General features: G+C 68.2%; 44 protein-coding genes and 1 pseudogene (2 of these 45 cut by a window edge). 23 read left to right on the top strand and 22 right to left on the bottom strand.

Translation table 11 applies throughout. The annotated features are described in order from the left end of the window. On the top strand, positions 1-411 hold the end of the coding sequence (locus QHF84_RS09440; protein WP_281312882.1) for a DUF4215 domain-containing protein. It extends 1,623 nt beyond the left edge of the window; only the last 411 of its 2,034 coding nucleotides appear in the window; its start codon lies beyond the left edge, outside the window; it ends in the stop codon at positions 409-411. Here the strand turns inward: QHF84_RS09440 and QHF84_RS09435 are convergent, their stop codons facing one another. Both QHF84_RS09435 and QHF84_RS09430 read right to left on the bottom strand, forming a co-directional pair. Further along, positions 412-1,407 carry a hypothetical protein gene (locus tag QHF84_RS09435; RefSeq protein WP_281312881.1) on the bottom strand — a complete coding sequence of 332 codons (996 nt, stop codon included), beginning with the start codon at positions 1,405-1,407 and terminating at the stop codon, positions 412-414. A 10-nt stretch (positions 1,408-1,417) separates the two neighbouring features. After that, on the bottom strand, positions 1,418-2,785 hold the full coding sequence (locus tag QHF84_RS09430; protein WP_281312880.1) for a serine/threonine-protein kinase: 1,368 nt from the start codon (positions 2,783-2,785) through the stop codon (positions 1,418-1,420). A 126-nt stretch (positions 2,786-2,911) separates the two neighbouring features. Between QHF84_RS09430 and QHF84_RS09425 the strand changes: the two genes are divergently transcribed. The 4 genes from QHF84_RS09425 to QHF84_RS09410 all read left to right on the top strand — a co-directional run bounded on the left by QHF84_RS09425 (position 2,912) and on the right by QHF84_RS09410 (position 8,457). After that, positions 2,912-3,475 (top strand): hypothetical protein, encoded by a 564-nt coding sequence (locus QHF84_RS09425; protein WP_281312879.1) that lies wholly within the window; start codon positions 2,912-2,914, stop codon positions 3,473-3,475. A 37-nt stretch (positions 3,476-3,512) separates the two neighbouring features. Continuing rightward, the gene (locus QHF84_RS09420; protein ID WP_281312878.1) at positions 3,513-5,438 is read left to right on the top strand and encodes a DUF3604 domain-containing protein; all 1,926 of its coding nucleotides are present in this window, start codon (positions 3,513-3,515) and stop codon (positions 5,436-5,438) included. 154 nt (positions 5,439-5,592) lie between these two features. Next, positions 5,593-7,212 carry an ATP-binding protein gene (locus tag QHF84_RS09415; RefSeq protein ID WP_281312877.1) on the top strand — a complete coding sequence of 540 codons (1,620 nt, stop codon included), beginning with the start codon at positions 5,593-5,595 and terminating at the stop codon, positions 7,210-7,212. Between the two features lie 42 nt (positions 7,213-7,254). Further along, entirely contained in the window at positions 7,255-8,457 is a 1,203-nt protein-coding gene (locus tag QHF84_RS09410) for an SGNH/GDSL hydrolase family protein (protein ID WP_281312876.1), read from the top strand. 4 nt (positions 8,458-8,461) lie between these two features. On the opposite strand, the gene QHF84_RS09405 is transcribed toward QHF84_RS09410, so the two are convergent. From QHF84_RS09405 to QHF84_RS09395, 3 genes are read right to left on the bottom strand one after another with little or no spacing between them, the layout of a single operon-like run. Next, positions 8,462-10,774, bottom strand: a complete 2,313-nt coding sequence (locus QHF84_RS09405) for an N-6 DNA methylase (RefSeq protein ID WP_281312875.1) — start codon at positions 10,772-10,774, stop codon at positions 8,462-8,464. Between the two features lie 35 nt (positions 10,775-10,809). Then, positions 10,810-11,664: a hypothetical protein gene (locus QHF84_RS09400; RefSeq protein WP_281312874.1), complete on the bottom strand. Its 855-nt coding sequence runs from the start codon at positions 11,662-11,664 to the stop codon at positions 10,810-10,812. Next, on the bottom strand, positions 11,661-12,107 hold the full coding sequence (locus QHF84_RS09395) for a hypothetical protein (RefSeq protein ID WP_281312873.1): 447 nt from the start codon (positions 12,105-12,107) through the stop codon (positions 11,661-11,663). The genes QHF84_RS09400 and QHF84_RS09395 overlap by 4 nt, the downstream gene beginning before the upstream one ends. Positions 12,108-12,259: 152 nt before the next feature. On the opposite strand from QHF84_RS09395, the gene QHF84_RS09390 reads away from it, so the two are divergent. Further along, positions 12,260-14,866, top strand: coding sequence for a DUF2169 domain-containing protein (locus tag QHF84_RS09390; RefSeq protein ID WP_281312872.1), 2,607 nt, complete (start codon positions 12,260-12,262; stop codon positions 14,864-14,866). Positions 14,867-14,897: 31 nt separating this feature from the next. Here QHF84_RS09390 and QHF84_RS09385 read toward each other — a convergent pair whose 3' ends face one another. Beyond that, a complete protein-coding gene (locus QHF84_RS09385; RefSeq protein WP_281312871.1) occupies positions 14,898-15,284 on the bottom strand; it encodes a PLAT/LH2 domain-containing protein in 387 nt (128 codons plus the stop codon). A 184-nt stretch (positions 15,285-15,468) separates the two neighbouring features. Between QHF84_RS09385 and QHF84_RS09380 the strand changes: the two genes are divergently transcribed. Continuing rightward, positions 15,469-15,831, top strand: a complete 363-nt coding sequence (locus QHF84_RS09380) for a hypothetical protein (protein WP_281312870.1) — start codon at positions 15,469-15,471, stop codon at positions 15,829-15,831. On the opposite strand, the gene QHF84_RS09375 is transcribed toward QHF84_RS09380, so the two are convergent. Beyond that, positions 15,779-17,461 carry an ATP-binding protein gene (locus tag QHF84_RS09375; RefSeq protein WP_281312869.1) on the bottom strand — a complete coding sequence of 561 codons (1,683 nt, stop codon included), beginning with the start codon at positions 17,459-17,461 and terminating at the stop codon, positions 15,779-15,781. The genes QHF84_RS09380 and QHF84_RS09375 overlap by 53 nt on opposite strands. Positions 17,462-17,620: 159 nt before the next feature. On the opposite strand from QHF84_RS09375, the gene QHF84_RS09370 reads away from it, so the two are divergent. Then, entirely contained in the window at positions 17,621-18,856 is a 1,236-nt protein-coding gene (locus tag QHF84_RS09370) for a hypothetical protein (protein WP_281312868.1), read from the top strand. Positions 18,857-18,862: 6 nt separating this feature from the next. Here the strand turns inward: QHF84_RS09370 and QHF84_RS09365 are convergent, their stop codons facing one another. The 9 genes from QHF84_RS09365 to tssI (QHF84_RS09325) all read right to left on the bottom strand — a co-directional run bounded on the left by QHF84_RS09365 (position 18,863) and on the right by tssI (QHF84_RS09325) (position 31,026). Then, positions 18,863-19,597 (bottom strand): N-acetylmuramoyl-L-alanine amidase, encoded by a 735-nt coding sequence (locus tag QHF84_RS09365; RefSeq protein WP_281312867.1) that lies wholly within the window; start codon positions 19,595-19,597, stop codon positions 18,863-18,865. A gap of 21 nt (positions 19,598-19,618) precedes the next feature. After that, positions 19,619-20,335 (bottom strand): N-acetylmuramoyl-L-alanine amidase, encoded by a 717-nt coding sequence (locus tag QHF84_RS09360; protein ID WP_281312866.1) that lies wholly within the window; start codon positions 20,333-20,335, stop codon positions 19,619-19,621. Beyond that, complete coding sequence (gene tssI, locus QHF84_RS09355) at positions 20,332-22,479, bottom strand: type VI secretion system tip protein TssI/VgrG (RefSeq protein WP_281312865.1); 2,148 nt, start codon at positions 22,477-22,479, stop codon at positions 20,332-20,334. The genes QHF84_RS09360 and tssI (QHF84_RS09355) overlap by 4 nt, the downstream gene beginning before the upstream one ends. A gap of 15 nt (positions 22,480-22,494) precedes the next feature. Beyond that, positions 22,495-23,355 carry a DUF4123 domain-containing protein gene (locus QHF84_RS09350; protein WP_281312864.1) on the bottom strand — a complete coding sequence of 287 codons (861 nt, stop codon included), beginning with the start codon at positions 23,353-23,355 and terminating at the stop codon, positions 22,495-22,497. Continuing rightward, on the bottom strand, positions 23,352-23,714 hold the full coding sequence (locus QHF84_RS09345; protein ID WP_281312863.1) for a PAAR domain-containing protein: 363 nt from the start codon (positions 23,712-23,714) through the stop codon (positions 23,352-23,354). Before QHF84_RS09345 ends, QHF84_RS09350 begins: the two co-directional genes overlap by 4 nt. 14 nt (positions 23,715-23,728) lie before the next feature. Further along, positions 23,729-25,813: a type VI secretion system tip protein TssI/VgrG gene (tssI, locus tag QHF84_RS09340; protein WP_281312862.1), complete on the bottom strand. Its 2,085-nt coding sequence runs from the start codon at positions 25,811-25,813 to the stop codon at positions 23,729-23,731. A 135-nt stretch (positions 25,814-25,948) separates the two neighbouring features. Continuing rightward, the gene (gene tssI / locus QHF84_RS09335; RefSeq protein WP_281312861.1) at positions 25,949-28,054 is read right to left on the bottom strand and encodes a type VI secretion system tip protein TssI/VgrG; all 2,106 of its coding nucleotides are present in this window, start codon (positions 28,052-28,054) and stop codon (positions 25,949-25,951) included. 18 nt (positions 28,055-28,072) lie between these two features. Further along, a complete protein-coding gene (locus QHF84_RS09330; RefSeq protein WP_281312860.1) occupies positions 28,073-28,930 on the bottom strand; it encodes a DUF4123 domain-containing protein in 858 nt (285 codons plus the stop codon). Between the two features lie 11 nt (positions 28,931-28,941). After that, positions 28,942-31,026: a type VI secretion system tip protein TssI/VgrG gene (gene tssI, locus QHF84_RS09325; RefSeq protein WP_281312859.1), complete on the bottom strand. Its 2,085-nt coding sequence runs from the start codon at positions 31,024-31,026 to the stop codon at positions 28,942-28,944. 119 nt (positions 31,027-31,145) lie between these two features. Between tssI (QHF84_RS09325) and QHF84_RS09320 the strand changes: the two genes are divergently transcribed. Beyond that, on the top strand, positions 31,146-32,345 hold the full coding sequence (locus QHF84_RS09320) for a hypothetical protein (RefSeq protein ID WP_281312858.1): 1,200 nt from the start codon (positions 31,146-31,148) through the stop codon (positions 32,343-32,345). A gap of 7 nt (positions 32,346-32,352) precedes the next feature. Here the strand turns inward: QHF84_RS09320 and QHF84_RS09315 are convergent, their stop codons facing one another. From QHF84_RS09315 to QHF84_RS09305, 3 genes are all read right to left on the bottom strand, one after another. Next, positions 32,353-32,556, bottom strand: a complete 204-nt coding sequence (locus tag QHF84_RS09315; protein WP_281312857.1) for a hypothetical protein — start codon at positions 32,554-32,556, stop codon at positions 32,353-32,355. A 113-nt stretch (positions 32,557-32,669) separates the two neighbouring features. Next, complete coding sequence (locus QHF84_RS09310; RefSeq protein ID WP_281312856.1) at positions 32,670-33,173, bottom strand: hypothetical protein; 504 nt, start codon at positions 33,171-33,173, stop codon at positions 32,670-32,672. A gap of 790 nt (positions 33,174-33,963) precedes the next feature. Beyond that, positions 33,964-34,722, bottom strand: a complete 759-nt coding sequence (locus QHF84_RS09305; RefSeq protein ID WP_281312855.1) for an oxidoreductase — start codon at positions 34,720-34,722, stop codon at positions 33,964-33,966. Positions 34,723-34,863: 141 nt separating this feature from the next. Here QHF84_RS09305 and QHF84_RS09300 point away from each other — a divergent pair, with 141 nt between their 5' ends. The 7 genes and pseudogenes from QHF84_RS09300 to QHF84_RS09275 all read left to right on the top strand — a co-directional run bounded on the left by QHF84_RS09300 (position 34,864) and on the right by QHF84_RS09275 (position 46,000). Next, complete coding sequence (locus QHF84_RS09300) at positions 34,864-35,844, top strand: AraC family transcriptional regulator (protein WP_281312854.1); 981 nt, start codon at positions 34,864-34,866, stop codon at positions 35,842-35,844. A 231-nt stretch (positions 35,845-36,075) separates the two neighbouring features. Beyond that, positions 36,076-36,588 carry a hypothetical protein gene (locus tag QHF84_RS09295; protein ID WP_281312853.1) on the top strand — a complete coding sequence of 171 codons (513 nt, stop codon included), beginning with the start codon at positions 36,076-36,078 and terminating at the stop codon, positions 36,586-36,588. After that, a complete protein-coding gene (locus QHF84_RS09290; RefSeq protein ID WP_281312852.1) occupies positions 36,585-37,208 on the top strand; it encodes a hypothetical protein in 624 nt (207 codons plus the stop codon). The genes QHF84_RS09295 and QHF84_RS09290 overlap by 4 nt, the downstream gene beginning before the upstream one ends. A 152-nt stretch (positions 37,209-37,360) precedes the next feature. Next, positions 37,361-40,336 (top strand): hypothetical protein, encoded by a 2,976-nt coding sequence (locus tag QHF84_RS09285; RefSeq protein WP_281312851.1) that lies wholly within the window; start codon positions 37,361-37,363, stop codon positions 40,334-40,336. A gap of 95 nt (positions 40,337-40,431) precedes the next feature. Continuing rightward, positions 40,432-40,947, top strand: coding sequence for a hypothetical protein (locus QHF84_RS09280; RefSeq protein ID WP_281312850.1), 516 nt, complete (start codon positions 40,432-40,434; stop codon positions 40,945-40,947). A gap of 193 nt (positions 40,948-41,140) precedes the next feature. Beyond that, positions 41,141-41,284: pseudogene (locus QHF84_RS50235) on the top strand (hydrolase); the annotation flags it as partial. Between the two features lie 117 nt (positions 41,285-41,401). Continuing rightward, positions 41,402-46,000, top strand: a complete 4,599-nt coding sequence (locus QHF84_RS09275) for an MYXO-CTERM sorting domain-containing protein (protein WP_281312849.1) — start codon at positions 41,402-41,404, stop codon at positions 45,998-46,000. A 183-nt stretch (positions 46,001-46,183) separates the two neighbouring features. Here QHF84_RS09275 and uvrC read toward each other — a convergent pair whose 3' ends face one another. Beyond that, positions 46,184-48,313, bottom strand: coding sequence for an excinuclease ABC subunit UvrC (uvrC, locus tag QHF84_RS09270; protein ID WP_281312848.1), 2,130 nt, complete (start codon positions 48,311-48,313; stop codon positions 46,184-46,186). A 144-nt stretch (positions 48,314-48,457) separates the two neighbouring features. Between uvrC and QHF84_RS09265 the strand changes: the two genes are divergently transcribed. The 7 genes from QHF84_RS09265 (at position 48,458) to QHF84_RS09235 (ending at position 56,193) form a co-directional block, all read left to right on the top strand. Further along, on the top strand, positions 48,458-49,732 hold the full coding sequence (locus QHF84_RS09265; RefSeq protein WP_281312847.1) for a trypsin-like peptidase domain-containing protein: 1,275 nt from the start codon (positions 48,458-48,460) through the stop codon (positions 49,730-49,732). 5 nt (positions 49,733-49,737) lie between these two features. After that, on the top strand, positions 49,738-51,279 hold the full coding sequence (locus QHF84_RS09260; RefSeq protein WP_281312846.1) for a hypothetical protein: 1,542 nt from the start codon (positions 49,738-49,740) through the stop codon (positions 51,277-51,279). A gap of 35 nt (positions 51,280-51,314) precedes the next feature. Then, positions 51,315-51,707, top strand: a complete 393-nt coding sequence (locus QHF84_RS09255) for a hypothetical protein (protein WP_281312845.1) — start codon at positions 51,315-51,317, stop codon at positions 51,705-51,707. Then, positions 51,700-52,824, top strand: a complete 1,125-nt coding sequence (locus tag QHF84_RS09250) for a D-Ala-D-Ala carboxypeptidase family metallohydrolase (RefSeq protein ID WP_281312844.1) — start codon at positions 51,700-51,702, stop codon at positions 52,822-52,824. The genes QHF84_RS09255 and QHF84_RS09250 overlap by 8 nt, the downstream gene beginning before the upstream one ends. A gap of 74 nt (positions 52,825-52,898) precedes the next feature. Then, positions 52,899-54,350: a serine/threonine-protein kinase gene (locus QHF84_RS09245; protein WP_281312843.1), complete on the top strand. Its 1,452-nt coding sequence runs from the start codon at positions 52,899-52,901 to the stop codon at positions 54,348-54,350. An 8-nt stretch (positions 54,351-54,358) separates the two neighbouring features. Continuing rightward, the gene (locus tag QHF84_RS09240; protein ID WP_281312842.1) at positions 54,359-55,330 is read left to right on the top strand and encodes a hypothetical protein; all 972 of its coding nucleotides are present in this window, start codon (positions 54,359-54,361) and stop codon (positions 55,328-55,330) included. A 17-nt stretch (positions 55,331-55,347) separates the two neighbouring features. Beyond that, positions 55,348-56,193 (top strand): hypothetical protein, encoded by an 846-nt coding sequence (locus QHF84_RS09235; protein WP_281312841.1) that lies wholly within the window; start codon positions 55,348-55,350, stop codon positions 56,191-56,193. A 21-nt stretch (positions 56,194-56,214) separates the two neighbouring features. Here QHF84_RS09235 and QHF84_RS09230 read toward each other — a convergent pair whose 3' ends face one another. Next, positions 56,215-57,126 carry a M23 family metallopeptidase gene (locus tag QHF84_RS09230; protein WP_281312840.1) on the bottom strand — a complete coding sequence of 304 codons (912 nt, stop codon included), beginning with the start codon at positions 57,124-57,126 and terminating at the stop codon, positions 56,215-56,217. Between the two features lie 62 nt (positions 57,127-57,188). Beyond that, positions 57,189-57,671 carry the 3' portion of a hypothetical protein gene (locus QHF84_RS09225; protein ID WP_281312839.1) on the bottom strand. 1,773 nt of this gene lie beyond the right edge of the window, so the window shows 483 of its 2,256 coding nt (coding positions 1,774-2,256); its start codon lies beyond the right edge, outside the window — the gene reads right to left on this strand; its stop codon occupies positions 57,189-57,191.

The following is a 57,671-nucleotide window of genomic DNA, read 5'->3' as shown; positions in this document are numbered from 1 at the left end:
CTCGACGAGGGCGAAATGGGCGATGCGCTCCACCCCGTCGCGCTCGGCGAGAATCGGACGGCCATCATGATCGCCGCCGGCAACCGGCACACGTGTGCGCTCCTCGACGACCATTCCGTCAAGTGCTGGGGTCGCAACGATGCGGGCGAGCTCGGCCTCGGGAACGACAAACCTCGCGGGATCGGGGATGGGGAGATGGGGGATGATTTGCCCGCCGTCAACCTCGGCATCGGAAAGAAGGTCCTGCAACTCTCCGCGGGTCCCCGGCATACCTGCGTCCTGCTCAGCGACGGATCGGTCAAATGCTGGGGGTACAATGCTTCCGGCCAGCTCGGGCTCGGGCACACCGACCCGCGCGGGACCGAAGAGAGCCACATGGGGGACGCCCTGCTCCCGGTGGCGCTTCCTTGATCAAAAGGACCCGGAGAACCCGATTCCTCGCGGCGTGATTCGCACGCCGAGCGCATTCGCACCCTTCGTGTGGATCTCTGGGGAAAGCGCCCAGAGCAGCACCCCGCCCGATAGAAGCGCCGTGCCGGCGACCACGAGCCCCGTCGCCGCGTGTCCCGTCGCGAGCGCCGTTTGACGCAACGCGAGCCCTTCGGCGTCGCATTCGTTTCGCGCGTCGCAGCGCCCCGGCGCATTGCTTTGCTGGTTCAGCATGATCGCGAACCCTCCCGCGACGAGCCCTGACACGAGCGTGGCGCCGCCGATGCCCGCGGCGATCATTCCGGTCGGCCTTTGCCAGGCCACGTCCGGCGGCGCCTGGATCACGATCGGCCCTCCCGAAGGGCGCACGGCTGCCTTGGGATCCCGCGCGAGCCGCTCGATTCTCACTTCGGCCTTCGCGCCGTCGAGCAGCCCATCGATTCGTTTCGTGAACGGCTCGTATCCGGGCGCCGTCGCCACGATCGTGTGCGTCCCGGCGTCCGCGGGCAGGGGCAAACCCCACTGGGCCTCGCCGAGGGGCAGCCCGTCGCGCGTGATCGAGAGGCCCGGGATCTTGCGGACCTCGGGCGCGACCTCGATCGACAGCGTGGCGAGCCGCGGCCGGAGCGCTTCGGCGCGCAGGCCCGCCTCCCGGGCTCGCTCGAATTCGCCGTCCCTCGTGGCGATGTCGTACACGGTCATGAACTGCGCCCAGGCGCTCGCCAGGCGGTTCGTCTTTTCATAACAATCGCCGAGGTCGAGCCTGGCCCCGAGCGCGCGGGGCAAAAGGCGCGTCACTTCTTCGAGCTTCTTGCAAGCGCTCGCGTATCGTCCGGCCTCCATCTCGGCGATGGCCTGATCGAAGAGCGCATGCGCGGCGGTCACGTTCTGCGGATCCACCGCCTGCGCGCTCGCCGGCGAGGACGCGCAAAGGAGCGAGAGGGCGAGGGCAATACGAAGGCGAGCGGGCCGGCGCAACGTGGGGCTCCTAGAACAAGCTGTGCTTGCGGGGGGACACGGAGCTCTGCGGTGTGGGCGCGGAGCTCGGCGCGGGCGCGGGCGGCGAAGCGCCCACGACTGGAGGCGCCGCTTCGACCGTGGGTTTGGCGGGGCGTAACGATCCGCCGGATTTCACCGGCTTCGGCGGCGATGGCGCAGAGGCCAAAACCGCCGCTTGCGCGGAGACGGGCGCGGGCGGGTCTTTCGGAGCGGGCGTCTCGGGCTCACGCGGGGCAGGAGCCACGGGCTCCGTGCCGGGATTCGATTCGGCGGCCGTGGTGGGTGCGGGCGGCGTCGTGTGTTCGTCCCCGCCTCTCGTGAAGAGGAGCAGCGCGGTCATGCCCGCCGCGACGGCGAGGGCCGCTCCAATCACGAATCTGTTGTTTCCGGCGCGTGTCTTCTCCCGTCCATCGTTCGAGCTCGAAAGCGCCGTCTCCTCGCTCTCGGACGTCGCATCGGAGGGCTCGTCCATTCGCGCCGGCACGCTCGACGGAGGCGCGCTGCCGAAGGGCTCGAGCGCCGCGGCGAGCGCGTCCACGCTTTCGAATCGGCCTTCCGGGTCCTTGCCGAGGCAACGCATCACCACGTCGCCGAGCTCTTTCGGCAGCTCGGGCCGCACCTCGCACAGCGGCGTGGGATCGAGGTTCGTCACGCGGTAGACGATCTGGGTGAAGCTCTCGGCGTCGAACGGGGGTTTGCCCGTGAGCAGCTCGTAAAGCACGACGCCGAGCGACCAGATATCGGTGCGTTTGTCGACCTCGCGGGCGTGGGCCATCTGCTCGGGCGACATGTAGAGCGGCGAGCCGAGCATCGTGCCGGTCTTCGTGATGTCGCCGCTGCGCTCGCCGGCGGCTTGCTTCGAGATCCCGAAATCGAGGATCTTGATGCACGGCGTCCCGTTGCGCCGTTTCGTCAAAAAGAGGTTCGCGGGCTTGATGTCGCGGTGAATGATGCCGCGGTCGTGCGCCTCGGCGATGCCTTCGCAGGCCTGGAGCATGTACGATACGGCCTCGGCGGCGGGGAGCGGCCCGTTCTCGGCGAGGTGCGTCTTCAGGTCTTTGCCGGAGAGGTGCTCCATCACCATGTAGAGCGAGCCATCCGCGAGGCGCCCGACATCGTGCACCCGCACGGCGTGCTCGCCTTTCAGCCGCACTGCGGCGCGCGCCTCGCGCAGGAAGCGGCGCCCCGCATCCTCGCTCGAAAGCGCGCCGGGCAGCATGAGCTTGATCGCGAACAGCTCGTCGAGCCCGGTGTGCCGCGCCGCCACCACGAAGCCCATGCCGCCTTGCCCGAGCACGCGCTCGACGCGGTATTTGTCCAGGAGGACGTCGCCAGGGGCGATCAGGATTTGCCGCATGGAAGCTCAGGGGAAGACCGGACGGGCCGGGGGCCGTGAATCATAGCTGGTTTCGGGGCCTCCGGGAACGACGTGTTCGTGCGCTAGGCCTCTTGCGACGCGCCGTGGATCGAGGCTCAATGAGGCATGCACAAGCCGCTCCCCGTCGCGCGCATGGCCCGCCGTGTCGCGCTTCAGAACCTCGCCCTCGCGGTCGCGGCAGCCGTCGTCGCGAGCTGCGACAACATCGATAACTTCGAAGTAGATGTCGGCGCCAAGGCGACGATCCCCGCCGGCACGGTCCTCGACGAGCTGCTCGGCGTCCTCGCGTTCGACGCATTCCAGAGCATCAATCTCACGCAGGAGCTCGACAACCAGGGCGTCACGAAGGACGACGTCGATTCCGTACGCATGATCTCCCTCTCGCTCGTCATCGACGGGCCCGCGGGGGCGAACTTCGATTTCATCGAATCGATCGCATTTTACGCGGAGACCGAGGGACAACCCAAGGTGCTCGTGGCCGAGCTCGATCCCGTGCCGAAGGGCCAGACCTCCCTCGACCTCGTCGTGTCCGGCGCGGAGCTGAAACCCTACGTCGTCGCCCCCTCGATGAAGCTCACGACGACGACGAAAGGCAAGCGCCCGCCGGAGGAGACGCGGGTCTCGGCCGCGGCGGTGCTCGACGTCGACGTCACCGTGCCCGGTTGCTGAGCTTGACGGCGGCGCCGGGCCCGTTTTTCATGGAGTGGTGAGGATCGTCAGGCTCGCTCTTTTCCTTCCCCTCCTCTTCGACGGATGCGCGGAGGCGCCTTCCCCCGCGGCGCCCGCGCGCGTGCCGCGGCCGCGCGCTCCTTGCGCGGAGCGCGTACCCACGCGTGTCCCGCTCTATGGCGATCTTCACGTCCACACGGCATTTTCTTTCGACGCGCGCTCGTACGACACCGTGGTCACGCCGGCCGACGCGTATCGCTTCGCGCGTGGCGAGGCGATCCTCCTGCCGCCGCTCGACGCGTCGGGGAAGGGGACACGCGAGGCCCGGATCGACAGGCCGCTCGATTTCGTGGCCGTCACCGATCACGGCGAGTTCCTCGGCGAAATGTACCATTGCATGACGCCGACGTCGCCGAAGTACGACACGTTCACCTGCCAGACGTATCGCGAGGAGGTCGGGCAGGGCGCCTCCACGTTCGCCGTGCGCCTCTCCCAGGCGAACCCGACGCGCGTGGCCGAGCTCTGCGGCGAGGGCAAGGATTGCGAGGCCGCGGCGCGCGAGCGCTGGCAGGCCATGCAGGACGCGGCCGAGGCGGCCTACGATCGCACGGCGTCTTGCTCCTTCACCACGTTCGTCGGATACGAATACACGAACACGTTCGGGATCTCGAACCTGCACCGGAACGTGATCTTCGTGAACGACATCGTGCCCGATCTCCCCGTCACGTATTTCGAGGCCCCGACGCCGCTCGATCTCTGGACGCTCTTGCGCGACGGATGCAAAAATGCCGAGAATGGCTGCGACGTGCTCGTTTTGCCGCACAACTCGAACCTCTCGAACGGCCGTCTCTTCGATCCCACGTATCCCGGCGGCGCGACGATCGAGGAGGAGGCCTCGCGCGCGGCGCTCCGGGCGGAGATGGAGCCCGTCGCCGAGATCTTTCAGCACAAAGGATCGAGCGAGTGCCGCAACGGCTTCCTCGACGTCGAGGCCGAGGTCGATCCGCTCTGCGACTTCGAGGAGCTCCGGCCGGACGACGACGAGCAATGCGGGGACAAACCCGGCTCGGGCGGCATGCGACTCTGGGGATGCACGCACCGGCACGATTTCCTCCGGTATGTCCTGAAAACCGGGCTCCTCGAAGCCGAGCGGCTCGGGACGAACCCCTTTTCGTTCGGCCTCATCGGCTCGACCGACACGCACAACGGCACGCCGGGCAACACCTCCAGCGTGGGGTTTCCCGGGCACGTCGGGCTCGTCGACGACACGCCTGAAAAACGCCTCGGCGCCGGCACGGAGACGCACGACGGCGTCATCAACAATCCCGGGGGCCTCGCCGGGGTCTGGGCCGAGGAGAATTCGCGCGAGTCGATCTTCGAGTCGATCCGCCGCCGCGAGACCTTCGCCACGAGCGGGCCCCGCATTCCGATCCGCTTCTTCGGCGGCTTCGGCTACGACGCGGGCCTCTGCGGGCGTCCCGAGCGGCTCGAAGAGGCCTACGCGGCCGGCGTCCCCATGGGCGGAATGCTCGGGGCGTCGTCGGGATCGGATCCGACGTTTTTCGTGCAGGCGAGCGCAGACCCCGGCACGGCGAGCTGGCCGGGTCGGCCGCTCGAGCGGCTCCAGATCATCAAAGGCTACGTGCGTGAAGGAAAGGTATACGAGAAGGTGTACGACGTCGCGGGCACGGCTGCCCAGGAGCCGTCCGTGGATACGTCGACCTGCGAGGTCCTGGCCGAGGGCGCAGCGGAGCTTTGCGTCGTCTGGACGGACCCCGATTTCGACCCGAAGGAGCGCGCCTTCTATTATGCCCGCGCCGTCGAGGTGCCGAGCTGCCGCTACAGTACGTACGAATGCAACGAACTCGATCCGGCGTCGGCGCCCGTGGCGTGCGCCGACGCGTCCGTCCCGAAGACGGTGCAGCACCGCGCCTGGAGCTCGCCGATCTGGTACGGGCCGTGAAGGTCGCCCGCCGGCTTTTGGCCTGTCGGTCCTCGGCGGCGGACGCGGGCCCTCGACAACCTCCGCCGCCGCGACTACGAACTTTCCGGAGTCGTGAAGAAAGAGGAGGCCAAAATGGAGCAGAACGAGGGCCCGTGGGGAGCGCGAGGAGCTCATGATGAAACACGCCTTCTCCGGCATTCATGATCTCAACGCCGAGGCCGGCCTTCTCCTCCGCGGCGCCCTCGACGTGCTCGACGAGGCGATCATCGTCGCGGATCAGGCCGGCCGGATCGTCGCGTGGAACAAGACGGCGGCGCGCCTGGTCGGTCTCCCCGTCGACGCCTCGCCCGAGGTATGGAACGAGGCTTTTGGCATTTTCCTGCCGGACGAACGGACGCCTTGCCCCACCGAGTCCGTCCCGCTCTGGCGGGCGCTCCAGGGCGACCGCGTGGACGACGTCGAGCTTTACGTGAAGAACCCACGCACGCCGCAGGGGATTCACGTCCTCGTCTCCGCGCGGCCCATCCTCGGCGAGCAAGGGCGCGTCCGCGGGGGCGTCGTGATTTTTCAGGACGCGACGGTCACGAGGCTCGCGCAGGCCGCCCTCAATCATGCCGAGGCGCGCCTGCGCGCGATCGTCATCAATACGCCGAACATCGCGATCGAGGGGTACGACGCGCAGGGCCGGGTGCTCTACTGGAATCGCGCGGCCGAGCGTCTTTTCGGCTGGTCCGAGGACGAGGTCGTGGGCAAGACGCTCGACGGCATGATGCTGGATACGCCCTCGACGCAGAAGTTCGTGGAGACGCTCGAGGAGATCGCGCGCACGGGGAGACCGAACGGGCCCAATGAATGGTCGTGCCGCCGCAAGGACGGCAGCGAGGTCTGGGTGTATTCGACGATCTTCGCGATCCCGACGATCGCGGGGGCCTGCGAATTCGTCTGCATGGACGTGGACGTGACGCCGCTCAAGCTCGCCGAGGACCGGATCCGCGAGCAGGCGAAGCGTATGGAGGCGCAGGCCATCGACAACGCGAACCTTTTTCAAGAGGCGCTGCAGGCGATCTCGGCGCGCGACGATTTTCTGGCCGTCGCCTCGCACGAGCTCCGCACGCCGCTCACGCCGCTCAAGCTGCAGCTCGAGCGCCTCGTGCGCGACGCGCGCGCGGGTGCCTCGCAGGAGCGCATGGCGCCCGCGCTCGAGGTGGCCCACCGGCAGGCCGGGCGGCTCGCGGCGCTCATCGATCGTTTGCTCGACGTCTCGCGCATCACGGCCGGCAAGCTCGATCTCAGCCTCGACGAGGTCGACCTCTGCGCGCTCGTGCAAGACGTCGTGACGCGCTTCGGGCGCGAGGCCGAGGAGGCCGGCTGTCCCATTTCGTTTCACCATGACAAACCTCTCTGGGGCACGTGGGATCGGCTCCGGCTCGAGCAGGTGGTCACGAATCTCCTCGGCAATGCGATCAAGTACGGCCGCGGCAAGCCGATCGAGCTCGAGCTCGAGGCGGACGACGGCACGGCGCGCCTCACGGTCCGCGACCAGGGCGTCGGCATTGCGCCCGAGGATCAAGGCAAGATCTTCGAGCGATTCGAGCGCGCCGTCTCGAACCAGTCCTTCGGCGGCCTCGGCCTCGGGCTCTGGATCGTGCGGCAGATCGTGGAGACCCATGGCGGGACCGTGCGGGTCGAGAGCACGCCGGGCGTGGGCTCCACGTTCTGCGTGGAGCTGCCGCGGTGGAGGATGCCGCTCGACGAATCACACGGCACGATTTCGATTCCCCCGGGGACGTGATCGCTATTGCCACCGGCGCGCCGGGGAGCGATCCTCGGGCGCATGCAGAAGCTCGCGCTCGCCTCCTTTGCCTCCTTCGCTCTCTTCGCCCTCGCTTGCAGCTCGCCTTCGGGCGGGGGAGGTTCCCAGGGGTCGGGCTCGGGCGGCGCCGGCGGCGGCTCCGCGTCGTCGAGCGGTAGTGCGTCGTCGAGCGGCATGTCGTCTTCCTCGGGGTCCTCGTCGTCGAGCGGCGCGGGGGGCGGCGGGGCCACGGCGGATGTGCATTTCATCGGTCGATTCACGAACGAGGCGGATCCGCGTTTCGCCTGGCCGGGCAGCACGATCGTCGCGCGTTTTTCCGGCACGGGCCTCGACGTGCGCCTCGCGGACGCCGGCAACAACCATTTCGCCGTGGTGATCGACGATGGGCCAGAGGCCGACCTCGCGACGAGCGGCGCGAAGGAGACGTACACGCTCGCGGCGAACCTGCCCGCCGGGGAGCACACGGTCCTGCTCGAAAAACGCACCGAGTCGTTCGTGGGCGTCGTGCAATTCAAGGGCTTCGTGCCGGCGCCCGGCGGCGCGCTCGTCCCCACGCCCGAGCCGTGGAGCCGCAAGATCGAGCTCATCGGCGACTCGATCACCTGCGGTTATGGCAACACCGGCGTGGGCCCGGCGTGCCCGTTCTCGCCCGAGACCGAGGACGAGTATTCGGCGTACGGCGCCATCGCGGCGCGCAAGCTCGGGGCCGCGCACGTGGGGATTTCCTATTCGGGGATCGGCGTGTACCGCGATTACAGCGGCGCGACGGAGAACCAGATGCCCATCCGCTTCGAGCGCACGCTCGCCGATGATCCCACCTCGACCTGGGACTTTTCCTACACCCCGGACGTCGTCGTCGTGAACCTCGGGACGAACGACTTTGCCAAGGGGGACCCCGCGCAGGCGTACGTCGACGCGCTCTCCGGATTTCTGGACAAACTGCGCGGGCATTACCCGAACGCGTACCTGCTCTGCGCCGTCGGCTCCATGCTCTCCGACTCGTACCCGGCCGGCGCGATGCACCTGACGAAGGCGAAGCAGTACATCAACACGGCGATCGAATCCCGCAAGTCGAAGGGCGACACGAACGTGGGGTTCGTGGACCTCGGCGAGCAGAACTCGGCCGCGGACGGGATCGGCTGCGATTACCATCCGAGCGTCGCCACGCACCAGAAGATGGCGGACAAGCTCGCGGCCGCCATTCAAACGGCCAAGGGCTGGTGAGCCGTCAGGGCGAGGGGGCGCGCTCCGGGATCACGGTCCGCGCCCACCGCTCGATTGGCCCTCGCTCCGGCGGCGCGAGGCCGAGCGCGCGGGCGACGAGGTCGTCGAGCGTGTCCTGCTCGGACCGGCTGATGCCCTGATTGCGGACGCCGAAGCTCTCGGCGAGCGCCTCGATCTCGGGGACGAGCTCGAGATGGGCCGGCGCGGGGAGCGCGCGCAGGTGGGTGATCTTCACCTGCGGCATTCCCTGTCGGGCGTCGCGGTGCCGCATGTAATGGTAGAAGCGGATGGGGCTCGCATTGAGCCAGCCGAGGAGAAACGACGCGCTCCATCGATCGTCGGAGAAACCCGCGAGGATCGAGTTCCGGAAGGCGAGGCCGTCGGACGAGGCGACCATCGGGAAACGCGCCGTCTGGCGAATGAGCAGGCGCACGGCGAGCCATTCGGCGTCTTTGCGGAAGCGGCCCGAGAAATCGGTCGGATCACAATAAATGCGCGGCGGACGCCGGGAAAACGGCTCGATGTCGCCGCCCACGCGCAGGCCGATCTGGAAACGCCCGTCGGGCGCCTCGCGCTCGTGGAGGTGGCGGACGTCGTCGCCGTTGCTCTGAAAACCCCGCTCGCCGAAGAGGTGCGGCGGGAGCTTCGGCAGGGCCGAGAGTTTTTCGAGGAGGGCGACTGTCTCGGCGTCGAGGTCCGAGCGCGCGAGCGGCCAGGCGACGGCGGTGTCGAGCGTGGCTTTTTCGCTCCGGCGTGTGGAGAGCAGGCCCATGCTCGGCTGGAAGACGCCCTCGAAGGCGTCCCCGAAATCGGGCAGCTCGTCGTCGCACACGCAGAGCCCGTCGTGCGCGCGGCGCGAGGGTTCATAGCCGCCGAGGTCGGACATCGACGTGGGCAACACGAGCCCGAGCCGACCTCCGGGGCGGAGCATGCGGGCGCATTGGTGGACGAAGAGGCCCTGCAGATTGCGATATCCGGCGAAGGCCGGGTTCGTGCGTCGATAGAATTCGCGGAGGTCGTCCGCGAGCGGCTGCGCGGCGCGGCCGGCGTACGAGACCCAGGGCGGGTTTCCCACGAAGGCGTCGAAGCCGCCGCGGCCGAAGACCTCCGGGAGCTCGATGTGCCAGTGAAACGGAAAGCGGGCGGACGCAATAGCCGCGGCCTCGGCTTCGAGCTCGGCGTCACCCTCGCCGGCGAGATGACGCGCGGCGAGATCGGGCAGGGCGGCGAGGCGTTCTTTCTGGGCTTTTTTGTTCTCCGAGGCGAAGAGCGCCGAGAGCAGGGCATTGCCCACGGTGCGGAGCGGCGTGAGGGCGCGATGGGCCTCGGTGAGCAGAGCCGGATCGGCCGCCTCGAAAAAACGCCGTCGCAGCGCCTCGGCCTCGGCCAGGCGCTCGCGTACCTGCGCGGGGGATACGTGTTCGATCTCCTCGTGCCCGAGACCCACGAGCGAATCCCCATGACGCAGCGTGGCTTCGAGGAATGAAAATGGGTGTGTCTCCGGCGCCGTGAGCAGCCAGAGGGAGACGCGGGCGAGGTCCACGGCGATCGGGTTTCGATCCACGCCGTACAGGCAAGACGCGGCGACACGCCTGCGCGCGTGAGATTGCGGATCCTCGCCGGGCGGCAGGTCCGCCGGCATTCCCACGCGTTCCCAGGCGGCGACGAGGCGATCGGCGAGCCACCGACAAACCTGCACGAGAAACGCGCCTGCGCCCATGGCGGGATCGCAGACCGAGAGGCTCAGGATCTCCGCCGGCATCACGTCCGGGCCCACGAGCGGGGCGAGCGTGCGCTCGACCATGATCCGCGTGAGGAGCGGCGACGTGTAATGCGCGCCGAGGCGGCGTCGCTCCTCGGAAAAACCCATCAGCGTCTCGTACGCGGTGCCGAGGTGCTCGACGTCGAGCTCGGCGTAAATGAGGCGCTCGCCGGAAGCGAGGAGGAGTTTGTCGAGGATACGCAGGACGACAGCGTCGGAGAGCGGCCCTTCGAGGAAGGGATACGCGTCCGCGTCGAAGAGCGAGCCGCGCCGCGCGGGGCCGAGGGGCGGGGTTTGTCCGATGGATCCTTCGTGCAGGCGGCGAAACAAGGCGAGGACGCGCGGCCAGGCGTCGTGACGATCGGCGAGCGAGGTGCGGTCGGCCGCGGCGAGCTCGGCGTGCAGGGCGCCGAGGTCGTCGCCTCGGAAGAGCCCGCGTGACGACGCGAAAAGGGCGACGACGAGGCGCAGGATCGCGCTCACGAGCCCCGCGGGATCCGCTCCCGGAAATCCGGCGGCGAGCTCGCGCAGAGCGAGGGGTGCTTGTTCTCGCAAGACGCCCGCGCCTCGGGCCGCTTTTACGCTCTCCGTCACAGTTTTTCGCAATGGATCAGCTCGATCCAGGGGAGCGCCGCCTCGCTCGCGTCCGTCTCCGCTTGGCTCGTGTACGTGTCGTTTCGGGCATACCCGGTCGCGGCGCCGTTGCTCACGAGCGCGATTCCGTGGGAGGTCGTGGCGAGCGAGACCTCGCCTCCGTGGGTATGCGTGCGCGGGGTCGCGCTCGAGAGGGGTTCGCCGCCGAACGAGAGATCCGAGGGCGCGTCTTTCGGCAGGCCCACGACGAGCCTTCCTTGTGTCGAGGCGGCCTGCTGAAAGCCCGCGGGGCACTTCGGGCCATCGTAAAAGATCTGCATGCCCTTCGGCAAGGGTTTGACCCCGGCCACGGGCTCCGCGAGTTTTTTGCACGCGAGGAGCTGTACGTAGGGCAAACCCGTGGAGGATTCCTCGGACGTCGTCGCGAATTCGACCGCGCCGGCCGCGGCGACGCCATTGTTGCCGCCGCCCGAGACGCCTGCATACGTGATGGGGACGAGGTCGAACGTGGCACGCACCCCGTGCGTGTGGGGCCGCTCTTCGCCGCTCAGGAGCGGTTCGCCCACGGTCGTCCCGCCCGCCGCGTCGGCAATCGTCGGCAAGATCGTTCGCCCGGCCGCGGCCTTGTACGGCTCCCATCCGTTCGGGCAGGCAGGGACCTGGAAAAACCCGATCGTGTTCGTGGGCATTGCGTCGCCGCGCGGCCCGGGGCCGCCGCCCGCGCCGCCGCCGCCGCTCCCGCCGGCTCCGCCACCGCCGGCACCCTCCGAGCCGCCGCCGGTCGTCGAGACCGAACCGGCCGCGCAGGCCGTGAGAAGAGCAATCGCCGCGATCGTGGCCACATGTTTCATTGCTTGACGCATGCCATCACCTGCACGAAAGGAAGGCCCGATACACCCGGGTCGGTGGTCCCTGCAATGGTGTACGTTTGCGCCTGCGCACCGGCCTGGTTGTCCCCGTCGGCGGCCGCGATCGCCTTCGAAGGCAGGGCGATCTCCCCCGCATAGTCGTGGGTGTGCGTGCGATCCTCGCGGTCTCCGAGGGGCTCGCCGACCTGCACCCCGACATCCTTGCCTTCGGCGACCGCGACGACGAGCCGTCCCTCGACGTTCGGCGCCGGCGCCCATCCAGGGGGACAAACCCCGCCTTCGACGTGAGCCACCATGCCGGGCGGCACACCATCTTCCTCCACGGGCTCCCCGGACGCGCTCCGGCTCGCGACGAGCCCGAGGCCAAGACCGAGGCCGAGGAGCAGAAACCTTCCTGTCGTCGTACCCGAGATTGGTTTGTGCATGTGCGAAGGGGTATCGACCCGCCCTCGCGGCGTCAACGGGTAGCGCATGACGCACCGCTGCGAAGCGCGCGTCGCCCGCATCATCCATCCCCGCGCCGCGTCAGACCATTTTTCCCATCGATCCCGTGCCATTTGAGATAGGCTCCGGCCCGATGCAAATCCTCTCGGTCGGTCCCCTGCGCACCGGATCTCTCGTGTGGCAGAAGCGCGCAGGGGGCTTCGTCCTCACGGTCGTTTGCAAGGCCACGTATTGGCTCCAGCCCGGCGAGGCCGTGCTCAGCAACGAGCAAGAGGCCCTCAATGAGGCCGACGATCACTGGGACGACGACCCGAACCGGAGCCTGCGCGCCGCGAGCGACCTCGTGCCGCAGAAGCCGCGCCCCGAGGTCACGCTCGTCGGTTATGCCTACGCGCCGAACCAGCAGCCCGTCCGATCCCTCGTGGCCCGCCTCATCGTCGGCGAGGTCGACAAGTCGATCGAGGTGTTCTGCGATCGCTCGTTCCTGCCCGACGGCTCGCTCCAGGAAGGCAGCCGGTTTTCCCGCATGCGCCTCACGTGGGAGCGCGCAGGCGGCGGGCCCGGCACGAACAACCCCGTCGGCGTGCGCGCCGACGTGCGCGATGGATATGGAAGGCGCGCGCTGCCGAACCTGCAGCCCCTCGGGATTTACGTCTCCTCGGCCGAGGATTTCGTGCCGCCCGTGTGTTACGCGCCGATCGCGACGAGCTGGCCCTCGCGCGCGGACCTCGTCGGGCGCGCACCGCCGCCCGCAGGCATGGGGCTCGATGGGCCGAGCGAGGCATATTTCAATGCCGCGCCCTCGGATCAGCTCCTCACGGCGCTGCGCGACAACGAGCGAATCGTGCTCGAGAACCTGCACCCGGAGCATACGCGGCTCGTGACGAACCTGCCGGGCGTGCGTCCCGCCATCTTCGTCGACCGCGGGCAAGGGCCGGCGCAACGGCAGAAGGTGCGCGCCGACGCGCTCTGGATCGATACGGACCGCGGGATCGCCACGCTCACCTGGCGCGTGCAAATCCCCCTTTCGCGGCCGGACGAGCCGGGACGCGTGATCGTCGGAATGGAGCTGCCCGGCCACGAGATGAGCTGGGGCGAGATCGTCCAGACCATGGCGGCCGCGGAGTCGAAGGGGTTTTCGGAGGACGACCATACCCAGACGAACGTGATCTCGCAGATGGAGGCCGAGGCAGCGCGCCGCGCGGCGCTGCCCTTCGCGGCCGCGTCCTTGCAGCCGGCCGCGCGTGAGCCGCAGCCCTCGCTCGCGGCGGATCTGCCGTTCCAATCGTCGGCCGCTCCGGCAGCGCGCCCCTGGCCGCAGCAGCTCCAGACGCCGCAGCCGCCGACGATGAAGCCCCCGCCCTTGCCCGCGGCGGCACGCGCCTCGCTGCCGGGGACCGTCGTCTCCCCCGCGCCCGTGCCGCCCGTGCCCAAGCCCGCGCCGTCGGTGTCGCCGCCCGCGCCCAAGCCTCAGCCGATCTCGACGCCCGCGTTCGTCCCGCCCGTCGTGCCCGCGCCCGTGCCGCCTGCACCCGTGGCCGCGCCGCCGCCGGTCGTCTCCGTGCCGGTCCCTGCGCCCGTGCCGGTCCCTGCGCCCGTGGCTGTTTCCACGATTCCCACGGCACCCCCGTCGCGCCCGCCGGCGGTCCCCCCGCCGGTTCGTCCGGGAACGTCGTCCTCGGAGGGCGGCCGCGCGCCGAGCCCGTGGGCGGGCGGCGCGCCCGGCGGCGTGGCCCCGGGGCGCGAGACGCTCGGCACGGCGGCGGCCGCGGCTGCGGCGGCGGTCGCGGAGGCGCCCAAGGAGACGGCGTCCGACGGCGGCGCGCTCGGCGCCTCGAATGAAGCGGCGGGCGTGCGCCCGTGGAGCGCGCCGCGCCGGGAGATTCGCGCGCTCGTCGCGGAGGAGGAGGCGCAGAAGCCCGTCATCGTCCGCGAGCTATTGCATCTCGTGTGGTTCGAGCCGAGCTTCGTGCCGCGCATCCGGCGCGTGCCCGCGTGGAAGCGGCTGCTCTCCGAGCTCGAGCAGCGCGGCGCCGACAAGGAGATCGACGACGTGCTCGCCGGCAAGGAGGCCTGGGAAATCGAAGATCGCCGCGAGATCTTCGAGATCCTCGCCCGCGCCGATCGAATGGACGACCGGAGCCTCGTGGAGCTCATGGACCAGGCCATTCGCGAGGACGGGAAATACGCGACGCCGATCGTGCTCGTGGGCGGCGAGATCGAGACGCCGTTCGACGAAATGGAGACGCTGAAGGCGCTTTCGACCGCGGCGGCGCCGCTCGTCGGGCCCACGGACGAGGGGCTCAAGGCAGCCGTCGAGGCGGCGGACAAGTTCATCGCGCGCTCGGGGTTGTCGTGGGCGCCGGTCGTGCCGGAGGGTTTGTCGAACCGGATCCGCGAGGCATTCACCCGGGAGAAGAAGGGTTTGCCCGCGGACGCGCTCGACATGCAAGCCGAGCGGGCGCTGATCGGCGGACGTCATTACCAGAAGCGCGAGGTGCTCGGCGGGACGTACCTCCGGCTGCTCCTCCGGATTCACGCGGACAGCCAACCCATCGTGGTGTACGCGCCGGACGTGGTCGCCCGCAAGTTGCCGATGTTCCGCAAATTCCGGGCGCGGCTCGTGGGCGAGCTGCATCCGGCGCAGGACCAATACGAGGCGCGGGGCGAGGCGCTCCGGGCGCTCGCGATCGGGACGGTCACCGTGCCGGAGCGCGGGACGGCCGGGGCCAAGACTTGATGGGGGGCCGAGGACGATCGGCGAGCCGCGTTTACTGCGCGGAGCAGACGCCCTCGTGCCGACCCTCGAGGGGACAATACACGATCGGCGGCCACTCCGAGTCGCCATCGATGAAGGCATTGTACGTGACCCGCCAGTTCGCGCCGGTGGCCACGTCCGTCACCTTGATCCACTCGAAGCACCATCCGTCATTGCCGCTGATGCGGACGATCATGTTCCGGATCGTCCCGAGGTTCGGGGCGTTGATCCGGTAGACGTCGGTGGCCCCCGTCTCGAAGTCGTCCCGGGACGGAGAGTGCAGATGGTGATTGTTCAGCCGGCCCGTACTCCCGTTGATCGTGAGATAAATGTAGGAGTCGTCATTGTCGGCGTCCTCCACGCTGCATGTCCGCGCGCTGATCAAGTAGTCTCGCGCCATGGCGACGGGGCTCCACGAGAGAGCTGCCAGGACCAACGGAAGAGTCGTATTTCGTCTCATGCGCTCGCCTCCTCGATGAAACCTCGGGCCCTGCCCCGTGTTGTCGAGTCTGCCGGGCTTGTGAAGGAAACGAGGGATCTCCCTGGCGAACGCGGAGCCCGGCCCCAGATGCGGGCAGAGGCGCATGACGGAGCTCATTGGCTGGGTCAGCTCGCTCATCCTGCTCGCCACGCTCACCGGGCAAAACTGGAAACAGTGGCGCAGCGGCTCGGTCGCGGGCGTGTCGCGATGGCTGTGGATCGGGCAAACCGCGGCCTCGATCGGGTTCACGTCGTACAGCGTGCTTCTGGGAAACTGGGTCTTCATCGCCACGAACGCGCTCTTGCTCGTCAATGGCCTCGTCGGCTTCGTGGTGATCCACCGCCACCGCAGAAGGGCCCGGCGTATGGAAGAGGCCGACCGGCGCGCGGGGCTGCTCGGCGCGACGCCGGCGATCAGCGAGGGCCCTTTCGTGCATTCCGCGGCGAAGCGTGCTCGATCGGTTTGATGGGGAGGGTGAACGAGAACGTCGTCCCCACGCCGAGCTTGCTGTCGACGGAGACGCGCCCGCCGTGGGCCTCGACGATCCCCTTGACGATGTACAGGCCGAGCCCCGTTCCCGCGCCGCGCACCGCCCGCGGACGCCAGTAGCGATCGAAGAGACGCGGGACGTCCTCCGGCCGGATCCCTGGCCCCGTGTCCGCGACCGAAAATCGCACGAAGGCGCCGTCGAGCTCGGCCGAGAGCGTGATCGCTCCGCCCGCGGGGGTGAACTTCAATGCATTGCCGAGGAGGTTCGAGAGGACCTGGATCACGCGTCCGCGGTCGCACGTCGTCACCGCGGCCCGGCCGAGCGGGCGGGGGCCGAGCCCGATTTTTTTTTGCTCGGCGAGCGGCGCGTGGATCTCGGCGACCTCGGCGAGGAGCGCGTCGACCTCGCACCGCTCGCGCTCGAGCGTCAGGGTATTCGCCTCGATGATCGCGGCGTCGAGGAGGTTGTGGAGCAGCTCCATCGCGTGCTCGGCCGTCGCCTTGAGCTTTTGCGCGCGCTCGCGGACCCATTGCCCGGTCGCGTCGTCCGGCGCCGCCCGCATCATCGACGAGGCGACCAGCGTCATCGCCGAGAGAGGATTCCGGAGGTCGTGCGCCGCGATGGCGAGCGCCTCTTCGCGCGCGAGCCGCGCCCGCTGCTCCGCCTCGTACAGGCGCGACCGCTCCAGGGCCTGCGCGCATTGCTGCGCGAGCGTGCACATGTATGCCCGATCTTCCTGGGTGATCCGGCAGGTATCGACGTACGTGACGCCGAGCGCCCCGATCGTCCGGCCGCCGACCTTCATCGGGATGATCACCCAGGTGTTGGCCCAGCGCTGCGGCGGCGCATCGGGGTAGGTCGCGCAGAAGGTTTCCTGGGAATCGTAAACGAGGAAGCGGCCGGTGCGAATGCAATCGGCGGACGGCAGAGCTGCGGTGAGGGGAATGCGGCGCAAGCGCTCGACGATCTCTTCCGGATAGCCGGGGGCGAGCAGCAGCTCGATCACGCCCTCCTCGCCGAGCAGCGCGACGTACCCCGCGTCGGCATAGACGGCGGCGAGCCCCTGCCGGAGCACGACGTCCGCGACCTCGGTGGGCGTCAGGGCGCGCGCGAGCTCGGATGTGATCGTCTGGAGGCGGGACATTCGCGCCTCGGCCAGCTCGACCCGAATACGCGCCGCCCGCTCGCCGGCGAGGTCCCTCTCCCGCGCCTCCTCGGCGCGCTTGTAGCGCCCGATTTCATGCATGACCTCGAGGATGTAGAGCGGCGCCCCCGAGGGGCTGCGGGCGACGGAGCGCGTGACGGCGACCCATAACGGCGAGCCATCCCTTCGCAGCAAGCGCTCCTCGCTCGTAGCGGATTGGACGACGCCCTCGCGTAGCACCTGGATGTGCTGGAGGGCGGCCTCCGCGTCGTCCGGATGCCGGAGGTCCTGCGTGGAGCGCCCCGCGATCTCGTCCAGGCTGTGGCCGAGCGCGTCGCAGAGCTTTGGGTTGGCGTGGAGCAAGACGCCATCGAGAGAGACGAACGCCATCCCCACGGCCGCCAGATCGAACGTCGTGTCGGGTCGCTCCCCTCGGTCCACCATGGCGCGGTTCGACTTCATCTTACGTCACGGTAGGTTCGTCAGGTATTCGCATATTCGGCAAACCCGTGGACACCGGCCGCAGATCGCGCGTACACTCCCCAGGATGTAGTCTACACGCAACTGGGGGGCGGAGGGTAGACGCTCGAACCAAGCTCTCGCTCTGAGGTGGGAGGGGCCATGGTTACGTTGTCCTTGGAGGGGGCCCTCGAGGCAGGGCGGATGTACCGCTCGACGGGGGCCATTTCATCGACGCTTTTACGTCCACACGTGCTGCGCTCCTGGGAGCGCTCGCATCTCGGCGGCGCCGATCCGCGACGTCCGCGCGCCGAGGGGCTCGGCACTCTCGACGTCGAGCGCCTGCGCGACCGGCAGGACGCGCTCGTTCGCGCCGCGCAGCCATACATGCAGGCGCTTTCGCGTGCGTCGGGGCGCGAGCGCCACGCTGCCATGCTGGGGGATTCGCAGGCGGTGGTCCTCGACGTGCTCGGCGACCAGCAGACGATCCATGGCCCCGAGCGCGTCCCCGGCCCCGGCGCGCTGCTCGATGAGGCGGCCTGCGGGACGAATGGAATTGGCACGGCCATCGCGGAAAATGGATACGTGGAGCTCGTCGGGCCGGAGCATTTCATCGAAGGGTTTCAGGCGTTCACCTGCCAGGGGATCCCGCTGCGCGACGGCACCGGAGCGATGGCCGGCGTGCTCAGCGTCTCCGTGCGCAGGCCCGAGGTCGTGTATCGGCTGCGCGAGATCATGCTGTGCGCCGCGCATGGCATCGAAATGGATCTCCTGGCTGCGCGGCTCGAGGGGGATCTCGAGCGGGTGCTCGTGGCGCGGGACCATTGGGCCGAGGCGCTCGATCGGCTCCTCGGGGACATCGTGCAGGCACAGGCGGCCGTGCGCCTTCGGCTGGCGTTTGCCGCGGAGGAGCTCTCCTCCCACCGTTTGACGCACGCGCGTGAGCTGCTCGCGCTCGCGACCACGCTCCTCGAGCAGTTCCGGCGTCACGCGGCCTTGTGGAGAGTGCTCGCGCGGGACGAGGCCGCGGCGCCGCGTCCGATCCAGCTCGATGCTCTGGTGCGTGATCTATTGGAACTGCTCCGGACCGAGGCGTCCGTACGCAACGTCGAGATCGTCCTTTGCGACATCGAATCCGTCGTGGTCGATGCGGATCCGAACACCCTGGCGCGATGGGTGTTCCGTTCCCTGATCGGGGCCATGCGGGCGACGCGCGGCGGCGCCATTCGGGTGGATCTCTACAGAAGTGCCGACGGCGCCGCGCTGCACATCTTCCCCGTTCCCGGTCCGGGAATGGCGCAGGCGAGCCTCGCGCCGCTGAAACTCGTCGTGCCGGGTCGCCTGATTCTCTCGCCCGAACTGGGCGCGGGGATCGACCGGACGTGGCTCAGCGCGTGAACGAAATCATCGATTGGTCGGCCGCGGCCGCGGGATGGGCACGTTGGCGGGCGTGCCCGCGGCGGCCTTCGGCGTGGCCGAGAAGATGGCCTTGTTCGCCAGGACGAAATCGGCGACGGAGTCGGCGATCTCCTGGGCGATCGCGTCTCCCTGCGTCTGGCAGGCATTCCGATCGGCGTCGTTCGTGATGAACCCGAGCTCGATCAGGATCGAGGCCTTCGTATCCGGGCCGAAATACTTGAGGTTGATCACGTAGAGGTTGTCGCGGGACTTGGCGCCGCGGCTCTTGATGATCTTGGCGCGCCCCGCGACCGTCGACGCGAGCGTCTTCGAATGGGGATAACTCGGGTGATAGAGGGCGGATTGGCCCGAGGCCGACGCGCCGGCCGCGTCGAGGTGAAGGCTGATGAAGAGGTTCGCCTTCTTCTCCTTGGCGATGGCGACGCGCCATTTGAGCCTCGGGCGCACCTCGGTGATCTCGCCCTCGCGCGTCAGGTACACGGCCTGGATGCAGTCCGTCTTCGCTTCGAGCTTCGATTTCAGCTTCTTGCCGACGTCGAGCGCGATGTTGCTCTCGTAAATGGTGCCGGAGACGGCGCCCGGATCGACGGGGTTGCCCGCCTTGAGGCGGTCGCCGTGGCCGGGGTCGATCACCACGATGATGGCGCATTTCTGGACGGCGCTGCCGTCGCTTTGCGCCCCCGCGACCGCTTGTTGTTGCTCGCTGGATACGGTCGTCATGACGGGATCGAGCCTCCGATGTCAGGCGCAAAGAATGGCGCGATTGGTGCTCACGTACGAGCAGATCCCATCGCAGAGCCAGCCCGCGATGTTGTCCTTGTTGTCGACGACGGCCTTCCGATCAGCGTCATTGGAGATGAAGCCGAGCTCGAACAGCGCGGCGGCCTTCACCGATTGGAAGATGGTGGCGTCGCGATAGATGCCGAGCTTCGTCGATTTCCACTTGTACGTCGCGAGCACGCTGAGCCCCGACGTCTTGATGGGCGGCTCGCGCCACGCGATCGGAAGCTTGTATGCCGTATACAGCGCGCCCGCGAGCTTCGCGCTCTCCGCCTTGTTCGACGCCTTGTGGTTGTAGAACACCTCTTTGCCGTTGGCCGAGGCGCTCGTGAAGGAGTTCATGTGAATGCTGAGGAAGACGTCGCACTTCTTGGCCACCGCGACCTGCTGGCGCCACAGGAGCTTTGGCTGCGAGGGATTGTCGACGTTGCCCTCGCGGGTCAGGTGCACCGACTCGATGAGATCGGTCTTCGCGGCGAGCTTGCCCTTGAGGAGCTTCGAGATGTCGAGGACGACGTCGCTCTCGTTGAGGCCTCCGCCGACGGCCCCCGGGTCGATGGTGGTGCTCTCGTCGTGCGAGTCGCCGTGCCCAGGATCGATCACCACGACGACGGCGCACCTCTGCACGCCATTGCCGGTCCCCGCGACCTGCTGCTGCTGGTCGGTCCCGACGTTCATACCGGGATCGGGCTCCCGCCCCCGTCGGCCGGGTCGTCGATCGTGTATTCGGGCGCCGGGGCGTGATCGTCCGGGCTCTCGCCCGCCGTCTTCTGCTCCTCTTCCTGCTCCTCGAACGGCGATTCGGGCTTCGAGCCGCTGCCGTCGCCGGGCTCGCCGCGCTCGTTGATCCACACCATCGTGCCCGAAATGGTGATGCCGGCGCCGTCGAGCTTGATGAAGCCGCCGGGGGCCTTGATCGTGGCCGCGCCGCCCGCCTCGCCGACCCACTCTTCGCCCGCCACGTGGTGAATCTCTTTGCCGGCCCGGAGCGCGCTTCGGCCCTCCACCTTCTCGTGGCGGCTCTTCTTCACCGTGAGGGATTGCTTGCCGTCGATCCGCTCGCGCCGGCTGCCCTTCACCACGAGGTGGACGTCTTTGTTGTACGTCTCGTTCTTGTTTTGCTTCGTGACCTCGTCGTAATCCTTGCCGACCCAGAACTTGCGATTGCCGAGGGTCTGTTCGGATTCGTCGTTCTTCACGAGCTTCTGCCGGTCGTGGACGATGGTCGCGAACTCGTCGTTGTTGACGTTCCGGTTTCGGTCCTTCTGCGCCTGCTGCCAGACGAGCTCTTTCTGCGCGAGATCCTCGAACATGATCTCGTTGAACCCGTCCGAGCCGAGCGAGGAGTCGCTCTTCCACGTGCTGCGCGTCTTGTCCTGCGGCAGCTTGTACGGGACCTGCTGGGCGGCGTTGTAGACGCGGCCCACGATGACCGGCTGGTCCGGGTCGCCTTCGAGGTACGCGACGAGCACCTCGTGGCCGATGCGGGGCACGGTGATCATGCCATACCCCATGCCGCCCCAGCCCTGGGTCACGCGGATCCAGCACGAGCTCTGCTCGCTCTTCTGGCCCTCGCGATCCCAGTGGAATTGCACGCGCACGCGGCCGAACTCGTCGACGTGAATCTCCTGGCCCGAAGGCCCGACGACCGTCGCGCTTTGCAGGCCGTGAATGCGCGGCTTCGGCGTCTGCCTCGCCGGACGATAAGGCGCCTCGGCGAAGAACGCGTGGCCGTAGAAGCTGAAATCGCCCGTGTCCGTGCCCTCGAGCGAGGCGCCGACGACGAGGAACTGGCGGCTCTCGGGCAGCGCCGAATGCGGGTGGCGCGCCATCGAGAAGATGACGCCGGGCGCGAGGTCGAACGTGTTGGCCGCGAAGGAGACCATCCGCTCGCCCGTGCGCTCGGCTTCGAGGACACGCGTCGACAGCTCGGTGCCGTACTTGCCGTCGTGCCGCGCGAAGCCTCGATCGTCGGCGTTCGGCGTGCCCTCGGCCTTGCCCGTCTCGACGAGGAACGAGCCCGCGTCGTAATGGTACTGCTCCATCTTGCCCTCGATGCCGGCCGTCGGCTCGGCCTTGCCGAAGAGGGCGAGATCGGGCTTGCGCGGGTCGTAATCGCGGAACGTCGCCGCGCCGGGGCGGACCTCGCGGCCGAAGCGCACGCGGCTGATGAACTCCTTCTCGGCCGCCTCGTTCGGGTTGTCGACGTACGGAATGGGCGGGCCGGAGCGCGGCGTGTTCGTCTGGATGCGATCGCCGAAGACGAGCGTCGTGCCGCGCTCGGGGTGCTCGCTCAACGTGTACGCGATGCCCGCCTCTTCGAGGAGGCGGCACATGAAGGCGTAATCGGTCTCCCGGTACTGGACCTTGTAATCGAGCTTCGGGTACCGATCGCGCTCGATGCGCCAGGTCGGCCGGATGTTCCATTCGCCGAGGAGGCGATCGATGATGTCCGGAATCGAGAGCTGCTGGTAGATGCGATTGCCCTGGCGATGCGTGAGCAGCCAAAGCTCCGGCACGATGTGGATGTGGTACGTCGAGAGCCCGTCCTCGGCGGAGACCTCCTGCAGCGCGTGCGCCTGCTCGGCGCGGGCCACGATGCCCGTCCACGTGCGCTGGGCGCCGCCTTGCACGTGGGCATACCCGGCGTGCAGGCGGAAGCCCGCGGGAAGACCGACCACGGCCCCGAGATCGAGGCTATGGTCGGGCGAGCGGACGAGGAGGTGAATCGAGAAGAGGTTCGAGACGGCTTCCCGGACGGAAAAGCGCCGCACGTAGAGGTCGCGTTGACCGGAGGCGAGGGAGAGCTCGAGGTTTGCCACGGCATTGACTCCGAATCAGTGAGGCCTTACGAGCGCCGAGATCGAGAGGTCCTCTTCCTCGACGAAGATTTCCTCCATGCCGGCCGAGAACTCCTGGCACTGCGCAGGGCTGCAGGTCGGCCAGAAGACGCGGAACACGCCCGGATCGTAGAAACGGAAGTAAACCTTCTCGTTCGTCGATTCGAGGGTCACCATCAAGAAGCGCCGCCAGTGCCGCCGCACCTCCACGAACTTGTCGTAGCTCGTGCAGAAGATGCCCCAGCGATTGCCGAAACCCTCGGAAAGGAGTCGGTCGAGCAGCGCCGAGTCCTTGCGGAACGGGCCCACGAGGTACGGCGCCACGTCTTCGAGCGTCTCACCCTGCAGGCCATCGTAGAGCGATTGATGCGGCTCGACGCCCTCGCGCAAGACTTCGAGGATCCGGCGATCCCGCGCGCCGTCCACGATCGCGTAGAGCGGCACCTTCGCCGCCTCGGCGCGCAAAAACTCGCACGCCCTCGCGGCCGCCTCGAGGCGCGCTTCTTCATCCTCGGGCGACCGTTCGAGCTTGCGCCGCGGCGGCTTCGTCTTGCCCTCGACGTACACCAAAAAATCGGTCTCGCCCGCCTGAATCCAGCCGCCGTGGGGGACTTCGCCTTGCTCGACGGCCTGGCCGCCGAGGCGCGTCCCGCCCTGGCTCGCGAGATCACGCAAGTGGCATGACGCGCCGTCCCATTGCAGCTCGAAATGCGTGCCCGACATCTGCCCGTCGTGCGCGACGACGAGGTCCGCGAGATCGGTGCGGCCGACCTTCAGCGCGCGGCCCGCCTCGACGGCCTTTTTCGTGCCGGCGAGCTTGCCATAACGCACCTCGACAATGAGCCGAGGCTCGGTCACGACCCGTCCCTCCCAGCCTTCTGCCGCGCCGCGCGCTCGGCCGCCTTGCGGGCGCAGTCCTCGCAGAAAGGTTTGTCCGTCTGGAGGACGGCCATCGGATTGGAGCCGATGATGACCGTGGGGCACCCCGACGCGATCGTCCCGCCGTGGTTCGTGGGGTCGCCTTTTCGCGCGGCGTCCTTTCCACCGATGATGACGGTGGGCTCGCCGGCGGAAATGGCGGCGCCGCAAGCCTCGGCGTCGCCGACGCGCGCCTGGGGCTGGAAGCCGACGATGACCGTGCCCTCGCCCTGGACGATGACGTTCGGCGGGTGAATCCCGCAGTTGTGACGATCCGTGATTCGTGCGGCAGGAGGCATTTTCGTGGCTCCTTTTATTGCGCGATGAGCGTCTTGCTCACGTCGTCGACGACCGCCTCGATCGCCTCGTCCGGCTTCTCCGGCGACGCGCCCGAGCCCTGGCCCGCCGAGCCGCCGCTGTTGATGTAGACCTTCGTGCCGCGGATCGTGACGCCGCTGCCGTCGATCCGGATGAACCCGCCCGGGCCCTTCAGCGTGAGATCCTCGGCCTCGATCACGAGCGCCGTGCCGGCCTTGATGTGCAGCTCCTTCGACACCGCGAGCGCGTGGTTCTCGCCGATGAGCTCGTGCCTGTCGCCCTTCACTTCGAGCGACTGATTGCCCTCGATGCGCTGGTTGCGCTTGCCCTGCACGTGCAGGTGGCTGTTGCCCTCGACGCGCTCGCGTTTGTCCTGCTTGATGACGATGTCCTGGTCCTTGCCGACGAACACCTTCACGAAGCCGATCGTCTTGTCCTGCTCGTCGTTCGAGACGAGCTTTTGCCGATCGTGGCCGATCGTGATCGTCTCGTCGTTCTTGACCAGCCTGCGCCGGTTCTTTTGCGCCTGCTCCCAGACGAGCTCCTGGCCCTTGAGATCCTCGAACATGATCTCGTTGAAGCCGCCGCCGCCGAGCGAGGTGTCGCTCTTCCACGTCGAGCGCGTCTTGTTGTCGGGCAGCTTGTACGGCACGGCCTGCTTCGCGTTGTAGACGCGGCCCACGATGATCGGCTGATCCGGATCGCCGTCGAGGAAGCCGACCATCACCTCGTGCCCGATGCGCGGGATCACGATCATGCCGTATCCCGTGCCCGCCCAGCCCTGGCTCACGCGGATCCAGCAGGAGCTACCGTCGTCGTTTTTCCCCTCGCGATCCCAGGGGAACTGCACACGCACGCGGCCAAACTCGTCGGTGTGGATCTCCTGGCCCGAAGGACCCACGACGACCGCGCTCTGCACGCCCTCGACCTTGGGCTTCGGCGTCTTCTGCTGCGGCCGGTAGGGCGCGTCCGTGAACGCGGCTTGCCCCGACATGCTCCACTCCTCGCCCGGCGTGCCCTCGACCGAGAACTCCGTGACGAGCAGGCGTTTGTCCTCGCCGAGCTCGGCGTGCGGGTGTTTGTCGACGGAGAAGATTTGCCCCGGCCAGAGATCGATCGTGTTCGTCTCGAAGGCGATCGTGCGCTTGTCCGCGCGCGCGCCGCCGAGCATGCGCTCCGCGCGCTCCTTGCCGAACCCTTGATCGTACCGCGCCGTGCCCTTGTCGTCCGCGGCCGGCGTGCCGCCGCCGCCCTTGCCGTTCTCGACGAGCGTGGCGCCCGGCTGATAATGATACTGCTCGTACTTCGCCTCGGGGCCCTCGGCCTTCGGCGCGTCGCCGAAGAGCGCGAACATCGGATTCCGGAAATCGTAGTCGCGAATCGTGTGCGCGCCCGGCCGGACGATGTGCGTGAGCCGGACCTTCGAGAGGTACTCCTTCTCGGACTCGCGGTTCGGGTTGTCCACGTAGGGCAGGGCGCCGCCGGGCCGCGCGGGGTTCGCTTCGAGGCGATCACTCAGCGTGAGCTTCGAGCCCTTCGCGTCGTCGTCCGGGAACGTGTACGAGATGCCCGCCTCTTCGAGCAGGCGGCTCACGAAGGCGAAATCGGTCTCGCCGTACTGGACCTTGTACTCGAGCTTCGGGTAGCGGCCCCGATCGATCTCCCACTTCGCCTCGACGCTCCACTCGCCGAGCAAACGATCGACGATGTCGGGGATCGAGAGGTGCTGGTAGATGCGATACCCGCGCCGCTGCGTGAGCAGCCACAACGTCGGCACGATGCGGAGCGAATACGTCGACAGCTCCTTGCCCTGGCCGCCCGGCTGCACCGCGTGCACCTGCTCGATCGAGCTCACCACGCCCGTCCAGAGCCGCGCGCCGCCGAGGCGCGCGTACTGCCAGCCGCTCACGACACGGAGGCTCGCCGGCTGCCCGACGATCGCTTCGAGATCGATCGAGGGGCTCTCCGAGCGCGCCATCACGTTCACGCTGAACAAGCTCGAGACGCCCTCTTGCACCGAGAAGTGGCGCACCGACAACGACGTCTCACCACTAGCGAACGATAGCTCCAAGATCGGCATGGAAGCCGCCTCCTCGACGTGACGCGACCGTCAGGACCAATGCGCGTACTGTCCGAATTTTGGCGTAGGCACCCTAAACCGGCTTCGCGGTCGGGCTCAAGATCAAAATCGGCGCAAAATGCGTTTCGCTCTGCGTCAATGCTCGCAGCTCGTCTCTTCGTCGCCGAGCTGGCCGGACACGTCGCTCACGTTCTCTTCTTGCTTGGGGCCCGTGGCATCGCCGAAGTCGGGCGCCTCGGGCTTCGCGCCTCGGCCCTTGCCGGGGGATCCACGCTCGTTGATCCACACCATCGTGCCCGAGATCGTAATGCCGCCCCCATGAATACGAAGGAAGCCGCCGGGCCCCTTCACGGTCGCGTCCGCGCCGCCCTCGCCGACCCAGTTTTCGCCGGCCACGTGGTGCACGTCGCTCCCCGCGCGTAGCGCGAGGCTCCCACTGACTTTTTCGTGAAGGTCTTTTTTCACCGTCAGTGAATGCTTGCCCGTGATCTCCTCACGTCGGCTGCCTTTCACCACGAGGTGAGCGTTTTTCTCGATCCATTCGTGCTTGTTCGTCTTCGTGACCGCATCGAGGTCCTTGCCGACCCAGAGCTTCTGGTTGCCCTCGATGTGCTCGCGCTCGTCGTTCTTCACGAGCTTCGTACGGTCGTGAACGATCGTGGCGAACTCGTCGTTTTCGACCTTGCGCCGGCGGTCTTTTTGCGCCTGCTGCCAGACGAGCTCCTTCTCGGCGAGGTCCTCGAACATGATCTCGTTGAAGCCGCCGCCGCCGAGCGAGGTGTCGCTCTTCCACGTCGAGCGCGTCTTGTGCTGCGGCAGCTTGTACGGGACCTGCTGGATCGCATTGAAGACGCGGCCGACCACCTCGGGTTGGTCGGGGTCGCCTTCGAGGAAGACGACGAGCACCTCCTGGCCGATGCGCGGGAGGTTCAGCATTCCATACCCGAGCCCGCCCCAGCCCTGGTTGACGCGGATCCAGCAAGAGCTGTCGTCGTCGCGTTTGCCCTCGCGATCCCAGGGGAGCTGGACGCGGACGCGGCCGTATTCGTCGGTGTGGATCTCCTGGCCCGCGGGGCCGACGACGGTCGCGCTCTGCACGCCGTGGATGATCGGCTTCGGGGTCTTCTTCGGCGGGCGGTATTTGTAATCGGTGAAGAAGGCGCGCGCGCTCATCTCGAACTCGCCCGTGTCGGAGCCGGAGAGCTTGCTCTCGACGACGAGGAGCGAGCGACCTTCAGGCAGCTCCGGGTGCGGGTGGCGCGCGATCGAGAAGACGACGCCGGGCGAGAGGTCGAGCGTGTTGCCCTCGACGGTGACGTCGCGGTGATCGACGCGGGCCGCTTCGAGCGTGCGGCGGGCGAGGTCGTAGCCGTAGCCGTGATCGTGCCGGGCAAACCCCTTGTCGTCGGCGACGGGCGTGAAGCCGGCCTTGCCCGTCTCGGCGAGGAAGGAGCCGGCGTCGTAATGGTACTGTTCGAGCGGTTTTTCCACGCCGGTGTGCGGCGAGGCGAGCGCGGTGAGCTCGAGCTCGGGGTGGCGCGGATCGTAATCGCGATACGCGACGGCCCCGGGCCGGACGGCGCGGCCGATGCCGACGTTTTTGACGTATTCCTTCTCGGCGGCGGCGTTCGGGTTGTCGACGTACGGAATGGGCGGGCCTTTGCGCTTCGGGCCCGCTTCGAGCGCGTCGCTGAAGACGAGCCGGCCGCCGTCCTCGAAGACGAACGCGATGCCGGCCTCCTCCAGGAGGCGCGAGACGAAATCGTAATCGGTCTCGGCGTACTGGACCTTGAATTCGAGCTTGGGATACGCGCCGCCGTCGACGCGCCATTCGCCGCCGACCCCGAACTCGCCGAGGACACGCTTGACGATGTCGGGGATCGAGAGGTGCTGGAAGATGCGATTGCCGCGGCGCTGGGTCAGAAGCCAGAGGTCGGGGACGATGCAGAGGACGTAGGTGGAGAGGCCGTCCTCGGCGCTGACCTCCTGCAAGGCTTCGACCTGCTCCGCATAGGAGACGATGCCCGCGAGCGAGCGCGCGCCGCCGCCTGCGACGTGCTCGTAGCCGGCCTGCACGCGGAAGGAGGCGGGCTTGCCGACGATGGAGGAGAAATCGAGGCTATGGTCGCGCGAGCGGACGAGGAGCGTGACCGTGAAGAGCTCGGAGACGCCCTCATCCATGGAGAAATGACGGACGAAGAGCTCGTGTTCTCCGGCGACCTTCAGATCCAGGATGGCCATCGTAAAGCTCCCAGTACGTCAGCGTGGCAGGCGGAGGAGCGAGAGGTCCTTGCCCTCGACGAGGATGTCCCCGAGCGCTCCGTACAGCTCGGTCCGTTGCGCGGCATTACACGTCGGCCAGAAGACCCGCGCGACCCCGGGGTCGTAGAAGCGGAAATAGACCTGCTCCCCGGTCTCGTCGAATTCGACCATCAAGAAGCGCCGGAAATGGCGGCGCACCTCGACGAACTTCTCGTCGCTCGTGCAATAGATGCCCCAGCGCTTGCCGAAGCCCTCGCGCACGAGGCGGTCGAGTAGCCCCGAGTCGCGGCGCATGGGGCCGACGAGGTACGGCGCGACGTCCTCGAACGTCTCGCCCTGCGGGCCGTCGTAAAGCGAGCGGTGCGGCTCGACGTGCTCGCGGACGAGGCCGAGGATGCGCCGATCGCGGGCCATGTCGAGGACGGCATAAAGAGGCTTGTCCCCGGCGATCGAGCGCAAGGAGAAGAGCGCCTGCTCGGCCGCGAGGACACGCGCCTCTTCGCGCGCGAGCTCGGCGTCTTCGAAAAAGTCCGCCGGCGGGTTCGTCTTGCCTTCGACGTAGACCATGAAATCGGTCTCGCCCGCCTGGATCCAGCCGCCGTGCGGGACGTCGCCCTGCTCGACGGCCTGGCCGCCGAGGCGTGTGCCGCTCTGGCTGTGGAGGTCGCGCAAGGCGCACCGCGCGCCGTCCCATTGCAGCTCGAAATGCGTGCCCGACATCTGCATGTCGTGCGCGATGACGAGGTCGGCGAGGTCGGTCCGGCCCACGCGCAAGGCGCGGCCCGGGTCGATCACCGTCTTCGTGCCGGCGAGCTTGCCATAACGCACTTCGACGATGAGCCGCGGGTCGTTCACCGAGTGCCCCCCTATTGCCCGATCAGGGTCTTGCTCACGTCGTCGACGACCGCCTCGATCGCCTCGGCCGGCGCCTCGGGTGACGCGCCGCGGCCGTCGCCGGCCGACCCGCCGCTGTTGATCCAGACCTTCTTGCCGCGGATCGTGACGCCGCCCGCGTCGATGCGGATGAACCCGCCCGGACCCTTGAGCGTGAGATCGCTGGCCGCCTCGATGACGAGCGCCGATCCGGCCGCGACGTGGATCTCCTGCGCGACCGCGAGCGCGTGGTTCTTGCCGACGAGCTCGTGCCGGTCGCCCTGCACCACGAGCGAGCGGTTGCCCTCGATCGCCGTGCTCTGCTTGCCCCAGACGCGCAGGTGATCGTCGCCCTCGACGCGCTCGCGTTTGTCCTGCTTGACGACGATGTCCTGGTCCTTGCCGACGTAGATCTTGAGGTTGCCGAGCGTCTTTTCCTGCTCGTCGTTCTGCACGAGCTTCTGCCGATCGTGGCCGATCGTGATCGTCTCGTCGTTCTTCACGAGCCGGCGCCGGTTCTTCGCCGCGTGCTCCCAGACGAGCTCTTGATCCTTGAGATCCTCGAACATGATCTCGTTGAAGCCGTCGCCGCCCTGCGAGGTGTTCGTCTTCCACGCCGAGCGCGTCTTGTTCTCGGGCAGCTTGTACGGGACGGCCTGCTTCGCGTTGTAGACGCGGCCCACGATGATCGGCTGATCCGGATCGCCATCGAGGAAGCCGACGAGGACCTCCTGTCCGACGCGCGGGATCACGATCATGCCGTAACCCGTGCCCGCCCAGCCCTGGCTCACGCGGATCCAGCAGGAGCTGTCGTCGTCGTTCTGGCCGTCGCGATCCCAGGGGAATTGCACGCGGACGCGGCCGAACTCGTCGGTGTGGATCTCCTGGCCGGAGGGACCGACGACACGCGCGCTCTGCACGCCCTCGACCTTGGGCTTCGGCGTCTTCTGCTGCGGCCGGTAGGGCGCGTCCGTGAACACGGCTTGCCCCGACATGTGCCACTCCTCGCCCGGCGTGCCGTCGACCGAGAAGCGCGTGACGAGCAGGCGCGTCTCGTCGCCGAGCAGCGCGTGCGGGTGCTTGTCGATGCGGAAGATCTGGCCCGGCCAGAGGTCGATCGTGTTCGTCTCGAAGGAGGCGGCGCGCCTGTCGCTGCGGGCCCCGCCGAGCATGCTCGCCGCGCGCGCCTTGCCGTGCGACTCGACGTACCGCGCTGTGCCCTTGTCGTCCGCGGCCGGCGTACCGCCGCCCTTGCCGCCTTCGATCAGCGTGGCGCCGGGCTGGTAATGGTACTGCTCGTACTTGGCCTCGTTGCCCTCGGCGTTCTGGGCGTCGCCGAAGAGGGCGTAGCTCGGGTTGCGGAAATCGTAGTCGCGAATCACGTGCGCGCCGGGGCGCACGGCCTGCGAGAGGCGGACCTTGGAGACGTACTCTTTCTCGGACTCGCGGTTCGGGTTGTCGACGTACGGCAGGGCCGGTCCCGGGCGCAGCGGGTTCGCTTCGAGGCTGTCGCCGAGCGTGAGCTTCGAGCCCTTCGCGTCGTCGTCGGGGAACGTGTACGAGATGCCCGCCTCTTCGAGCAGGCGGCTCACGAACGCGAAGTCGCTCTCGCCGTACTGGACCTTGTACTCGAGCTTGGGATAACGGCCGCGATCGACGGCCCAGGTGCGCTCGAGGCTCCACTCGTCGAGGACCCGATCGACGATGTCGGGGATCGAGAGGTGCTGGAAGATCTTGTAGTTGCGGCGCTGGGTGAGGAGCCAGAACGTGGGGACGATGGTGAGCGAATAGGTGGAGAGCTCCTTGCCCTGTCCCCCGGGCTGGACGGCGTGCACCTGCTCGATCGAGTTGACGATGCCGGTCCAGAGGCGAGCGCCGCCGAGGCGCGCGTAGAGCCAGCCGCTGACGACGCGCAGGCTCGCGGGCTTGCCGATGATGGCCTCGAGGTCGATGCCGGGGCTCTCGGACCGAGCCATCACGGACACGGTGAACAAGCTCGAGACGGCCTCCTGCACCGCGAAGTGGCGCACGGACAAGGACGTCTCTCCACACGCGAACGAAAGCTCGAGAATCGGCATGAAAGCCGCCTCCTGGGCGGCCGTAACTCTAGAGCGGGCCTTTCCTGGAAGACAAGCGCAAACAGCGACGTGGCTCGCGGCCGCGTCGCTCGGGCCTGGCCGATGTGGTATCCACGAGCGTGCCCTCGTTTCTCGAGCGCTACGTGGACCCGGTGCCCATTCGATCACGCGGCGCGTACAACATTGTCGCAGCGCGGCACGCGGACGATGGGGAGCGCTGCACGCTGGTGCTGCCCGGCGCGTCCGCGAATCCGAGGCGGATCGGCGAGGCGCTCGCCGAGGTGGAGCGCACGCACGCGCGGCTCGATCACCCGCGGATCCCGAAGGTCGCCTTTCGCGGCGAGGCGCAGGGGACGCCATTCCTCGAGCTCGCCTGCGACGCCGTGGTCGACGGTCAGGACGTGCTGCAGGCGATGGCCGATGCAACGCAAAAAATCCCCTATGGCGCGGCCGACGGGTTCATCGTGGGTCTGCGCACGGCGATGCAGGCCGCGCACGCGCAGTGTGATCCGCGCACGGGCGGGCCGATCTGCCTCGGCCGCATTTCTTTGGGCAATCTGTTGTTCAACGGCGAGGGCCGCTTTTTCCTCGTGGGATTCGGCAGGAACTTTCCAGTCGAGAGGGACGACGGGACCGCGGACGGCTCCCTCGTCTCGTATCAGGCGCCCGAGCTCGCGATGCAGGGGAGGCCGTCGCCGATGGGCGATTACGTGGCGCTCGTGCTTTTCATGCGTTCGCTGATGCCTCACGTGGACATCTCGGACGCCGTGGGGCGCATCGTGCGGGGCGAGCTGCAGCCGTCGGACGCGGAGCTCCTCGATTGCCTGCGCTGGGTGGAGCAACGCGTGCTCGGCGAGCTGCCGGCGCTGCGGGCGAGCATGGAGGAGGCGATCGAGGTGGCCGATCGTATCCGCGCTTGTGTGGGCGCGAGGCCGGAGCCGGAGGCCTTCGAGGCGCACGTGGCCGCGCTGCTCGGGCGGGGCGGGGGGCGGACGGGCGCGGAGCTCATGCTCACGCTCGGAAAGGACGCGGCCTGGGTGGCGGGATCGGATGGAGAGCGGCGAAGGCTCGGCCGGGCGCAGCGGCGCATTTTGCTGGCGCTCGTGGAGAAGCAAAAGGCGGGGTCGGGCGAGCCGCTGACGATGTGGGAGCTGCTCGAAGCGGGGTGGCCGGGCGAGCGGCCGAGCTTCGAGGTGGGCGCGAACCGGGTGTACGTGGCGCTCACGCGGCTAAGGCATTTCGGGCTGCGCGAGGTGATCGAGCGATTCGAGGACGGCTATCGACTGGCGCCGAAGGCCGTGGTGCGCGTCGTCGATTGAGGCGCCGTCAAGGCGCGGGTTCTTTCACCGGCTCGGGTTCGAGCGGATCGATGGGATCGAGCGTGCCCGTTCCCGTGCCGGGGCCCGTGGCGGACGCCGGCGGGCATTTCGGGGGCTGGTCGCTGCCCGCGCCGCTCCATCCGCACGCTTTGCATCGCACCCAGCCGATCGAGCCGTAAGGTCCCTTGATTGCTTCCACGTCGTGAGCCATGGGGCGTCCTCCTTCTTCGAGGTCCGGTGACCTCTCTCCAGAGGATCGATATCATTCGGCGGCTCGGTCGTGTCCTTACAGGACCTTTCAATCGGGGGTGAGGCAATCGTCATCTACCCCTGCATCGGCTCCGCGCCCTCGGCCTCCGCGGCTTTGGCGTTCTTCGTTCGCGTCTTGACGCCCTTCATTGCGGCCGCCGACCGATACGTGCGCGTCTTTTCGTATTTCGCGAGCAGCGCCTTGTCCCCGGTCGCCTTGGATCGGCGCTCGATCGAATCCGCGAACGCGTGCACCAGCCGTTGCCTCTTGTCGTCCTCGAGCGCCCGCGTCTCTTCCATCATCTCGACGAGCTTTTTCAGAGCGGGCAGGCGCGCGTCGATCATGGCGATGCGATGGTTCGACTCCTGGAACGAGTCGACATCGGCCTTCGTGATGCCGGCCTTATCGCCAAGGGCGGGCTGGTTCGTGAGGATCTCGGCGGCGACCTCCGGAAAGCCCTCTCGTTCCGAGCACATGCCCATGCGGGCGCGCGGCGGTAGGTCGACGAGGAAGGGCGCGAACGCGGTGCAATCGTGGACGAGGGTGTCGAGCGCGACGGGCTCCAAGGAATTCGGCATGGTGGGCTCTCCTCCCCAAAAGGGGGGAATGGGTGCATGACGCCTCCACGCGCAACGGCGCGAGGAGAGTGCCGAGGATGGCCATGGTGGATTTCTTTGCAAGGGATGAAATCCTGCTCGGGTTGAGGAACATGCTGCGTTCGGAATCGAAGGTGTTCCGTGCAGGGTCGGTCGATGTCGTGCGCGACGCCCCATGACGACGCCTGCGGGGTCGGCGACGTCGTCCGCGGGGTCGGCGGTGCTGCCTGCAGGATCGATCGATGCCGCGCGCGGGGTCGGCAGTGCTGCGCGCGGCATCGATGAGGCCGCGCGCGGGGTCGGGGATGTCGCGCGCGGGTTCGGGGATGCTGCGCGCGGGGTCGGGGAGGCTGCGCGCGACGTCCATGAGGCCGCGCGCCGGTTTGGTGATGCCGTCCGCGGCGACCATGAGCCTGCCAGCGGCTTCCGCGATGTCGCACGCGGCTTCTGCGCTGCCGCGCGTGGCTTCCTCGGGGCCGCCCGCGGCTGCCATGATGCTGCGGGCAGGGTGGATCGATGCCGCCGGGCGGACGGCTTTCATCGCAGAGGCACCCGTACGGACCGACAGCCACTTCACTGCGCTCGACAGCGTATTTCTGCGGCCCATGCATCCGGGGGGGTCGAGGTGGCAGGGATGATGGCGGCGGTGTGGCGCTCGCGCGTGCTGCTCGGTGACGGCCGTTGACCCCCGAGGAGGCCGAGCGTACAGCCGCGCATCGGCACACCGGTAAGCCGCAAGAGAATGGGCGGCGTCGAGCGCACCATCCGACCGTCAGCGCGCCGTCATTCCTCCGTCGACGCGGTAGTTCCCGCCGGTCAGCCACCCTCCGCGATCCGACGCGAGGAGCGCGACGACCTCTGCGACGTCGTCGGGGGTGCCGAGGCGTCCGAGTGGCACCTGCTGGGGCCACGCGTCGTCCGGAATGCCGGGGAACGTCTTGCGCAGCTCGTCGGCGCTCGGTGTCGCCACCGGCCCCGGCGTCACGACGTTCACGCGGATGCCGCTCGACGCGAGCTCCACGGCGAGCGTGCGCGAGTAGGCATCGAGCGCCGCCTTCGCGGCGCCGTAATGCGCGACCGGGCCGAACGGCATCGTCGCTGCCGTCGACGAGATGTTCACGATTGCGGCGGCCTTCGACGCGCGGAGCGCCGGCAGGACCGCGTTCGTGAGTCGAATCGCCGCGAAGAGGTTGAGCGCGAGGGTGTCTTGCCATTCCTCGTCGGGGATCGTCGGGGAGCCTCCCGGAAACACGCGCGACCCGCCCGCGTTGTTCACGAGGATGTCGAGGCCGCCGAGGGCCGCGATCGCCTCTGCGGCGATCGCCTTCACCCCTTCGCTCGTGCGGACGTCGCCGGAGATGAACGTCGCCGCCGCGGGGGTGACGTCGCTGCGCGAGCGCGCGGCGACCACGACGTTGGCGCCGGAATCGAGAAGACGCTGCGCGATTGCCGCGCCGATGCCGCGCGAGCCTCCGGTGACGAGGGCACGGCGACCGACGAGCTCCTTCGAGAGATCGAGCTTGCTGGACATGTGGATGCTCCTTTCGTCGAGAACGACGCGTCCTACATACGGCTCGCGATCCGCACGAACCATGCGAAGTCGTCCGGAAAAATTGCGAGATCGTCCGCGCGGCTTGGACACCGCGGCCCGCGCCCATTACGATATCGAGCGATGGATGCCCTGAGCGCGGTGCTTGCCCCGGTTCGTTTGCAGCGGACGCGCTGGGTCTCCACCGTCGGGCGCGCGCCGTGGGGCGTTGCCCTGCCGGTGGTCAAGAGCTGCATTCGGTTCCATTACGTGGTCCGCGGCAGCGCCTGGCTCAACGTCGACAAGACGGACGAGCCGCGCGTCGCGCTCTCCGGTGGTGATCTCGCGGTCCTTCCGCTCGGCCACGCCCATGCGCTGCGCGACCATCCGCGGAGCACCCCCCGGAGCTTCGAAGAGGTCGCGCGATGCGCCACCCACGCGACCCATGGCGTCATCCACATCGACCTCGGCGCGAAAGGCCCCGAGACGACGTTCATCACGGGCGGCTTCGTGCTCGACGATCCGCTCGCGACACCGATCCTCGCGGCATTGCCACCGCTCATCCGGATGACGCCCGACGCGGAGCAGGCGGTGCCGTCGTTCCTCGAGAACATCCAGTTCATCACGCGCGAGATCGAGACGAACCGGCCCGGGTCCGAAATCGTCCTCCTTCGGATGGCGGACGTCATGTTCATCCAGATCCTCCGCGCGTACCTCGCGCGCTTGCCCGAGGGCGGCGGCTTCCTCGGCGCGCTCCGCGATCCGAGCACCGCCGCGGCGCTCGGCGTGATGCACCGGCGCGCCGAGGAGCCGTGGACGGTGGCGTCGCTCGCGAAGGAAGCGGGCGTCTCGCGCTCGGTCTTCGCGGCGCGCTTCACCGAGCTCGTCGGCGAGCCGCCGCTCGGCTACCTCACGCGGCTCCGCATGCAAAAGGCTGCGGTTCTCCTCCGCGAGGGCGCGGCGCTCGCGAAGGTCTCGCGCCTCACCGGCTACTCGTCCGAGGCCTCGTTCAGTCACGCGTTCCGGAAATGGGCCGGCATGGCCCCCGGCGCGTGGCGGCGGCACCTCGAATCGAGCGATTCGAGCGCGGCTTCGGACGAAGGGCGTCGAGCCCTCCGGGCTTGAAGGCGTAGGAACCAGCGGCCCTCCGCCGAAGGTCGCCCGGCCCCGAACCCGGATCCGCCTCGGCTCGATGCCGACGTCAAGACCCTCCGCTGGCATTCCGGACCTTCCACAAGAAACTACGAACGTAGACGGAGGGACAAGGAGGCCGCCGCCGGTCCGGTCATCGACGGGACGCCGAGCGGACCCATGTAGCCCTGCGTGCCCAGCGGACGCTGCTGGGGAGGGGGAGCCATGGTTCGATATGGCAAGCGCTGGTGCGCGTGGACGGTCGCCGCGTTCTGCGCGGCGGTGCCTGCGATTGCGCAGGCTGCGCCGGAGGACACCGACGAGGAGACGGAAGAGGTCGAGGAGGCTGAACGTGCGTTCGTGGAGGCTGGCGCATTTTCTCCGGCCTATTTTCAATTCGTCACGGTCGTCGCCGATGATGGGACGGGTGCGGCTGGCGGGTGGCAGTCAGCCCTCGCCGTGCTGAATTTCGTGGACAACCGGCGGATATTCTCCATGAATGCCTGGTCTTGCCAGGTGGTCGTCGGGATGCCGATCCGGCACTCGATTCATGGGGTGATCACCCCGCAGAGGGCTGCCATGGTCACCGCAGAAGCAGCAACCGCCGCGTCCAGCATCGTGATGCGTAGCCAGTCGAGCTGGCTGCGAGCGACGTACTGCCCAGCCTTTGCAACCGAACTGGAGGCTCAGCTGAACATGCGGATGACGAGGGTCGGGGCTAGAGTAAACGCACAATGAAGCACTCGCCGGAGGAGTTGAGCGAGCTCGCTCGCCAGTTTTATCCGCCTCTGGGCATCTACCCCTACCAACCGGAGTACAAAGAGACCGCGGAGATCCGACGGTTGACGGAACGGCGCCAGCAAGCGGTTGCCAACTATCTGTCATGGCGGAGCTTCCTCGACCGACTCAGCCAGCGATTGCCGGAGTGCGGCGTCGCGAACAAGGTCATGTATCTGGCCGAAGTTCCCGAGGGGGCCTGTTATGCGGCCGATCTATGGCTTCCGACGATCGCAAAGGAGGTCGGAGGCCACGCAATTACCTTTCACGTGAGCTTTCTCGCGCCCTGCTACGTGCTCCACAGCGGCGGATTCCATTGGCGCGACGAGGTCGATTCGGTTGGTTGCCGGCTCTCGACGCCATGGGAGGAGCGCTTCGACCTCACGCCAGAGGAACAACCGTACGCGGAGAAGCTCGTGCAGGAGATCGTAGCCACGTTCCCGGAATACGAGCTCATGCCGCCCGATATCGGGTACCGGATCGTCCCGGATTTGCAGCACGAGAATCGCGTGCCGGGTGCGGCGACGATCTACGATTGCTTGATCAACGATCATTGGATTCCGCGCAAACAGCACGGCTGAACCAGCTGATCAGCCCAGGCTGTAGCCGTCGCGCGAGGCTGTTCTTGACGTCCAGGGGCAGTTTGTCTTACCTACGCCCGTTGCAGTTCAAAGCGTCGTCGTAACCCGCGGTCCGACCTCGGCCTCTTCGCCCCGCCCCACCATCGAGGACCATGCTCACTGCCCGCCAGATCGAAGAGATTACCTTGCGGTTCTTCCCGTTCGAGCACGACGGGGACACCTTCGGGTTCAGGGACGTCATTCTTCAAAACACTTCGCCATCGGACGACATCGAGATCGAAGGCGATACCCTCACCCTGACCTACGGGCTCTTGACGAGAATGCCCGATGGCAGCATCTCCGGGGTCTGCGAGTTTGCGAGGACGTACGACCTGACGAAGCTCTCCGAGGAGCGCTGGGCGGCCTATCTGGAGGGCTTCCGGCGGGCGTTCCCCTCCCTCGAGCACGACCCCGGCGTGGCGCGTCCGGAGGTGCTCGACGATCCGGCGAACGTGACCGCGGACGATTTCGAGCGGGCGTTCCTGACGCCTTGTCCCGAGGACGAGGACGACCGGACGTTCCTCGAGAAGACCGAGGAGGGCTACCAGGCCTTCCTGCTCCGGGCGCGGCCCAAGGGCAAAGAAGACGCCCGGCGCCGGCGCGCCGAAGCCGTCGAACAATGCATGGCTCGCCACGCGGAGGTGGCGGCCCGGGTCGAGCAGACCTACGGACTTCTCCTGCCCAAGCATGCGGCGCTGACCTGGGCTTTTTTCTCGAGCCTCTCCGCGCGCGAGTGGAAGGCGCCTCGCCGGCTCCTCGGCTGTAGCCCTTATACGCTGTCCTCGGGGGTGCTCAACTTCTATTCGGAGGCCTCTTTCCGGCGGCCGCTCGAGGAGGGCTTCGATCCGCGGATGCATTTCGTCGCTCCGGCCTTCCCGCCGGAGGCCCTGACCATGTTTTGCGGGGACTTCAGCGCGTTTGCGCTCTTCTATGACGATCCGGCCTACCTTCCCAGCGGCGCGGTCGTCTACGACATGGAAGACAAGTCCCGCTGGATTGGAGAGACCTTTTTCGACTTCTTCCGGGACTGGGCAAGGCAGCTCGTCACGTACCCCGCGCTTCTGAGGAATGATGACGGGGAGATCGACGAAGACATGTTCTTCAGCGTCCGCTTGTTCCTGGAGGCGATCGAGGAGTTCGAAGAATACATGGAGCAGGTCCGCGAAGAAGATCGCGCCCGGATGCGCTGGCCTTACAGCGAGCGCGCGCAGATGGCGGAGCTTCGCTCGGGGGTCGGCATTTGTACCGACCAAGGGGACGGCGCGGGCTTCGAGATTCCGTCGGACATCCATGCCGCCGAATCCCAGGAGGCCGTCGCGCAGGCGGTCGCGCGCGCCAGGCAGCTCCTCGCGGAAGGAGATCCGCGATATGCATTGGCGCTCGGCCGGGAGCTCCATTGCGCCTGCGGCGTCCCGGATCGGCAGAACGTCTCCACCCTCTGGCAGGCCGAGGCGCTTTCGTTGATGGTGGCCGCGTACGAGGCCCTCGGGCGAGGCGCGCTCGCGCGCAAAGTGGAGGTTCACCACGCGAATCGTGGGATCTTCATGAAGGACGCCTACAAGGACGCAGATCCCGCCACCGAGCCGCTGGGGTTCGAGTTTGCCGCGGCGATTTCGGGAAATTACTTTCCCTTCCTGATCCGGCGCGGCGAATACGAGCTGGGCTTCGAGACCGCGGACGGACAGGTCGCGGATCCGAGCGACTGTATCCAGCTCGAGGATGGAATCCTCACGATGAACCTGGCCTTCACCCGCAAAGACCCCGAGGACGGATCGGCCACGAAGATTACCTCGGCCGTGCCGTACGACGTGAGCGACGTCTCCGTGCAGCGCTTTCGCGCGTTCCTCGCCGGCTGGCAGAAGGGGTTCCCGGACGTCGCGAGGCGCTGGAAGCCGTGCATCGAACGCCTTCGAGCGAACGGAGCGGACCAGGATTTCCTCGAAGGGATGGATATCAATGACCTGTGGAGCACCCACGCGTGGGCCGATGAAGCGAATACCTCCGAGGAGGACTTCGCGTGGGCCATCCGGGACGGTCTCGAGAACGGCGGCAGAAACAAGGAGGAGCAATACAGGGCCTATCTGGAGGCCGAGCACCCTTCGGACGCGGAGCAGGACGAGCGTCGCTGGGCCGCCGCGCTGGAGACCGCCCTTTTGCGCTTCCCGGCGGTCGCGGCGCGGGTGGAGAAGACGTACGGGTTCCGCTTGCCCAAACATGTCGCGCTCGCGTGGGCCTATTTCTCGAGCCTGCAGGAATCCGAGGCGCGTGGTTTCCGGGAGCTGTTCAGCGTCGAACCCGCGGGCGTGATGGAGCTATTCGAAGACGGCGGGCTCGATCGAAAGGTCAAGGAGGGCTTCGACGAGCGACTGCACCGGGTCCAGCCGTGCGATGCCCCCGAGTGCCTGCTCGTCGCGGCAGCCGGCTCCGACCATCGGCTCGCCCTGATCTACGACGATCCGTCCTGTACGCCGAGCGGCCTGATGCTCGTCGAGAATGCTTTCCAGGTTTGGCGCGGGGAGACACTGCTGGACCAGATTCGCGCCTGGGTGAACGGCGTCCTCGAAGACGAGGTGGGTGCATTCCACTGCCGAAAGGAAGAGATGCTCCTGGCGCGGCGGCTGCTCGAGGTGCTGGATGGGTTCGCGGAGCACGAAGCGCGAATTCGACGGGAGGACCGCGCCGCCATGCGCTGGTCCTACGAGGAGCGGAGCGCGGTGGACCATGAGGTGGGTCTCTTCGGCATCTGGACCGACAAGGGAGATTCCCAAGGAATGGAGCTCGAAGGCGCGCTGACGAAGTACCAGGATGCGGCGGACGAGGTCCAGGCAAAGCTGCCGGGCTGGATTGCGCGCGCCAAGCGAGAGCTCGCGGACGGAGATCCTCGATATGCGCTGGCCCTCGGGCGGGAATTGCACGCTTCCTATCCATGGCCGCCCCAGGACGAGCGGCCCCCGCTTTGGCAAGCCGAGGCCCTGGAGCTGATGGTCGCAGGGTATGAGGCCCTCGGGCGGCACGCCCTGGCGCGTCGGGTGGAGGCCCACCACGCCCATCGGTCCCTGTTCAACCAGAGCGCATTCGAGGACGGCTGAACCTTCCCACGGAGCGCGATCCGATCATCGACGCGATGCCGGGCGGACCCATGTAGCCCTGCGTGCTCGGCAGGCGCTGCCGGGGAGGAGGAGACATGGTTCGAGCTGGCAAGTCCTGGTTTGCGTGGATGGTCGCCGCGTTTTTTGCGGCCGTTCCCGCGATTGCGCAGGCGGCACCCGAGGACGTCGCGGAGGATACGGGAGAGGTCGCGGAGGCTGAAAGTGCGTTCGTGTGGATTGGCGGGATCTCGGAGTCCTCCTTCCCATTCATCACGGTCGTCGCCGATGGCGGGACGGACCAAGCGGGAGGAGGATGGCAAGCCGCGGGCGCCACGCTGAAGTTCATGGATGGGCGGAGCATCTTTTTCTCGAATGCCTGGTCTTGCCAGGTGTTCGTCTGGATGCCGATCCGCCACGCGGTTCATGGAGTGATTACCCCGCAGAAGGCGGCGCAGGTGACCGCCGTGGCCGCGAGCAGCGCGTCCACGGTCGTGATGGGTCGAAGGCCGCATTGGCTCCGAGCGTCCTTCTGCGCGGATTTCGCAACCGAGCTGGAAACGCAAATGGATAAGCAGATGGCCGGGCTCGGCGCCAAAGTATCGGCGCGTTGAACGCCGACGCCATGGCCACGGGGGGAACCAGCAGACGGGCCAGCCGATCGGCATTGGCGCGGAGGTGGTGCTCACGGGGATTCGCCCCGAGGTGGCCCAGGCGCTCATCGGTCTCGATGTGGATCTCGGTAACATCGTCACGCGCAGCACGTTGCAGAGTGGGATTGCGTTTGCGATGCGGAAGCGCGTGTAGGCCGTGGGCGGAGAGTGGCAGCGCGACTGGGCCCGCGAGAAGACGGTGGCGGGCATGGTTGATCTTCTGGGACAACATGGCGGCGCGACCGGCGTCGTGACCGCCTGGGAGTGGCAGCTCCTCGGCCTCCATCAGGCCAGATAGCTCCGCGGAGCTCCTCGTCTCCCCCGCCGCTGGCGTCCCCGGTTTCCCTGGTTTGTTTGCGAAACGTGTAATTGTTCTTGCAGCGGATGCACCCCCGTGCCACGTGTCAGGGTTGCCATGAACCCAGTGCAAAAGTGGACATCGGGCCACCCGAGGGTGCGCACCGGATTCCGACAGTTCATCACGACGGCCTTGCTCTTGCTCGGCGGAGCCGCGCTCGCCGTGCCAGGGTGTGAGCGTTCAGAGGGGGAACCACCGAGCGATCCGGCGCCCGCCGCGCCAGCGGTCGGCGAGGACGACCACGCCAAAGCTCCCGACATCGATCTGGCCGGCGTCATGCGGCGCGCTCACTTCGCCTTCCGGCCCGAAGGCGAGCGCTTCTCCGGGGGGCATACCACGTACGCGGTGACGGCGAATGCAAGCGAGTTGCGCGTCGCGCCCGTGCTTTCCGGCGAGAAGGGCGGCGAGGTTTCGGACGCGCCGCTCGTCGTGAAGCTCGCCGACATTGCACGCGGGGGCGCGTCGCTGCTCGGGCCCGCCCCGCGCGCGGGGATCGACGAGGAAGGGCAGATCGAGATCACGCGCGGCGCCGCGGTCGAGCACCTGGAGAATACCGAAGAGGGCGTGGAGCAGAGTTTTTCCTTTGCGGACAAGCCTGCGGGAAAGGGCGACCTCGTGGCGCGGCTCGATGTCTCCGGCTTGGCCTACGCGGGGGCGACCGAGGGGGGGTTGCATTTCAAGGACGAGGCGACCGGCGCGGGCGTGCGTTATGGCAAGGCCACGTGGATCGACGCCCGCGGGACGAAGACGGACGTGTCCGTGACCCATGAGGACGGCGCGATCGTGATCACCGTCCCTGCCGCCGCGGTCGAGGCGAGCGCGTATCCGGCCGTGCTCGACCCGGTGATCGGGCCCGAGATCGCCATCGATGTGCCCGTGAGCGGACAGGCGTATGGGCCCATGGAACAACCCGACGTCGTTTATGGAAACGGGAACTACCTCGTCGTCTGGGCGGACATGCGTGTAGGCTCCAGCGACATCTTCGGGACGCGTGTCTCGTCCGCGGGCGTGGTCCTCGATCCGAATGGGATCGTGATCTCGGCGGCGGCGGGAGAACAGACCGAGCCCGCTCTTGCATGGGATGGGACCCAGTGGATGGTCGTGTGGAACGACCGCCGCCCGAACGACACAGGCATCTTCGGCGCGCGCGTGAGCGCCGGCGGCGTGGTTCAGGATCCGAATGGATTTGCCGTCGACCCTACTCCTAGCGGTGAGGGGCCGGACATCGTGTGGACCGGTTCGACGTTCATCGTGGCCTATCGCGTGTACGGGATCCAGGTGACGCTGGTGAGCTCGAATGGCACGGTGGGGTCCACCACGACCGTCGCCAATGCATCTTCCGTGGAGTATTCCTCACCGAGGATCATGATGTACGGTGGGGACGTGCGTCTCTTCTTCAAACAGTGGTCGGCGCCCCACTACGTGAGGCTCACGCCGGCAGGCGCGCCGCTCGACCCGGCACCCATCGCCGTGCCGAGCGCCTCCACGCCGGCCCCTCTCGAGGTCACCAGCGATGGGACGACGGCGGCCCTTTTCTGGGCGCGTGGCGATAGCGCGCTCAACAAGGTCAAGGTTTATTGGTTGACGCTCCCGGGCAACGGCACCGGGCAGGCGTTGACGGGCAGCGCCGCGAACTATGCCTTCGAGAACTTCGCCGCGACCTCCTTCAATGGCCACCACTACGTTTTCTGGGCCGAAGTGCAAGGTACGACCTTCACCATCGGCGTCACGAAAATCGACGCCATGGGCGTGGTGAAGGCGTCCGCCTATGTCTACACGGGCCCGCTCGACTACAATAACGAAAACGCGCTAGCCGCGAGCAACGACGGCACGAACCTCCTCTTGACCATGAGCCGCGGGAACGAGATCGTCGCCCTCCGGCTCGACAGCTCGCTCGCGCTGATCGGCGCTTCGCCCACCGTGCTCTCGTTGGGCAAGAACAGGGAGGGCGATCCGGCGGTGGCCTACAATGGGTCGAGCTGGCTCGTCACCTGGACCGATTACCGCACCGGCCCGCAGTCCGACATCTACGGCGCGCGGATCGACACGAGCGGCACGGTCCTCGATCCGAACGGGATCGCGATCACGACCCACGCGCAGGCCCAGAGCGCGCCGAGCGTCGCCTCCAACGGCACGGACTGGCTGGTGGCCTGGACCGATGCGAGAAACGCGTCCCTCGCCTGGGACATCTACGGCACCCGCGTCTCGGCCAGCGGCACGGTGCTGGATCCTGCCGGCCTGGCCATCGGCAAGCACGATTATCAGCAAGCGGAGCCCGCCATCGCCCCGGCAGGTGCGGATTACATGGTGGTATGGAGGGACAGCAACGACGGCATCCGGGGCACGCGCGTCTCGCAGGCCGGTACCGTGCTCGATCCGCTGGGCTTCGATATCGACCCCGAATACAGTGTGCCTTCCATCGCGTACAATGGCACCGACTATCTCGTCGCCTGGTCGCCTGGAACCTGGGTGGCTGGAGGGGTCCGACGCGTGAGCCCCGCGGGCGTGGTCCTCAGCACGGTGATGGCGTACTACTTTAGCATCCCGGATATCGCCTCGAATGGTACCGATTGGCTCGTGCTCGACAGCGGCGGTGATGTGAGGGGCCTGCGCGTCGCGGCCGATGGCACCCTCCTCGGCTCCTTCTTTACCATCTCGTCCAAGACGAACGTCCAGGACAAGGCCAGAGTGGCCTGGGACGGCAGCCAGTACGTGGCGGTATGGGAGGACGAGCGCAACGGAGAGGACCAGGATGACATCTATGCTGCCCGCATCTCCCCGGACGGCGTCGTCGTGGATCCCGCTGGGCTGCTCATCACAGGCGGCGTGTCGCCGGAGCGGACGCCCGCCATCGCGGCGGGGCCGAAGGGCAAGGTCCTCGTGGCGTACAGCGCCGCCGACACGAGCCCTGGTGTATGGGCATTCCGCGCCAGGGCCCGTATCGTGGACACGCTGGATCCGAACGGAACCGCGTGCCTCAAGGGCTCGCAATGCCTCTCGGGCTTCTGCGTGGATGGCTTCTGCTGCGATACTGCCTGTGATGGGTCCTGTCAGGCCTGCTCGACGGCGAAGAAGGGCGCGGGCCCGGACGGGACGTGCGGGCCCATCGCGGTCGACGTCGATCCGGACAACGAATGCGCGGTGCAGGCGCCGTCGACCTGCGGCACCACGGGCGTGTGTAGCGGGAGCGGGGCCTGCGCGCTGCATCCGGCGGGGACGACCTGCGATCCGGCCTGCTCCGGCGATGCCGTGCAGGCCCGCGCCTGCGACGGGCTCGGCGGCTGCGTATCCTCGGGCGCCCCGCAGAGCTGCGCGCCGTACACCTGCGCGGGCGGCGCTTGCAAGAATGCCTGTACCACCAACTTCGATTGCTCGGCGGGCTCGGCCTGCATCGGCGGCACGTGCAAGCTACTCGTGCCGGACGGCGAGGCCTGCACGGTCGCATCCGAATGCCAGTCGGGGAGCTGCGTGGACGGGGTCTGCTGCAATACGGCGTGCGCCGGCCTCTGCGTCGCCTGCACGGCGGTGAAGAAGGGCTCCGGCGCGGACGGCGTTTGCGGCGCTGTCGCGGTGGGCGTGGATCCGGACGACGAGTGTCCCGCACAGACGCAGGAGAGCTGCGGCAGCACGGGCTTCTGCAATGGCGGCGGCGCGTGCCAGCTCTGGCCCCAGGGCGTCGCGTGTGGCCCGACCTCGTGTCAGGGCAACGCGATGAAGGGCTTGGTCTGCGACGGTCAAGGGACGTGCACGAACGAGCTCGCCGGCAAGGACTGCGCGCCCTATGTCTGCGTGAACGGGGCCTGCAAGACCTCGTGCGCATCGAGCGCGGATTGCCTGCCGGGGAACGTTTGCAACGCGGGCGTGTGCGCCGTCGTGGGCGGGCTCGGGCAGGCGTGCGCCACGGCGCTCGATTGCCAGTCGGGCTTCTGCGTGGATGGCGTTTGTTGTGATTCGGCGTGCACGGGCAAGTGCCAGGCCTGCGCGGCGGCGAAAAAAGGGCAAGGGCAGGACGGGAGCTGCGGGCCGGTGGCCCTGAACCAGGATCCCGACAACGAGTGCGCGGTGCAGGTCCCGTCCACGTGCAAGCAGAATGGCGCGTGCGACGGCAACGGGGCCTGTGCGTTGTGGCCTGCGGGTACGGCGTGCGCGCCTGCGTCGTGCGACGGCGTGATGCAGACGAGCGCGTCGTTGTGCGATGGTCAGGGGACGTGTGTGCCAGGCAGCGCGGAGGCATGCACCGAGGGATACACGTGCGTCGGAGGAGCATGCGCCACGGGCTGCACGGACGACGCATCGTGCGCGACCGGGTACTATTGCGACACGACGTTCGGCGCCTGCGCGCCCAAGCCCGACGCGGGCAGCGGGAGCGGCGGCAATGGCGGTAGCGGCACCGGCGGCGGTGGCAATGGCGGCACCGGCGGCGGTGGCAATGGCGGTGGCGGCGGCAACGGCGGTGGCGGCGGCAATGGCGGTGCCGACACGGGAACGGGCAGCACCACGAGCACCGGCAGCGGCCCAAGCGCCCCGCCGTCCGCTTCCGTCAACTGTAGCTGCCGAACCGCGGGGGAATCGACCTCGTCGCGTCTCGGCGCCTCGTTCGTCCTCGCGCTCGTGGCCCTGGGCATGAGGCGCCGAAGGCCCCGCGCGGCCGCATGACGTGCGCATGAGCCCCGGACGTCGCAAACCCCTCGCGTCCGGGGCCCATTGCAGGGAAGGCTCCCGGGCCCTCTTGCATGTCATGCGTCGTGACCGTCGAGCGCGTGAGATCCCCCTCGTACCCCCCCATCATCCCGAGCTCCACGTGACCTGACCTCGTCGCGTCACCTCGTGGATGAATCGTCAGCCCTCGCCCGTGCCCTCTTTCGGAGGCTCGCCCCCTTCGACCGGCGCCGCCGCCACGCCCGGCGCCGCAATCACCTTCCGGATCGCCGTCAAATGCCGCTTCGTCACGCCCGTCACGGCGAGGATCTGCGCATCCGTCGCCGTGCGTAGCGCCGTCATCGAGCCGAGCTCGCGCAGGAGCGCCTTGCGCACGGCGTCGCCGAGGCCGGGGATGTCCTCGATTTCGGAGCGAAGTCGCCGCGCCTTGCCGAGCTTTTCGCGAATGTGGTTCGCGAACCGGTGCGCCTCGTCGCGGGCGCGTGCCAGGAAAAACAGCGACGAGCTGCCCGGCCGGAGCAAGATGCCGTTCTTCTGGCCAGGCAAATACACGCGGTCGACCATCTTCTCGCCGATCACGCTCTCCCGCTCCTTTGCGAGGCCCACGATCGGCATTTCATGCAGGCCCAGATCACGCGCCGCCGAGAGCGCGACATTGAGCTGCCCCCGGCCACCGTCGACCACGAAAAGGTCCGGCAAATCCCACTCCGCTTCGGCCTTTTTCCCCGACGACGGCGGCGGCGGCTCCGAGGGCGTCTCCGTTCGGGCCTCGTCGACCGCCTCCGCGGCCGCCTCGATCTCCGTCCCCGGCTCCGCGATCGCCGCCGCCTCCGAAGCGAGATCCGCCTCCGCGGCCGCCTCTGCCGCTGCCTCCGCGGCCACCTCGGCCTCCTTGATCTCCTTTGCCGTGCGGCCGCGCCGGAAGCGGCGGGCGAGGACCTCGTACATCGCGGCGTAATCGTCGCCCTCGGTCTTCGTGCGCACCCGGAAGCTGCGGTAATGCTTGCGGTCGGGCTGGCCGTCCTTCATCGCGACGATCGAGCCGACGGTGTCGCCGCCGCCGAGGTGCGAGATGTCGCAACACTCGATGCGCCGCGGGAGCGAGGGCAGGCGCAAGCGCTCGCGCAGGTCGTCGAGCCGCGCCTCGATGTCGTCCGAGGCGCGCTGTTTTTCCTTGAATGCGTGCTCCGCATTCTCGCGCGCCATCGCGAGGAGCTCGACGCGCGGCCCGCGCTGCGGCACGACGAGCGCGACCTTGCGGCCCCGGCGATCGCCGAGCCATTCGGAGACGCCCTCGGCGCCGTCCGGCAAGACGGGCAGGAGGATCTCGTCCGGAATGACGTCGACCGGGACCTCGGCCTCGTCGCCGTAGTATTGCGTGAGGAAGTTGCCGAGGATCTCCTCGTCGGGCAGCTCGACGCCGCGCAAGGAGAACGAGACCGTGTCGGCGACGCGGCCGCTCCGGACCTTGATGAGCTCGACCTCGGCGATCGAGCCCTCGCGGTAGAGGCCGACGACGTCCTGGTCGACGTCCTTCACGGAGACGACGCGCTGCGATTCGCGCGCGCTCTCGACGGCCTTGAGCTGGTCGCGGTAGATCGCCGCGCGCTCGAACTCCATGGCGCGCGCCGCTTCCTTCATGCGTTTTTCGAGCTCGCCCGTGAGCTCGTCGTGGCGGCCTTCGAGGAAGAGCGAGACGGAGCGGACCTGCTCGGCGTATTCGTCGCGATCGACCTCGTAGACGCACGGCGCGGGGCAACGCTTGATCTGGTATTGCAAGCAGGGCCTGCGCCGCGAGGCCATGTCGAGGTCGGTGCAGGTGCGGAGCTTCCAGTGCTTGTTGACGAGGTGCAGCGTGCGGCGCGCGCTCGTCGCCGAGTGGAAGGGGCCGAAGTAACGAGCGCCGTCGGGCGAGGGGCGGCGCACGGTCTCGAGGCGCGGCCAGGGGTTTTTCGTGTCGATCCGCAGACAGAGAAAGTCCTTGTCGTCCCGGAGCTTCACGTTGAAGCGCGGCTTGTGCTTCTTGATGAGCTCGTTCTCGAGGACGGCCGCTTCCTTCTCCGTGGAGGTGACGACGGTCTCGAGGTCCCGCACGATCTTGCGCAGGATCGGGATGAAGTACCGCGAGTCGCTGCCGCCCTCCTGGAAGTAGCTGCGGACGCGCGAGCGCAGGCTCTTCGCCTTGCCCACGTAGATCGCGGCCCCGGTCTTGTCGTAGAAGAGGTAACAGCCGGGCTTTACGGGAAGCGTGTCGAGCTTCGCGAGGACCGGATCCGTCTCGGGCTCGGGAGCGCGTGCGTCGTCGGACACGTCCTTCGTCTAGCGCCGGATCGGCGCTCCTAGCAAGCTCTGGCTTGACGCGACGCCGAACCGAGAGCGACGCTCGCTTCCGCACGAGCGGTGTCTCGTGATGAGGGCTCCGCTCGGCGAGCCGAGCGGAGCCCCCAAACCCCCATGCCCACCCCGAAACCCACGCCCAAGCCAGCACCCAGGCCCACGCCGAGCCAGCCTTCGACGGGCTTTCGTGTCGCGCTCACCCTCGTCAAGATCGTCGCGATCGTCTGGGGGTTCGTCGCGACCCTGGTCTCGCTGATGGCCGCGGTCGGCGCGTTGACGGAGAACGGCTACGCCCGGACGCTCATCGCGCTCGCCGTGACCGTGATCGTGCCGCTCGGGATCGCCGACAGGCTCCTGCCGGAAGGAGAAACCAAGGGCGGGGCGAGCATCATCTCCGACGTGCTCGCGATCTTCCTGCTCGGCGTGTCGCTCGCGTTCACGGGCGCGGCGAAGTTCACCGGGTCGCTCTACGTGAAGGAAGGCGATCGCCTCGCGGCCTCGGGCTACAAGACGCTCGCGCAGGTCGCCTACCTGCTCGGCGGCGTGCGGCCCGACTTCCCCGAGCCCGCGCCCGCGCCCGCACCCGCAGCGGACACGGCGACAGATGCAGGCGCGGACGCAGAGGCCGCAGCGGATGCAGGCGCGGCGGCGGACGCGGCGGAGGTGACGCCCACGGCGGCGGACGCAGGCGCGGCGGTCGACGCGAGCGCGCCGGTGGACGCGGGCGTGACGGGCAAGGCCGACAAGACGCCGGCCGAGCTCTTCCGCAGTCTCTCGCCGTCGGTCGTGACGATCTTCGTGAAGAAGGGCGAGGCGCAAGGCGGCGGGACGGGGTTCTTGATCGACGAGGCCGGGGTCGTCGTGACGAACCACCACGTGATCGAGGGCGCCGCGGCGGCGCGGATCAAGTTCGAGAACGGCGCGGCCTACGACGACATCCAGGTGCTCGTGGACAACCGCGAGGCGGACCTCGCGCTGCTCGCGATCGACCTGAAAAAACCGCTCGAAGGCGGCGCGGCGCCGGAGGCAAAACCGCTCGATCTCGGCGACTCGGACAAGATCGTGGTCGGCGAGAGGGCGATCGCGATCGGCAATCCGCTCGGGCTCGAGCACACGCTGACCGACGGGCTCGTCTCGGCGCGGCGGCTGCACGAAGGAAGGCAGTGGATCCAGATCTCGGTGCCGATCTCCCCGGGAAACTCGGGCGGACCGCTGTTCAACATGCGCGGTGAGGTGATCGGGATCAACACGGCCCAGTTCGGCGGGGCCTTCGCAGGCGCGCAGAACCTGAACCTCGCCGTGCCCGTGAACGAGCTCAAGCGCCTCGTCAAATCGAGCTACCCCGGGCGGCGCAAGCTCGGCGATCCGAGCGCCTCCTCCAGCCAGTGGTGAGTCCCTTGCGCCAGAAAATCGTCTTCGTCTTGCTCATCTGCCTCCTCGGAGGGTTCGGCGCGATCTTCGTGACGCGGAGCCGCGCGCCCCACACGGCGCCGCCGCCGAAACGCGAGGCCGCCGAAGCCGCGCTGCCCGCCCCGAGCGGGAGCACGAGCGCAGGCCCCGGCACGAGCGCCGCGGCGAGCGCGGGGCCTTCGCCGGGCACGAGCGCGAGCACAGGGCCCGTGCCGGTGGCGAACGGGAGCTCGAGCGCAGGCGCGCCGCCGGTCGACGCGAAGCCGCAGCCGCTGCTCGATCGGCCGCTGAAGGTGGTGTCGCTCGGCTGGGAGCTGGCGGCGCCGGGGATGCTCGCGAACGAGGGACAAACGCCGGGGCCGAAGAGCGTGTTCACGGCGGCGGGGCTCGACGTGCGGATCAGCGTGTCGGACGCGATGAGCGCGGTCGAGGAGGCGCTCGCGCGAGGCGGCGGCGACGAGAACGGCGCGGACGTGGCCGTGGTGCCGCTGCCGACGTTCATCGCGGCCTACGAGCGGCTGCGGGCGCTGTCGCCCGAGGTGTTTTTCGTGGTGGGTTTTTCCCGGGGGCGCGAGGCGTTCGCGGCGAAAGATGGGCTGCCCTCGGGGCCCGTGAAGGGCGACGTGACGCTCGTGGGCGCGCCGGGCGCGTCGTCGACGTTCGTGGGGCTCTTCTTGCTCGACGTGGCGGGCGTGCCGCCCGCGAACGTGAAGGTCGTGGCGGCGGGGAGCCACGACGAAAAAGAGGCCACGTTCGTCGCGTTCGATCGGACGGAGATGGGCGCGGACGGGGCCGCGGGGCGCAAGATCGTGCTGACGACGGCGGACACGCCGCGGCTCGTTCCGCTCGTGGCCGTGGCGCCGCACGGGCTCGTCGCCGACAAGGAGCGCGCGCTCGCGGCGTTCGCGAAGGGTCTTTTGGAGGGCCAGAAGAAGCTCGCCGCGGATGCGCCGGGCGGGGCGCGGATCGTGGCGGCGGCGAAGGGCGCGCCGGAGCCGCTCACGCTCTTGCGGCGGCTCGGGGACGTGGCGCCGGCGTCGATCGGGGACAACGCGAGGATGGCGGGTTTGTCGGGGCGCGGGGCGCTCACGCTGACGACGTTGTTCGCGCGGTCGTGGCAGCTTTATCGCGGGACCTCGCTGCTCGCGACGCCGCCGCCGGAGGCGCCGCCGATCGCGACGAACGTGATCGCGGCGCTCGCGCGGTCGGGCGCGCTGCCCGGCGGCGACACGAAGGCCGAGGCGGGCAAGGGCAAGCTGGAGGAGGGCGCGAAGCCGCTCGTCGTGTTCCGCCAGGAAAAACTCGACGAGGAGGCGCTGATCGACACGATCGGGCTGCTCGCCGCGGTGTTCGAGCGGAGCGTTTTGCGCGTGTCCGTGACGAGCGGGGCGGGCGTGGACGCGGCGAAGACGAAGAAGGTGATCGAGGCGGCGGCGGGGCGCTTCGATCTCGAGAGCGGAAAGCTCGTGGCGCCGAAGAAGGCGGGCGCGAAGGGGGCGGCGGTGGTGGAGGTGATGGCGCTGCCGTAGCGGGGCGCCGTGATTTCGGAGGCTGTGGCCGGGCCATGCTGAGAATCCTTCGCGAACAGGTCGACGCGCTGCGCCGGGTGGAGCTCGAAGAGTACCGGGAGCGCGTGCTCGCGCAGATCCGCGATATTTTTCCGGCGGAATGGTCCACGCTCGGCGAAGAGGGCGCTGCGTCGCTCGTCGACCGGGCCCTCGACCGCGCGGCGCGTCACGGGTGCAAGTCGGAGCAGGACGTGTTCCGCTACGTCTCGCTGATGCTGGTGCTCGGGCCCGATTTCGAGGAAGATCCGGCGCTGCCCTGGGTGCGCGAGATCCTCGACGACCCGGAGGCGAGCGGCTGGCAGAAGGTGAGCGCATTGATGGACCGGGCCATCACGTGGCTGCGCGAGCGGGACGCGCCGAAGGGCGCGGAGGAGGTGGGTCGTGAGTAACGGGGATGTGCCCATTCCGCGGCCACGGCCGGAGCGGCCGGAGGACCAGGCCGCGAAGGCCGATCAGCTCCAGAACGCGAACCAGGCCGCGTCGAACATGCCCGCGTCCGAGGCCGGCGCGGCCTGCGCGGATTGCCCGCAAGGGTTCAAGCTCGAATACAAGAGCCGCTACACGGAAGCCGGGCAGAACGACAAGACGCCGAACCGGTACACGAAAGAGGTGTGGGTGCCGGCGAAGGAGTTCATCTTCCTGATCGGGCAGGATCGGAAGCTGACGGTCCGGACGAACCCGCCGATGGCCGACGCGGAGTGGGAGGTGAAGGCGGTCGGCAATCACAGCGGGACGCCGAAGCCGAACAAGGGCAAGGGCGCGGAGTTTTCATGGGTCCCGCAGGTGACGGCGGCGCAGCGGCCGACGAGCGCGTCACGTTCGCCGAACCCGCCGGTGAAATACGAGGTGACCGTGAAGCTCACGCGCGGGCGCTCGACGACGATGACGGAGACGATCGAGCAGGATCCGCGCGACATCATCCGGCAGGAGTACGTGGACGCGCGGATGTACCGGTCGGGCTTCACGCTCCACGTGCCCTACCGGGACTGGATCATCACGGCGCCGCGCGCGGAGTTTTTGAACAACAACAATTACGCGCAGTACAAGCTGGTGCTCGACTCCGGAATGGTGAAGCTGCTCGAAGCGGTGGAGGCGGAGTACGGGGAGACGGTGACCGTGAACAGCTCCTGGCGGTGCCCGCGGAGGAATCTGGCGGCCGGGAGCAAGGTGCCGAACTCGAACCACCAGCACGGCGGCGCGATCGACATGGCGCCGAGCAATTACAACGGCATCCGGGGCGCGCAGGCGGGCCGCACCGCGATCATGAACCTGTATCGAGCGGCGCTCGCGGCGAAGGAGAAGACGGGCGCGCGGATGGTGCTGCTCGAAAAAGGGCCGACGGCGCTGCATTCGGGCAATACGGACTTGCCGCGGCCCGACGCGAAGAACCCGGACAAGAACAACGACGGGATCCGGGACAACGATTCGTCGACGATGAGCAAGCTGTCGAACGCGTCGCACGTGCACATCGACAAGGAGCCGCCCGGCGGCGGGAACGACGATTAGCCGCGCGTGACGGGCCGCGACGGCTCGTGCAGAGGACTTCCAGAGATCGGGGCTCCTCGTGTACCCTGTCCCGGATGGCATCCGAGAGCGGCCGTTACGACAAGCTCGCCGAGATCGCGTCCGGCGGCATGGCCACGGTCTACCTCGCGCGTGCCCACGGCCTCGGCGGGTTCGAACGGCTCGTCGCCGTGAAGGAGATGCACCCGCACCTCGCCAAGGAGCCGGAGTTCGTCGCGATGTTCCTCGACGAAGCCCGGCTCGCCGCGCGGATCCGGCACCCGAACGTGGTCGCGACGCTCGACGTGACCGAGAACGAGGCCGGCACGCTCTCGCTCGTGATGGAATACATCGAGGGGCCGAGCCTGCAGCAGGTCCTGCGGCGCGCCGTTCGTCAGCGCGATCGCGTGCCGCTCGACATCGGGCTCCGGATCTTCCTCGACGCGCTCGCGGGCCTCGATGCCGCGCACGAGCTCACGGACGAGAGCGGCGTGCCGCTGCACATCGTGCACCGCGATGTGTCGCCGCAAAACATCCTCGTGAGCACGGACGGCATCGCCAAGCTCACGGATTTCGGGGTCGCGCGCGCCGATTCGCGGCTTTCGAGCACGCGGACGGGGACGGTGAAGGGGAAGGTGCCGTACATGGCGCCCGAGCAGATTCGTTCGAAGGCGCTCGATCAGCGCACGGACGTGTATGCGGCGGGGGCGGTTTTGTGGGAGATGCTCGCTTGTCGGCGGCTCGTGCAGGGCGATAGCGAGGTCGCGATGATGTACCAGATCACCGAGGGCGCGGCCGTCTCGCCGCGCGAGGTGATCCCGGAGGTGCCCGAGGGCATCGCGCGCGCTTGCTTGAAGGCGCTGGAGAAAAACCCCGACGATCGATATACGAGCGCCGCCGAATTCGCCGAGGCATTGGAGGCGGCCGCGCGCGCGGAAGGGGTCGTGCTGGCGAATCATCGCGCGGTGGCGGCGTATGTCCGGGCGATCAACGTGCACCGCGCGCCGTCGGCGCTCGCCCCGGAGAGTCGGCGGTCACTGGTGTCGGGCATTTCGGGCGTGACGGGATCGGGGACGGGGACGGGGAGCAAGGAGGCGGCGCTGCCGGTGCCCTCGACGCCGGCGCGCACGACGCTGACGAGCATGCGGGATGCGGACGTCGAGGCGTCGAAGAAGAGGTCGTTCCGGGGGATTTTCATTTCGGTCGGCGCGGGGGCAGTGGCGGCGCTCGCGGTGTTCGTGTGGATGCGTTATGGGAAGCCGCCGACGGACGCCCATTTGCCGAGCGAGGCGCCGGCCGCAGAGGGCGCACGGGTCGAGACGCTGGCGCCGCCCGTGACGGCGGCCGCGGCGCCGCCTTCCGCGTCCGTGGTGGCGCCCGCGGCGTCGTCGGCGAATGCGGCGAATGCGGCGTCCGCGGGGACGGCGCAGCCCGCGGCGGCGAAGCCCGCGGCGCCCGTTTCGACGGCCACGACGAGCCGGACGGCAAAACCTCCGTCGAAGGGGGGCTATCGCCCCCGGGAGTTATGACGCGTTTCATGCGACGTTCCATCGCTGCACTCGTAGTAGCGGCTCAGCTCGCCGTTTCGAGCGCGCCCGCGTTCGCCGGGCCGACCGCCGCATCCGCGGCCGCGGCGCAGAAGGCGTTCGACGCAGGGCAGGATCTTTTCGACAAGGGCCGGCACGAGGAGGCGATTGCCAGGTTTCGCGAGGCCTACGCGATCACGAAGAGCCCGAATGCACGATTGATGGTCGCGCGTTCGCTGCTCGCCATGGGCAAGACCGTCGAGGCTTATGAAGAGCTCTCGGCGACGCGTATCGAGGCGGCGACGCTCGCCGAGCAGCAACCAAAATACGAGCGGGCCCGCGATAGCGCGGCGGCCGATCTCGCGGCGCTCGAGCCCAAGGTGGCGAAGGTGATCGTGGCGCTCGCGCAGCCCGAGGGCGCGCGCGTGACCCTCAATGGGACGATGCTGCCCGCCGAGCGGCTCGGCGTGGCCATCGTGGTGCTGCCGGGCAAGGTGGTGGTGGACGTCGAGCCGGCAAAAGGCGCGCCGATGCACCGCGAGGAGGTCGTGGTCGGCGGGCAGACGAAGACGATCTTCGTGGCCCCGGGGGTCGAGGCGTCGAATCCCGAGCCGATCACGCCCGCGCCGGCGGAATCGACGACGGGCGGCGGGGTGCGGATCGCCGGATACGTGGTCGCAGGGCTCGGCGTGGTGGGGCTCGGGGTGTTCGGCGTGACGACCGCGATGGCGCAGAGCAAATACGACGGGCTCATCGCCGATTGCGGGGGCAAACGGTGCACGGATCCGCGTTATGCGGAGGTGATCGACGAGGGAAAACGGCTCGATACGATCGCGCTCGGCTCGCTCGTGGGCGGCGCGGTGGGCGTGGCGGCGGGCGCGCTGATGATCGCGCTCGGCGGGCCGAAAGCGGCGAAGAAGGCGGACGCGAGGGTCGTGGTCGGGCCCGGGGGCGCGTTCGTCGAGGTGGGCGGGGCGTTCTGATCCGGGCGAGGTTTGGCATGACGTACAAGATGATTTCGAGGCTCGCCTGGTTGCCGCTCTTCGTCGGCCTCGTCGGCTGCAATCGGGACTGGGACGCATACGATCCGCGGCTCGGCGGCGGAGGCGCGGGCGGCGCGGGGGTGAGCGTTTCGAGCAGCAGCAGCAGCTCCGGGGAGGGCGGCGTCGGCGGAATGGGAGGCGAGGGCGGCGCGTCGAGCAGTAGCTCCGCAACGGGAGGCGCCGGGGGCGGGGGAGGCGCCGGGGGCGGGGGAGGCGCCGGGGGCGGCGCTCCGGCGTGCACGATCGCCTTGAAGGACGATTTCGACGATGGGATGACCGATCCGGCAGAGTGGTCGATCTACGCGGAAAACGGCGCGTCGGTCGCCGAGTCCGAGGGCAACCTGATCGTGACGATGGAGCCCGGGGTCCTCGGGTACGCGGTGCAGTACTCGACCCAGCCGTACGACATTTCGAATTGCGGCGCGTTCGTCCGGGCGCTGGAGGTCCCGAACCCGACCGCCAAAGCTTATGCGTCGTTCCAGATCGGCCTCGAAGCCGAGAACGCGGTCGAGATCGCTTTCTACCAGGGGACGCTGTACTTCCACAAGATCCTCGCCGGCAACTACACCGATGTGGCGTTCGTCGAATACGATCCCACCGCGCACGCGTTCTGGCGTATTCGCGAGCAGGACGGCAATACGTTCTGGGAGACGTCGCCCGACGCGCAGCAATGGACGGTGCAGGCGAGCGAGCCGAACCCGCTGCCCGCCGGGGAGATGTACGTGGCCCTGGTCGGAGGAATCGACGAGCCGGCGCCGGACCCGGGCCGGGTGCGTTTCGACAATCTCAACATCCTGCCCTGATGCAGGCAGGTTTTCAGCGTCTCACTGCGATTCGACGCTGATCTTGTTGCCCTTCACGTCCACGGCCACGGCCCGGACACGGAGCAATCCGCTCGTGACCGCGCCGACGAGCCCCGTGAACGTGAAATCGATCTGCTGCGCCGACATCGTGTTGTTGTATCTTTGCGGTCGCACGAGGATGCCCTCGTTGTTCGGGTCGTCGATGACGACGTCGGATTCGCTCGACGTATAGGTGCGATTCCAGTCCTCGATGTCGTAGGCCCGCTCGGAGAGGGGCACGAGGCCTTCGAGGATGGTGCTCGCGTCGGCCTCGAAGGTGGCGACGGAGACGCTTCGGAGATCGAGCTCGCCCGCAGGGACGTGGGCCCTGACCGTGACCTTGGGCTCGAGAGGGTTCGTCATGTCCACCTTGCTGATCTCCAGCGTGGGCGCGCCTCTGTCCGTATAAGGCAGGACGTCGAGCGGGTGGACGCAGTCCTTCTTGTTGTCGCCGGGCTTGCGAATCTCGAAATGCAGGTGCGCGAAGCCATTCGAGGCCTTGCCACTCAGGGCGATGACCTCGCCGGCATCGACCTGGTCCCCGACGTCGACGTCGACCTCGGAGCAATGCACGTACGTGCTGTAGTAGCTGCCGTGATCGACCTTCACGAGCATGCCGCCGGCGCTCGTGTCCTTCTGAATCTCGCTGACCCGGCCTGCAGCGATAGAGTAAATATCCGTGCCCTCGGGAACGGCAATGTCGATGCCGCGATGAAAGTCGTAAACGTCGTCTTCCGTACGGACGCGAGGACCAAAGGTCGATGAGAGTGGAAAATCACCGTCGGTGGCGCCGCTGATTGGCCAAACGACAGGTCCATCGGCCCCGCAGCCGGCCAGGACGAGCGTGCCCGCAGAAACGAGGACGAACGCACCCCGCGACATTAAGGATTTCATGAATGTATGATATCATTCGTGACCGGTCGCGGGAGGGAAATGCGCTTCCCAGGGCCGGCCGTTCAGGGCAACGTGGTGCCCTGGGGCAGCTCTGCGCGAAAATTCGGCGCAAGTAGATCCCGCGCGAGCTGGACCTCGACGAGATCGAGGACCGGGCTGTCCGCGACTTTGCGCAAACGATCCGCCGCCGCCGGGTCGCCCGACGCGCGACGCGCCATGGCCGTGTAAAACTCCGCCTCGACTCGCTGCGCCGCATTCTGCGCCGAGGCGAGGAGGCCGTCGTCCGTCGTGCGCCCGAGCGCCCACTGCGCGAGCCTGACGACCCACGCGTCACGATCGCCGTTCGTCGAGAGCGCGCGCGTGGCCGTGTCGTCCGGTGCCGCGCGGAGCTCTCGTTCGAGGAGGAGGAGCCAGAGGCCGCCATAAATGCGCTCTTCCTGATCGACGTCGGCTTCGAGGCCCTGGCGAACGGCCGCGCGCGCCGCGTCGAGGTCACGTCGCACGAGCGCGCGCGAGACGACCTGGAGGACCGTGGCGCCGAGCGC

Origin of the sequence: Polyangium sp. y55x31 (assembly GCF_029946505.1) — a bacterium.
Lineage (GTDB): Bacteria > Myxococcota_A > Polyangia > Polyangiales > Polyangiaceae > Polyangium.
Note: the sequence above shows the minus strand (reverse complement) of the source record. Positions and strands in the feature narration are given on the sequence as shown.

Bases quoted from the DNA above. Each gene is read 5' to 3' on its own strand.
- QHF84_RS09430 (WP_281312880.1), bottom strand. From the start codon at position 2,785: ATGCGGCAAATCCTGATCGCCCCTGGCGACGTCCTCCTGGACAAATAC.
- QHF84_RS09425 (WP_281312879.1), top strand. From the start codon at position 2,912: ATGCACAAGCCGCTCCCCGTCGCGCGCATGGCCCGCCGTGTCGCGCTT.
- QHF84_RS09415 (WP_281312877.1), top strand. From the start codon at position 5,593: ATGATGAAACACGCCTTCTCCGGCATTCATGATCTCAACGCCGAGGCC.
- QHF84_RS09410 (WP_281312876.1), top strand. From the start codon at position 7,255: ATGCAGAAGCTCGCGCTCGCCTCCTTTGCCTCCTTCGCTCTCTTCGCC.
- QHF84_RS09400 (WP_281312874.1), bottom strand. From the start codon at position 11,664: ATGAAACATGTGGCCACGATCGCGGCGATTGCTCTTCTCACGGCCTGC.
- QHF84_RS09395 (WP_281312873.1), bottom strand. From the start codon at position 12,107: ATGCACAAACCAATCTCGGGTACGACGACAGGAAGGTTTCTGCTCCTC.
- QHF84_RS09390 (WP_281312872.1), top strand. From the start codon at position 12,260: ATGCAAATCCTCTCGGTCGGTCCCCTGCGCACCGGATCTCTCGTGTGG.
- QHF84_RS09385 (WP_281312871.1), bottom strand. From the start codon at position 15,284: ATGGCGCGAGACTACTTGATCAGCGCGCGGACATGCAGCGTGGAGGAC.
- QHF84_RS09380 (WP_281312870.1), top strand. From the start codon at position 15,469: ATGACGGAGCTCATTGGCTGGGTCAGCTCGCTCATCCTGCTCGCCACG.
- QHF84_RS09375 (WP_281312869.1), bottom strand. From the start codon at position 17,461: ATGAAGTCGAACCGCGCCATGGTGGACCGAGGGGAGCGACCCGACACG.
- QHF84_RS09370 (WP_281312868.1), top strand. From the start codon at position 17,621: ATGGTTACGTTGTCCTTGGAGGGGGCCCTCGAGGCAGGGCGGATGTAC.
- QHF84_RS09365 (WP_281312867.1), bottom strand. From the start codon at position 19,597: ATGACGACCGTATCCAGCGAGCAACAACAAGCGGTCGCGGGGGCGCAA.
- QHF84_RS09360 (WP_281312866.1), bottom strand. From the start codon at position 20,335: ATGAACGTCGGGACCGACCAGCAGCAGCAGGTCGCGGGGACCGGCAAT.
- QHF84_RS09345 (WP_281312863.1), bottom strand. From the start codon at position 23,714: ATGCCTCCTGCCGCACGAATCACGGATCGTCACAACTGCGGGATTCAC.
- tssI (WP_281312862.1), bottom strand. From the start codon at position 25,813: ATGCCGATCTTGGAGCTATCGTTCGCTAGTGGTGAGACGTCGTTGTCG.
- tssI (WP_281312861.1), bottom strand. From the start codon at position 28,054: ATGGCCATCCTGGATCTGAAGGTCGCCGGAGAACACGAGCTCTTCGTC.
- tssI (WP_281312859.1), bottom strand. From the start codon at position 31,026: ATGCCGATTCTCGAGCTTTCGTTCGCGTGTGGAGAGACGTCCTTGTCC.
- QHF84_RS09315 (WP_281312857.1), bottom strand. From the start codon at position 32,556: ATGGCTCACGACGTGGAAGCAATCAAGGGACCTTACGGCTCGATCGGC.
- QHF84_RS09310 (WP_281312856.1), bottom strand. From the start codon at position 33,173: ATGCCGAATTCCTTGGAGCCCGTCGCGCTCGACACCCTCGTCCACGAT.
- QHF84_RS09305 (WP_281312855.1), bottom strand. From the start codon at position 34,722: ATGTCCAGCAAGCTCGATCTCTCGAAGGAGCTCGTCGGTCGCCGTGCC.
- QHF84_RS09300 (WP_281312854.1), top strand. From the start codon at position 34,864: ATGGATGCCCTGAGCGCGGTGCTTGCCCCGGTTCGTTTGCAGCGGACG.
- QHF84_RS09295 (WP_281312853.1), top strand. From the start codon at position 36,076: ATGGTTCGATATGGCAAGCGCTGGTGCGCGTGGACGGTCGCCGCGTTC.
- QHF84_RS09290 (WP_281312852.1), top strand. From the start codon at position 36,585: ATGAAGCACTCGCCGGAGGAGTTGAGCGAGCTCGCTCGCCAGTTTTAT.
- QHF84_RS09285 (WP_281312851.1), top strand. From the start codon at position 37,361: ATGCTCACTGCCCGCCAGATCGAAGAGATTACCTTGCGGTTCTTCCCG.
- QHF84_RS09280 (WP_281312850.1), top strand. From the start codon at position 40,432: ATGGTTCGAGCTGGCAAGTCCTGGTTTGCGTGGATGGTCGCCGCGTTT.
- QHF84_RS09275 (WP_281312849.1), top strand. From the start codon at position 41,402: ATGAACCCAGTGCAAAAGTGGACATCGGGCCACCCGAGGGTGCGCACC.
- QHF84_RS09265 (WP_281312847.1), top strand. From the start codon at position 48,458: ATGCCCACCCCGAAACCCACGCCCAAGCCAGCACCCAGGCCCACGCCG.
- QHF84_RS09255 (WP_281312845.1), top strand. From the start codon at position 51,315: ATGCTGAGAATCCTTCGCGAACAGGTCGACGCGCTGCGCCGGGTGGAG.
- QHF84_RS09245 (WP_281312843.1), top strand. From the start codon at position 52,899: ATGGCATCCGAGAGCGGCCGTTACGACAAGCTCGCCGAGATCGCGTCC.
- QHF84_RS09240 (WP_281312842.1), top strand. From the start codon at position 54,359: ATGCGACGTTCCATCGCTGCACTCGTAGTAGCGGCTCAGCTCGCCGTT.
- QHF84_RS09235 (WP_281312841.1), top strand. From the start codon at position 55,348: ATGACGTACAAGATGATTTCGAGGCTCGCCTGGTTGCCGCTCTTCGTC.
- QHF84_RS09230 (WP_281312840.1), bottom strand. From the start codon at position 57,126: ATGAAATCCTTAATGTCGCGGGGTGCGTTCGTCCTCGTTTCTGCGGGC.